The following is a 56,086-nucleotide window of genomic DNA, read 5'->3' as shown; positions in this document are numbered from 1 at the left end:
GACCATTTCCGCTACTTCGCCGGCTGCGTCCGTGCCCAGGAAGGCTCGATCTCCGAGATCGACCACGACACCGTCGCTTACCATTTCCACGAGCCTCTCGGCGTCGTCGGCCAGATCATCCCGTGGAATTTCCCCATCCTGATGGCGGTGTGGAAGCTGGCGCCCGCGCTCGCCGCCGGCAATTGCGTGGTGCTCAAGCCCGCCGAGCAGACCCCGGCCTCGATCCTCGTGGTCGCCGAGCTCATCGCCGACCTGCTGCCGCCCGGCACCCTCAACATCGTCAACGGCTTCGGCCTGGAATGCGGCAAGCCGCTCGCCTCCTCGCCCCGCATCGCCAAGATCGCCTTCACCGGCGAGACGACGACGGGCCGCCTCATCATGCAATACGCCTCGCAGAACCTCATCCCGGTGACGCTGGAGCTCGGCGGAAAGTCGCCGAACATCTTCTTCGCGGATGTGGCCAACGAGGATGACGACTTCTTCGACAAGGCCCTCGAAGGCTTCACCATGTTCGCCCTCAACCAGGGCGAGGTCTGCACCTGCCCGAGCCGCGCGCTGGTGCACGAGTCGATCTACGACCGCTTCATGGAGCGGGCGATCAAGCGCGTCGAGGCCATCGTCCAGGGCTCGCCCCTCGACGCGGCCACGATGATCGGCGCCCAGGCCTCCGGCGAGCAGCTCGAGAAGATCCTGAGCTACATCGACATCGGCAAGCAGGAAGGCGCCAAGGTCCTCACCGGCGGCGAGCGCAACACCCTCGAAGGCGATCTGGCGGAAGGCTTCTACGTGAAGCCCACCGTGTTCCAGGGCCACAACAAGATGCGCATCTTCCAGGAGGAAATCTTCGGCCCCGTTCTTTCGGTGACGACCTTCAAGGACGATGCCGACGCGCTCTCGATCGCCAACGATACGCTCTACGGCCTCGGCGCCGGCGTCTGGACCCGCGACGGAACCCGCGCCTACCGCTTCGGCCGCGCCATCCAGGCCGGCCGCGTCTGGACCAACTGCTACCACGCCTATCCGGCCCACGCGGCCTTCGGCGGCTACAAGCAGTCCGGCATCGGCCGTGAGAACCACAAGATGATGCTCGACCATTACCAGCAGACCAAGAACATGCTGGTCAGCTACTCGGCCAAGAAGCTCGGCTTCTTCTAGGCCTCAAGGTACGAGACCACCTTGCCCCGGCCGGAAACGGCCGGGGCTTTTTCTTGGCCTCACCTCTACGCGGACGCTATTCTCGCCAGCCGTAATCCCGCGCCTGCGTCGCCGCGCGGTGGAACACCAGCCGGCGGTCGTATTCCAGCGGGTCCTTCGGCTGGACCAGGGCGCCGGGGGGCACGTTCAGCCAGTCGACCAGGCGGGTCAGCATGAAGCGCAGGGCCGCGCCCCGACACAGGATCGGCAGCGCCGCGACCTCGTCGTCCTGCAGACGACGCACGGATTGGTAGCCGGCGATCATCGCCTCGCCCTTCTCGGGGAAGAACGTGCCGTCCGCCTCGAAGCACCAGGCATTGAGGCAAATGGCGAGGTCGTAGGCGAAGGCGTCGGTACAGGCGAAATAGAAGTCGATCAGACCCGACAGGTCGTCGCCGATGAAGAACACGTTGTCGGTGAACAGGTCGGCATGGATCACGCCGGAGGGCAGGCCGCGCGGCCAGCCGGCCTGGAGAACCGCGAGATCGCCGCGCACGCGCTCCGTCAGCCCCTCGGACACGCTGTCGGCGGCGGGGCCGGCGGTCTCGAACAGCGGCTGCCATGCCTCGACGGAGAGGTTGTTGGCGCGGGTCATGCCGAAATCGCTGCCGGCGCGATGCAGCCCCGCAAGGGCGACGCCCAGCGCCCGACAATGGTCGGGGGTCGGCCGCTTGACCGACACGCCCTCCAGGAAGCTCACGATCACCGCCGGACGGCCGCAGAGCGTGCCCAGCGCCACGCCGTCGCGCCGCGCGATCGGCTGCGGGCAGGCGAGGCCGCGCGCGGCGAGGTGCTGCATCAGGTTGAGGAAGAACGGCAGGTCGCCGGCATTCACCCTCTTCTCGTAGAGGGTGAGAATGTAGGAGCCCGCCGTGGTGTGCAGGAAGAAGTTGGTGTTCTCGACGCCCTCGGCGATGCCCTTGTAGGACAGGAGCGTGCCGATCTCGTATTCGGAGAGGAAGGCGGTCAGCGCCTCGTCGGAGACCTCGGTATAGACGGCCACGGGCTTCGCTGAGGTTCGAGGGCGGAAACGCGAAGGGGCGCCCGCAGGCGCCCCCGGATAGAGAGCCGATGCGGCCGTGTTACTCGGCGGCTTCGCTGCGCAATTCGCGCGGCAGCGGGAAGGACATGTCCTCCACCACCGTGGAAACCGTATCGACGGTGACGTCGTAGCGGGCGGCGAAGGCGTCGATGATCTCTTCCACCAGCACCTCGGGCGCCGAGGCGCCGGCGGTGAGGCCGAGCTTGCGGATGCCCTCGAAAGCCGGCCAGTCGATCTCCTCGGCGCGGAGCACGAGGCGGGTGATCGGGCAGCCGACGCGCTCGGCGACTTCGCGGAGACGCTGCGAGTTCGAGGAGTTCGAGGAGCCGACGACGATCACCGCGTCCACGAGCGGTGCCACCTGCTTCACCGCTTCCTGGCGGTTGGTGGTGGCGTAGCAGATGTCGTCCTTGTGCGGCCCGGTAATGGTCGGGAACTTCTCCTTCAGGGCGGCGACGATGTGGCGGGTATCGTCCACCGACAGGGTCGTCTGGGTGACCCAGGCGAGGTTGTCGCGATTCTCCGGCTCCAGGGCCGCGATCTGCTCAAGATCCTCCACCAGGGTGATCGAGCCCTTGGGCAGCTGGCCCATGGTGCCGACGACTTCCGGATGGCCGGAATGGCCGACCAGCAGGACGTGGCGGCCGCGCTTGTGGTGGATCTCGGCCTCGCGGTGGACCTTGGTCACCAGCGGGCAGGTGGCGTCGATGGTGACGAGCCCGCGATTGTCGGCATTGGCCGGCACCGTCTTGGCGACGCCGTGGGCCGAGAAGATCACCGGGGCATTGCCGTCCGGCACCTCGTCGAGCTCACGGACGAACACCGCGCCCTTCCGCTTCAGGCTCTCGACCACGTATTTGTTGTGGACGATCTCGTGACGCACATAGACCGGAGGTCCGTAGATCGCCAGCGCCCGCTCCACCACGTCGATGGCGCGAACCACGCCCGCGCAGAACCCCCGCGGTGCGCAGAGCAGGATCTCCAGCGGCGGCTTGGCCGAACCGTCGGGAAAGGTCTTCGAAAGAGGATCGCTCATGATAGCCGGGATGTGGCGAGGCGAGGCCGCCCCTGTCAACCTCCTATAGCGTAAAATGCGCGGCGGTGTCAGGGCGGAGGGGGCACACCGGGGCAGGATCGGCTGCGTCCCTCCCTTGCGTCACTTACCTGCGCCCCAGCATCCGGTCGCTGATGATCCGCCGCTGGATCTCGCTGGTTCCCTCGAAGATCGTGGTGAGCCGCGCGTCGCGCCAGTAGCGTTCCACCCGGCGTTCGGTGGTGTAGCCGTTGCCGCCGTGGAGCTGCATCGCTTGGTTGGTGACGCGCACCGCCATCTCGGTGGCCAGCAGCTTCACCTTGGCGGATTCGCTCTCGGCCGCCTCGCCCTCGTCGAGAAGGTGGGCCACCTGTTGCCAGTAGGCGCGGGCCTGATCGACCTCCGCCGACATGTCGGCCAGCGCGAAGCGCAGGGCCTGGAACTCGCCGATCGGATGGCCGAACTGTTCGCGCTCCTGCAGGTAGAGCTGGCAATCCTCCACCGCCGCGCGGGCGACGCCGACGGCGCGGGCGGCGGTGTGGACGCGGGCGATGTTGAGGCCGCGCTGCACCGAGGCGAAGCCGCCGGAATCCGCATCCGCGCCGCCATCGCCGTAGAGGCCGGTGAGACGGTCGCCCTCGGGCACGCGCACGCCATCGAGTTCGAGTTCGAAGGTGAGAAAGCCGTGATAGCCGATCTTGTCGATGACGTGCCCGGTCATGCCCTCGGGGAAGGTGCCGGGCTTCTTGACCACGAGGAACGGCTCCAGCCCGGCCGAGCGCGGCTCGCCCGGCTCCGGCTCGCGGGTGCGGGCCAGGACTTCGATGAAATCTGCTGCGAGCGCGAATCCGGCCCAGCGCTTGGTCCCGGTGAGCACCCATTCGTCCCCGTCGCGCACCGCGCGGGTCTGGACGCCGGCGAGATCGGAACCGGCGGTGGGCTCGGACAGGGCGATGCCGCCGATCCACTCGCCACGCGCTGACTTTCGCAGCAGAGCGCGGCGGCGCTCCTCGTCGAGGGTCTGGGTGCCGAGACCCTGCCCCCGCGCAAGGATGCTGCCGACGGAGAGCCAGGCGCGAGCCAGTTCTTCGGAGACGAGGCAATATTCGAACACGCCGAGGCCGAGCCCGCCATGCTCGGCCGGGATGGTGATGCCGAACCAGCCCTTGGCCGCCATCCGGTCGATGAGCGAGCGCGGCATCTCGGCTTTCTGCCGGTCGAGTTCGTCGGCGAGCGGCAGCACCACGTCCCGGGCGAAGTCGCGGGCCTCCTGCTGAAGCCTGGCGCGCGCCTCCGTGCGCCAGGGGGAGAACAGCTCCGGCGGACGCGGCTGCTTCAGCTCCGACTTCGACATGGTTCCTCCCGAGACTTTGTGTTGGGCGTCGCCCTTATCCAGCAAAGCTTCGCTTCGGCTCAGGGGTTCCACCTGTCGCGGCGCACCAGAAAGTCGTCAGGCCGCCGCCATGCTCTCTTCCAGCACGCGAAACAGGCGCGGATCGGCGCAATGGGCCACGTTGAAGCGAAGGAAGTCACGCCCGCTTGCGCCGATGCTGAAGGCCGCACCCGGGGCGAGGACCACGTCCCGCGCCAGGGCGTTGCGGGCGATATCGGCCGAATCGAGCCCGTCCGGCAGGCGCGCCCAGAGGAAGAGGCCGCCGCGCGGCTCGGTCCAGAGCGTCAGGCCGCAGCGCTCCAGCCGCCGTGCGGTCTCGCCCATGGCGCGGGCGAGTTTTTCGCGGATTTCCGCGAGGTGGCGGCGATAGGCCCCGTCGGTGATGAGGCGATGCATCAGCGCCGCGGAGAGATGACCGTTGCCGAGGCTGAGGGCGAGCTTCAGGTCGATCAGCCCCTCCACCCAGTCGGGGCGCAGGGCGATGTAGCCGCAGCGGATCGAGGCCGAGAGGGTCTTCGAGAAGCTGCCGACCGCGATCACCCGGTCGAGCCCGTCGAACCCCGCCAGACGCGGGGCCGGGTCGGCTTCGAGATCTCCGAAGATGTCGTCCTCGACGATGAGCATGTCATGCGCCTCGGCGAGCTTGAGGACGCGGTGGGCCACGGCGGGAGCCAGGGTGGCGCCGGTGGGGTTATGGAGCGCGGAATTGGTCAGGTAGAACCGGGGCCGGTGCTCGACGATCAGCCGTTCGAGCTCGGCGACGTCCGGCCCGGCGGGGGTGAAGGGCACACCCACCACCTTCGCGCGGTTCGCCCGCAGCAGCGCATGGTAATTGAAGTAGCAGGGGTCATCGACCAGCACGGCGTCGCCCGGGTCGAGGAGGAACCGGGACAGCAGGTCCACGGCCTGGGTCGCCGAATCCGTCAGGACGATCTGGTCGGCCTCCGCCTCGATCCCCTTCTCGGAGAGACGCCGGGCGATCTGGCTCCGCAATGGCGGAAAGCCGAGGGGCTTGTCATAGCAGATCACGTTCGAATCGGCGTCGCGGGCGATGTGGCGCAGGGCGCGCCGGATCGCCTCCTCGGGCATCCATGACGAGGGCAGCCAGCCGGAACCGGGTTTCAGCAGGTCCGGCCCGGATTGCATCGATTGCCGGGTGATCCAGAGCGGATCCACGGCGCGGTCGAGCTGCGGCCCGATCTCCTTCAGGCAGAGCGGGCGGGTCTTGCCCGCCACATAGAAGCCCGAGCCCCGGCGCGCGACGATGGCGCCCTCCGCGCCGAGGCGCTCATAGGCCTCGACCACGGTGGATTTCGACACGCCCATGGATTCGGCGAAAGCCCGCACCGAGGGCAGCCGCGCGCCGGGCATGAGCTGGCGTCCGGCGATCCGCTCCATGATCGCGGACGACACCGTATCCACCAGGGTGACCGTGGTCCGCGCTGATCCCGCCATCTGTACTGATCCTTCGCCCGGACAATTCAGCCAAAGCGTACTGGACTGTCCCTGTCTCCGCCAGCGGGACGGGGCCATCCCTGCCCTCCGACGAAACGCCGTCAGGCCCGCGCGGCAGGCCGGCGAAGGAAAGGCCTATCGATGACTACGATCCTGCAGCAGCGGAACACCACGCGGACGGGCGATCTCGCTCGGCGCGTCTCCCTCGCCGCCGCCCGGCTGTTCACCGGACTGGCCGCCGAACTGTCGCGCCAGGCGATCAACCGGCGGGTCCTGCGCAAGCTCAGTGTCATGACCGATCGCGAATTGAAGGATATCGGCCTGATCCGGCAGGACGTGATGGATGCAGGCGCTGTTGAGGCCGACGCCTCCCAGTTCCTGCTGGTCCGCCAGGACGAGAGAAGGGAAGCACGCCGCGCCCGAGGCGTTAAGATCTGATCAAGATGGCGGAACGTGCATTATTGAGCATGACTTCGAATTCGGCATGCCGCCAAACTGGTCATTCGGTTGATGATTGAGGTTTATCCGTGGTCCGGTTCTACCAGACCTGCAGGCACCGCAAGTCTATTTGGGCTAAGTGCTCGATCGCACGTCTTTCGGGGCGGAGGGGGCGCACATCACCCCCATCACCTTCGCCGCAAAGATTGTGCGTCGAGAATTGGAACTCAGGATCATGAACAGCACCCTCAACTGGACCCCGGGCGACGCGGCAGCCGAACAGGTCGGCCGGGCCACCCGCTTCATCGGCAACCTCTTCTCCAAGGCCGCGTCCCTGGTCTCGCGCAACGACGCCGACAAGCGCGGCCTCGTGGAGCTCGGCTCCCTTTCCGAGCGCGAATTGAACGATATCGGCCTCACCCGCTGGGACGTCCTGGACGCCTACGACGCGCCCTCGCCTTCGGACGCCACCAAGGTGATCCTGGCCCATCGCGCCGTCCGCCAAGTCACGCGCCGCTTCGCCTGACACGTCATGCGCCGCTTCGGCTGAACCGCGTGCCGCTGCGCACCGGTAGTGGATGCGACACGGCCCATCCACCACATGCAGGCGTGGCGGGGGCGATGCCCCTGGTCTAAGAGGAGAGCACGGCGACGCGCTCGCGGCACCGGCCGCGGGCGACCCCACTCCTCATAGACCGGATCGACATGGCGAGCGCCTCCACCCATGTGAGCTTCCTGCCGCCGGTGCTGACCTTCCTGTCGGCGGCGGTGATCGGCGTGCCGATCTTCCGTCTCATCGGGCAGAGCGCGGTACTCGGATATCTCGTCGCCGGGGTCATCATCGGCCCCTTCGGCTTCTCGCTCATCGCCGAGCCGGAGACCGCCGCGAGCGTCGCGGAACTCGGCGTCGTCCTCCTTCTCTTCATCGTCGGGCTCGAACTCGAGATTTCCCGGCTGATTTCGATGCGGCGCGACATTTTCGGGCTCGGTGCGGCACAGCTGCTCCTCTGCACGATCCTGCTTGCCGGCGCCTGCGCCCTGTTCGGGCTCACCTTGGCCGCGAGCCTCGTCATCGGCGTCGCCCTTGCCCTGTCGGCCACCGCCGTCGCCCTGCAGCTCTTGGAAGAGCGCGGCGATCTCGGCACGCCCTATGGCGGACGCGCCTTCGCGGTGCTGCTGTTCCAGGACATCTCCGTCGTGGCCATCCTCGCCCTGATGCCGCTTCTCGCCTCCAGCGGCAGCACCGGCAACGACGAGTGGCTGGGACACGCGCTCGCCTCCACGGGAACCGTCGGGGCGGCGATCCTGGCCGTGGTGCTGGTGGGCCGCTACGGCCTCAATCCGTTCTTCAGCATGCTGGCGGCCAGCGGCGCGCGCGAGGTCATGACGGCGGCGGCCCTCCTCGTGGTCCTCGGCACCGCGATGCTGATGGAGCATGTCGGCCTGTCCATGGCGATGGGCGCCTTCCTCGCCGGCGTGCTTCTCGCGGAGTCGAACTTCCGCCACCAGCTGGAGGCCGATATCGAGCCGTTCCGCGGCATGCTCCTCGGCCTGTTCTTCATGAGCGTGGGCATGTCCATCGACGGCGGCCTGCTGAAGAGCGCGTGGCCCGCCCTCCTCGGCGCGACGGCGGCCGCCATCCTGCTCAAGGTCGCCATCGTGGCCGCCCTGTTCCGCCTGTTCGGATCGCCCTGGCTCGATGCCGTGCGCGGCGCGGCGATCCTCGCGCCGGCGGGCGAATTCGCCTTCGTGCTGCTTCCCGCCGGGTCCGAACTGGGGCTGATCGACCAATCCTCCACCCGGTTCGCCGTGGCGCTCGCCGCCCTGACCATGCTGGTCGGCCCCGTCGCCGCCAAGGCCCTCGACGGCTACCTGTCCCGCCACCGGCCGGACGCGGTGGAGCACGCACCAGACCAGATCGAGAGCACGGAGGCCCGCGTCCTCGTAGTCGGGTTCGGCCGTTTCGGACAGATCCTGACCCAGGTGCTCCTGGCCGAGGGAATCAGCGTCACTGTCATCGACAAGGACGTGGAGCAGATCCGTTCCGCCTCGCGCTTCGGGTTCCGCATCTATTACGGCGACGGCACGCGCCTCGACGTGCTGCGCGCGGCCGGAATCGGCCGGGTCGAGCTGCTCTGCATCTGTGTCGACGATCCCCAGGCGGCGTTGAAGATCGTCGATATCGTGCATGAGGAATTCACCGGAGTGCGCACCTATGTCCGCGCCTTCGACCGGATGCATTCCGTGGAGCTGATGAACCGCGACGTGGATTATCAGCTTCGCGAGACCGTGGAATCGGCCATCGCCTTCGGCCGCGCGACCCTGGAAGGGCTCGGCATCTCGGCCGAGGCCGCCGCCGCCACGGCGCAGGACGTGCGCAAGCGTGACGTGGCGCGCCTCGTCCTGCAGCAAGCCGGCGCCCTTCCGGAGGAAACGCGCTATATCGGCGGCAGCCCCGAGATCAAACCCGAACCCTTGACCCGTCCGCAGCGCCCGTCGCGCGCCCTCAGCGCCGAAACCAGAGATATTATCGGCCTGGAACAGCGCGAAGCCGCGACCCGCACGTTGCAAGTCCAGGATTCCCCATTGCAGGACACGCCAGCGGATGCCTGAAACGAGCGCGGCGGCGGTGGAACCCGCCGCCCGACGGGAGACGGGCCGTTTCGTCACGGGATCGATCCTGCGGCACGTCGTGGTGATGAGCGGGACGGGCTCGATCGGGCTGATGGCGATCTTCGTCGTCGACCTGCTCTCGCTGATCTATGTCTCGAAACTCGGCGACCCGACGCTCACGGCGGCGGTGGGCTTCGCCACCATCGTCCAGTTCTTCGCCATCGCCATCAATATCGGCCTGATGATCGCCGCCGGGGCCCTGGTCTCAAGGGCCATCGGCGCGGGCGACGAAGCGGGCGCGCGGCGGCTGGCCACATCCGCCTCGATCCACGGCATCATCGTCTCGGGCATCCTCGTCCTCGCCATGCTGCCGGTTCTGCCGACCATCCTGTCCTGGATCGGCGCCGACGCCGAGACGCTGCCCGTCGCCGAGCGCTTCCTCTGGATCGCCCTGCCCTCGAACCTGCTCATGGGACCGGGCATGATGTTCTCGGGCCTGCTTCGCTCCGTCGGGGCGGCGCGCCAGGCGATGTACGTGACGCTGGGCGGCGCCATCGTCACCGCCGGTCTCGATCCCCTCCTCATCTTCACGGCGGGGCTGGGGATCGACGGGGCCGCCATCACCACCTGCGTGGCGCGGGCGACCTTCGCCCTCGTCGGTCTCTGGGGCGTGCGCCAGCACCGGATGCTCGCCACGCCGAGCGTCGCGGATGTGATCTCGGACGCGCCCATCGTCTTCAGGATCGCCCTGCCCGCCGTGCTCACCAATCTCGCCCCCTCGGTGGCGAGCGCCTTCATCGCCCATGCGCTGGCCAAGTTCGGCGCCGTGGCGGTGGCCGGCAACGTGGTGATCGACCGGCTGACGCCGGTCGCCTTCGGCGGCCTCTTCGCCATGTCCGGCTCGATCGGGCCAATCCTCGGCCAGAACTGGGGAGCGGGGCGGTTCGACCGGATGCGCGGCGTGCTGAGGAACGGCGCACTGGTGACGGCGGTCTATGTCGTGGTGGTCTGGGCCGCGCTGATCGCCTTTCGCGGCCCCTTGACGGGCCTGTTCGAACTGACCGGCACCGCCGCCGACCTGTTCGTCTTCTTCTGCCTCGTGAGCGGAGGCGTGTGGTTCTTCACCGGGCTGCTGTTCCTCGCCAACGCCTCGTTCAACAACCTCGGCTTTCCCTTCCTGTCCACCTTCCTCAATTGGGGCCGTGCCACCCTCGGAACCGTGCCCCCGGCGCTCCTCGGCGGCTATCTCTACGGCCCGGAGGGCATCATCGCCGGGGTGGGGTTCGGCTCCATCGCCTTCGGGGCGATCGGTATCGCTCTCGCCTTTCGGACGGTGACGCAGCTCGAGCAACGGGGCGGTTTCGCGCCGAAATTGGCCTCGGAGGCCGATGCGGATGCCTCCGGGGGCGATATTCCGGCACCGGAGAGGCCGAACGCACTGGTTTAGAGCCGGGACGGGCATGATCTCGGGCTGGTAAGTACGACTGGGATGCGACAGAGTTCGCGTCTCGACAGCAGGCCGAAGCAATTCGGCCTGGCCGCGATGGGATCAAGAGGCTGCCGCCATGTTCAACCTGTTCGATCTCTTGCAGGCGCAGGGTGGCATGGACCCCAATGGTTTCCTGGGCCCCAACGGTTTCGGCCAGCAATTCGGATTGTCGCCGGATCAGACCCGTCGGGCCATGGAAGCGCTGATGCCGGCCCTGACGCTCGGCCTCCAGCGCAACGCCGCCGCCGATCCCACCGGCTTCACCCAGATGTTCAGCTTCATGGACCCGGCCGCGCTCACCGCCCCGCAGGCCAAGCCGCAGATGGATGCCATGATGCGCCAGCTCTTCGGCTCGCAGCATCTGAGCCAGGCCGTCCTGCAACAGGCGGCTGCGGTGAGCGGCGTGGCGACGCCCGCCCTTCGGCAGATGCTGCCGCTCATGGCCGGCATGGTCGTGGCGGGGATCGTCCACGTGATGATGAATCCAGGGCAGCCCGCTCCCCAGCCCGCGCCTCCCCCGCCCTCGCCCTTCGGCATCCCGACCCATCCCTATTGGACCGAGATGATGAACGGCTTCATGAAAGCGAGCGGTGCGATGCTGTCTTCGCCGATGCAGGCCGCCCCCCCTACTCGCACCGCCCCGGCACAGAAGAGCCTGCCGCCCGCACGCCTGTTCCCGGCGGCCCGACCGGCGCAGGATTCTTCCCCTACGCCCGAATCCCGTCAGGCCTCGGCCGGCGCGCAGCAAGGTGCTGCGCTGAACCCGTTCGATCTGTTGCAGCAGATGTTTCAGTCCGGGCTGGAGGTTCAGCAGGAAAACGCCAGGACGATGCAGAGCCTGTTCGACAGCCTGTGGCGTGACGGCATGGCGTCCGTAGGCCCGTCGAAAGCCAACACCCCGACGCCGAACCGGCCCGGCCAGACGCGGCGCTGAAGCCGGCGCCGCACGAGACGCGCGGGGCACGAACGCTCAAATACTCCGGGTGAAAGCCTGCGCGACAGACTCGTAAAGCTCGCGGACCCGGTTGGTGTAATTCAGCAGCGCCGTGACGATCCCCAGGACGATAACGCTGGCAATCAGCGCATATTCGATCGCGGACGTCCCGCTTGTATCTCGGGCGAACCGCGAAGCGCTTCGTGAAAGACGGGACGAAGGGCCATCCGAGGACGAGATCGGCTTGGCGACCGCAGATGTCACATCGTTTTTTTCAGAAATCGTCATCGAGCGAGGCGATCCCTGAAGAAGCAGCGCCCGCCTTCCTACGACGGAAATCATTGCCGACGGTTTAACCAAATACCGGCGAAACGCCGTGGGACTTCCAATGGGTACGTGCCCCTCCACCAACGCGACCAGGGGCTCGACACCCGGTTCGATGTCCCGCGATCCGGCAGCGACGGCCCAGCGCTTTCACCGCTCACATCGTCATTCCGCGTCACCGGTGTCGCCCGGCCCCGAAGGGCCGAGCCAAAGGCGCGCCAGACATCGTTATGCAAGACAAGGCGGATCGGGTCTCGCCCTATCGAAAACGCGTGCCGCAAGTCCGCGACCGGGGCTGCCGTCCATCAAGCTTTTCCGGATTCCTTGCGCAGCGCGTCGATCCGTTTGGAGGCCTCGGCCTTGTCCAGATCCGGCTCGAACGAGTCGGGTGATTTCGCCTCCTCCGACAGGGTCTTGAGATAGGAAGCCTGCGCGCCGGTCATCGGCTCGTCGCCCGTGGTCCACTCGCTCGGATCCTTGATCCGGTTCGATGCATCGCCACCCGCCGTCTTCGGGTTCTCGTTCTCGTCCGTCGCCTGCTTCTTCGTCATCGCTCGACCTCGTTCCTGAATTGTTCTCTCCATAACGAGGCGGTCGCCGATGAGTTCCGAACCCTGACCATCCCCGGGATGCGGGGTGTAAGCCTCACTCCGCCACGATCCTTCGTTCCGGCAACCGGCGGCCATATCGTTGGTGCCCCGCTAGCCCGGCAGAAGTCCCGCCTGACGGTAGGTGTCGATCGCCGCATCGTAGACGGAGAGATCCGACCGGCCTCTCGCCAGAAGTTGCGCGCCGGCGATGGCCGCGAAGATGGCCCAGGCTCTCGACGTGGCGGTCTCGGCGGTGACCGGGGATGCGGCGGTCAGCTGTCTGCCGATCCAGGCCACGTTCACCTCGGCGAAAGCTCGCACCTCCGTCTTCACGTCGTCCGGCAGGTCGTCGTGCTCGGCGGCCATCATGCTGCCGAGGCACATTCGGTTGTCGTTCTGGAGCGCCGTGCGGAACGTGTCGGGGTAGCGCCGCAGACAGGCGACCGGATCCGGACATGCGTCCGATAGGGCCTCCAGGGCAGCGAACGCATCTTCCCGGTAGCGCCGCGCCACCGCCGCCCCCAGGGCAGCCTTGCCGGGGAAATAATAGTGGATGCTCGCCGCCTTGATTCCCACCTCCTCCGCGAGATCACGGAAGTTCAGGCCGCCATAGCCGCGTGCCTGCGCGGTCAGCCTTGCGGCGTTCAGGATCAGTTCCCGGGTGCTCTCGCTCATCCTCCGCTTCTACACCTGCATTCTATCGATTGGCAGGTAGACGTTGACGTGTCGTCATCGACCTGCATGGTGTATCTACCAACTGGCAGATAGAGAGCGTTGCCCATGAGAATCTACGACCGGGAGGCGGGTCCCCACCCCGCACGAATCCGCATCGTCCTCGCCGAGAAGGGACTGGAGGAAAGGGTCGAGTTCGTCAGTATCGACCTCATCGCCGCCGAGCAGAAGCAGCCTGGCTTCCTGGCGATGAACCCGATCGGGAAGGTCCCGGTCCTCGAACTCGATGACGGGACGATCATCACCGAATCCACGGCGATCACGGAATATCTCGACAACCTGGACGGCCATCCGACCCTCACGGGTACGACACCGCGTGACAAAGGCGTCATCCACATGATGCAGCGGCGCGCCGAGATGATGCTGATCGATGCCGTCGACGATTATTTCCATTACGGCACCCCCGGCCTCGGCGGCGCGCTGCGGCCATGGCGGATGCCGGATTGGAGCGGGGCCAAAGAATGGGGGCAGCGGCGCGGCGCCTATGCCGTCGCCAACATGCCCTATTTCAACGATCTGCTGGCGAAGCAGCCCTTTCTCGCCGGAGAGGGCTTCTCGATGCCGGACATCACCTTGTTCGCCGGGCTGATGTTCGCCGAGATCGTCGGCCTGCCGATCGCCCCGGAACTCACCGCCCTTCACGACTGGCGCGGCAAGGTCGCCGATCGTCCGGCCGTGAAGAACCGCAGCGGACAGGTCCCGAGGCCGGAAGACCTGGCGCGATACGGCGACGCGGCTTAGGGCCTGTTCGGGCTGTTTTTCCAGGGCTTCGCCTCATCCTGCTGAGGTGCCGCATAGCGGCCTCGCAGGAGCCTTCCAGGGATCGCGTGACCACTGGAGGCCTCCTTCGAGGCCCGCTGACGCGGGCACCTCAGGATGAGGAAATCTGCTTGGATGTTCGATTTCGGTTAGGATCGTCCGCTGAAAAATCCGAGCAGACAGGTGTCTGGGAGCCGCAGGCTTCCACACCGGGACCGTCCATCGCGCCCGCTTGCGTGATGGACGGCGAGCCTCGTCACGAAGGACCAGCTCGATGTGCATCCCCGGTGAGCGAGGGCAAGGCGTCGTTCACGCCTCGTCCCTGGCAAGCGCCCACGACGTGGCCCCGCGAAGTGCGGTCCGAACTACGCCGCCACCGCCTTCGGCTGAACCTCGGCGGTGTAATCGTCCATGAGCGTCTTGGTCATGGACGCCGGGGTGAAGCGGTAGGGGCCGATTTCGGAGACCGGTGTCACTTCGGCAGCCGAGCCGGTGATGAAGCACTCGGAGAAGCCCTCCATCTCCTCGGGCTTGATCCGCCGTTCGATCACCTCGAAGCCACGCCGGTGGGCGAGGTCGATGACGGTCTGGCGGGTGATGCCGTTGAGGAAGCGGTCGGCGAGCGGGGTGTGGACCACGCCGTCCTTGATGAAGAAGATGTTCGCACCGGTGCATTCGGCGACGTAATCCTCCCAATCGAGCATCAGGGCGTCGGCATAGCCCTTGTTCTCGGCCCGGTGCTTCGAGATCGTGCAGATCATGTAGAGGCCGGCCGCCTTCGAGGCGGAGGGGATGGTCCGCGGATCGGGCCGGCGATAATCGGCCATGTCGAGGCGGATGCCCTTCATCTTGGTCTCGGGATCGAAATAGCTCGGCCATTCCCAGGCGGCGACGGCGAGATGGATGGTGTTGTTCTGGGCCGAGACGCCCATCATCTCCGAACCGCGCCAAGCGACGGGACGCAGGTAAGCGTCGGTGAGGCCGCTGGTCTTGAGCACGAGTTCCTTGGCCGCCTCGATCTCGGCGACGCCGTAGGGAATCGTGAAATCGAGATACTGCGCCGAGCGGAGCAGGCGCTCGGCATGCTCGTGGCTCTTGAAGATCCGTCCGCCATAGGCGCGCTCGCCCTCGAACACCGCCGAGCCGTAATGCAGACCGTGGCTGAGCACGTGGATCTTGGCCTCGCGCCACGGCACCAGCACGCCATCGAACCAGATGGTGCCCTCGCGTTCGTCGAACGGGATCACGGACATGACGAATTCCTTGAAACCGCGGGCTCGCATCGGGGCGCCTGCGGGGTCGATCGATCGGGTTGGCGCGATGGCCAGGCAATGCCCCGCGCAGTATCCGCGGGGACGGAGGTCCGCAAGACGGCCGTTACGGCGAGCCGGCCCCGGGGAGGCTTGACGGGTATCAACGCCCCTGAGATATGTCAACAACACTGACGTATATTGAGGATGTCGCCGGACGTGACGCGCCAATCGACCCTGGCAACGAGCCCGCCCCCCATACCCCCGTCCGGGGAGGATGACGGGCTGGCGGATTCAGGTCTCGCGCCCGAAGGCGTGCGCACATCCGACAACGGCATCACCAACGATCTCGTCGAACTGCTCTTCTTCGCCTACCGCGATTTCGTCGGCGACCCGGACCGGATGCTGGCCGAATACGGGTTCGGGCGGGCGCATCACCGGGTGCTCCATTTCGTCTACCACTATCCCGGCCTGACCATCGCCGAACTCCTCGACATCCTGCGGATCACGAAGCAGAGTCTAAACCGGGTTCTCAAGGATTTGATCGAACAGGGTCACATCGTGCAGAAGACCGGCCGGAGCGACCGCCGGCAGCGTCTGCTCTATTGTTCGGAGACGGGCGCCACCCTCACGGCCGAGCTGACGCGGGTGCAGGTACGGCGGGTCGCCCGCGCCATCGCGGACCCGGTGGGGGATGGTCCGGAGGACGCTCGGGACAAGAGCGGATTTGCAGCGGCACAGGGGTTTCTCATGGCGATGATCGAACCCGAAGAGCGCGCGGCGGTGACGAGCCTGATGGCGCGGCGCGCCCGGAGCCGTCGCTGACATGGCATCACCGGAACTGAAGGTCCGCGCCGAGCTTCCCGACCACGCGCCGCATATCCTCGTGGTCGACGACGACCGGCGGGTACGTGAATTGCTGTCGCGCTATCTCTACGAGCAGGGCTTTCGCGTCACCTCCGCCGGGAATGTCGAGGAGGCCCGCCAGCGGGCACAGAGCTTCGTCTTCGACGCCCTCGTCCTCGATGTGATGATGCCGGGCGAGAACGGTTTCGATTACGCCCGGCAGGTGCGCGAGACCTCGCGGGTGCCGATCCTGATGCTCACCGCCCGTTCCAACCCCAACGACCGGGTGATGGGGCTCGAGATCGGGGCGGACGATTACCTGCCCAAGCCCTTCGAGCCGCGCGAGCTGATCCTGCGCCTCAACAACATCATCAAGCGCCGGCCGGACGGCGCGCCGCCATCGGACCGCACCATCGCCACGGTGACGTTCGGGCCGTTCTCCTACCGGATCGATCGGGGCGAACTGCGCCGCGACGAGGAGACCATCCGCATCACCGAGCGCGAACGCGAGATCCTGACGATCCTGGCGGAGGCCAAGGGCGGCAATGTCGACCGCGACGTGCTGGCCGGGAATGGCGGGCTGGCCGCGGAGCGCACCATCGACGTGCAGATCAACCGCCTGCGCCGCAAGACCGAGGTCGATCCGGGCAATCCCCTCTTCCTCCAGACGGTCCGCGGCATCGGCTACCGCCTCGCGATCGATTAGACAGGACCCGCCATGGCCCTCGCCGGCCTGAACCTGTCGCGGATCAGAACCAGCACCGCCGCTGCCTGGCGCGCGAGACCGCATCCGCGCCGGATGTGGAAGAGGCTCGCCCGCGCCATCGGCAACGCCCTGCCGAAGGGGCTCTATGCCCGCTCGCTCATCATCATCATCGCGCCGGTGGTGCTGCTGCAATCGGTGATCGCCTACACCTTCATGGAGCGGCACTGGCAGCTCGTGACGCGCCGCCTCTCGGCCGCCGTGACGGCCGACGTGGCGGCGATGATCGACGTCTATGAGAGTTACCCCCAGGACAAGGACGCCGACACCCTCACCCGTATCGCCGGCACGCGGCTGAACCTCGACCTCGACATCCTGAAGGGGGCGAAGCTCCCCCTGCCGGGGCCGCGCCCGTTCTTCTCCATCCTCGACGAGACACTCTCCGAGGAACTCGCCAAGCAGATCGGCCGGCCGTTCTGGATCGACACGGTGGGCCGGTCCAGCCTCATCGAGATCCGCGTCGAGATCCCGGACGGGGTGCTGCGGGTGACCGCGCGGCGGAGCATGGCCTACGCCTCGAACTCGCACATTTTCCTGCTCTGGATGAGCGGTTCGTCCCTGGTCCTGCTCGGCGTGGCGATCCTGTTCCTGCGCAACCAGATCAAGCCGATCCTGCGGCTGGCCGACGTGGCGGAAAGTTTCGGCAAGGGCCGCGAGATCGAGTTCCGGCCGCGCGGCGCCCGCGAGGTGCGCCAGGCCGGCCACGCCTTCATCGAGATGAAGCGGCGCATCGAGCGGGCGATGGAACAGCGCACGACCATGCTCAACGGCGTCAGCCACGACCTTCGCACCATCATCACGCGGTTCAAGCTGTCGCTCGCCCTGGTGGAGCAGACCTCGGAGGTGGAAGACCTCCAGCGCGACGTCGACGAGATGAGCCGGATGCTGGAGGCCTACCTCGCCTTCGCGCGCGGCGATTCCGGCGAGGCCGCCGTGTCCACCGACATGCGGGCGATGCTGGACGACCTGCGCACCGACGTGGAACGCCTCGGCGCCCATGTGGCCGAGGTGGAGTTCGACGGCCGCGCCATGGTGACGCTGCGGCCGGACGCGTTCCGCCGCTGCCTGTTCAATCTCGCCGCCAACGCCGCCCGCTACGGCGAGACGGTGGCGATCCGGGGCCGCACGGAGGCACGCTCCTTCGTCGTCTCCATCGACGATGACGGCCCCGGCATCCCTCCCGAGAGCCGCGAAGAGGTGTTCAAGCCCTTCGTCCGCCTCGACGATGCCCGCCAGGATGCCGGCGGGTCGGGCCTCGGCCTCGCCATCGCCCGTGACATCGCCCGCGCCCATGGCGGCGACGTCGCCCTTCATGACAGTCCGCTGGGGGGATTGCGGGCCACCGTCCGCATCCCGGCGTGATGGTGGAGCGCCTGTGAATTTTGTTGCGTTCGGGGTGTCCCCTCGGGCGCAGTCCAATGCTATGACCGGTGCCGCTTTCAAGAGAAGGGCCGAACCCCGGTCCCGATACACGCGAGTACGCCATGAACCCGCTGGGTCCCGTCCTGATCGTCCTGCTCCTCCCGATCTCCGCCATCGGCCTCCTGCTCTACACCGATACCGGGATCGAGCCGGCGCTGTTCTCCGCCACGGTGAAGACCTTCGTCGCCCTGTTCGCCATCGCCGGGATTCTGTCCTACGGCGCGAGCCGGCTCGCCGCCCGCTCGGAAGGCTGACAACCGCGCCTCCGGATCGGCCCCATGGCGGGGCCGGTTCCCCGGTGACGCAACGGTGACGATGGGATCGAGGACGACATGAAGGCCGCCCTCGCTCGAATTCCCCTGCCCGCCCGGCCATGGACGGCACTCGTCCTCTGCCTAGCGGCGGGCGTGGCAGCGCTGACACTTCCGGCCCTGGCCGCCGAGGAAAAGTCGGCCCCTCCGCCCGGGTCGATGCCGGAGCCGCCGGTTCGGCCCGCCGAGCTGAAGCCCGAGCCCGCGCCGACACCCGCGACGGTCCCGCCCCTGCCGGACGCTCCCACCCCGCCCGAACGCCCGGCCGAACTCACGCCCCCTGCCCCGGCCGCGCCGGAGACGGGCCCGGCCGCGGAAATGCCGGCGCCGCCACCGCGCCCGGCCGAACTCTCGACGCCGCCGGCCTCCACGCCCGCCCTGACGCTGACGGTCGCCCCCCTCGACGATACCGCCTGTCGCAAACGCCTCGAACGGCTGGGAGCGGTCTTCGAGGCGCTGCCGCCGATCTCGAACGGCCAATGTGGCGCGGAAAAGCCATTGAAGCTCAGCCGTCTGTCCGGCGAGGTGACGCTCACCCCGCCCGCGACCCTGGTCTGCAACACCGCCGAAGCCCTGGCGCGCTGGACGACGGAGGCCCAGGAAGCCTCGGAGCGCATCCTGAAGGCTCCGCTTCGAAGCCTCTCCATCGGCACGTCCTACGAGTGTCGCGGCCAGAACCACGATCCCGACGCCAAGCTCAGCGAGCACAGCTTTGCCAACGGCGTGGACATCATGGGCTACGGCTTCGAAGGACGGGCACCGATCCAGGTGGGCGCCGGCCTCGACGGTGCGCCGGAGGCGACGTTCCAGGCCGCGACCCGGGCCAAGGCCTGCGCCTTCTTCCGCACCGTGCTCGGGCCGGGGTCGGATGCCTCCCACGGCAACCACCTCCATCTCGACGAACGCGAGAGGAATGCGGGACATCGCCTCTGCCAATAAGACTTGGTCTCTGCCAGTAGGAGCGGTGGAACGCCGAAGGGTCGAGCCGGCTTGAAGGAACGAAGCTGTCGATCCCTAGGCGAAAGTTGATCTCCCGATGCCCCATCTGCCCCTGCCGAGCGCCGTCGCGCTCATGGCTCTTGTCTGCCTCGCGGCTCCGAACGCGGCAGTGGCGAAGCCGGCGGGAAACACATCCTCGGAGGCCAGCAAGGCGAGCTCCGACAAGGACGCTCCCGGCGAGGCCCTGACCGCCGAGGCGATCAACGGCGCGACCTTCTCGGCGCCAGAGACGCCCGAGGGTGGCGGCAAGAAGGAGAGCAAGAAAGCGCGGGCGAAGGGCAAGGACAAGCGTCCTCAGCCGCTGCTGGTGAAAGTCCAGGTGCTGCTCGACCGGGCGCATTTCTCCCCCGGCGCCATCGACGGGCGGGACGGCGAGAACATGCGCAACGCCCTGTCGGCCTTCGCCGTGGCCCAGGGGCTGCCTGCGAGCCAGACCCTGAACCAGGAGCTCTTCGACAAGCTGGCCGCCTCCAGCGCCGACCCGGTGGTGGCCACCTACACGATCACCGACACCGACGCCTCGGGCCCCTTCGCGGAAAAGATCCCCGCCAAGATGGAAGAGCAGGCCGATCTCGAGGCGATGAACTACACCAATCCGCGCGAGATGCTGGCCGAGCGATTCCACATGTCGCGCGATCTCCTCAGCGCCCTGAACCCCGACGCCGCCTTCGACAAGGCGGGCACCGGCATCGTCGTGGCAGCGGTCCCTCCGCTCGAGACCGGCAAGCCGGCAAAGGACGAGGCGAAGTCCAAGAGCAAGTCCAGCGGCAAATCTGAAGACAAGGCCCGCGACGCATCGGACGGCAAATCCGCAGACAAGCCGGCTGCGGACAAAGGCACGGACACGTCGAAGAAGGACGATGCGCCCAAGAGCGACGATACCTTCAAGAAGGATGACGCCCCAAAGAAGGATGACGCCCCGAAGAAGGATGACGCCCCGAAGAAGGACATCGCGCGGGTCGAGGTCGACAAGGTCACCAGGCATGTCCGAGGCTTCGGCGAGGACGGCACCTTGCGGGCCTATTACCCCGCCTCCATCGGCAGCGCCGAGAAGCCGGCCCCCTCAGGCGAGGCCAAGGTGAAGGGCGTCGCCTTCGCGCCGGTCTATACCTACAACCCGAAATACGCCTTCAAGGGCGTGAAGACGAACAAGACCTTCTCGATCCGCCCCGGCCCGAACAACCCGGTCGGCATCGTCTGGATCGACCTGTCGATCCCGTCCTACGGCATCCACGGCACGCCAGAGCCGGAGAAGGTCGGCAAGACCGAATCCCACGGCTGCATCCGCCTGACCAACTGGGACGCCCGCGACCTCGCCACCCGCATCGAGCGCGGCGCGAAGGTGGTGTTCAAGGACGAGTGAGGTGACTTGGGCGTAGAGTTGGGACGTGCGCAGTTCGAACGGAGGAGGGGCAGGTTCCGACCCGAGCAGCTCGTGAGTAAGTCGGCTTTCAGGCCACCGGGCGGGATAGAGTGCACAACCGGAGAAACGGAGGTTCACTGTATAGCCCTGATCTCAATCGTATTCATCGAGAAATAGTTTAAATTTATTAAGGCTCTTGACGGCAGCGTGGTCGACATAAAACCACAGGGTATTCGTCAATGTACCGCGCCCTTCTCTGCCTAAGCGCGCAGCACGACGCCTGGGTCTTGCCCCTTGCTGCTATCGTATGCTGGGTTTCGAGCCATACCGCGCTGCGGCTTGCCCGCCAGTCAACTAAGAGCCGGGGCCTGGAACCTTTGGCGTGGCTGTTGGCGGCGGGTTTCTCAGCTGGAGCCGGGGTCTGGAGTACGCATTTCATCGGTATGCTCGGTTATGATCCGGGACTCGTCGTCAGCTACAATACGCGCTTGACGCTGCTATCCTTGATGGCTGCCATACTGGCGTCGGTGGTCGCACTGGCGTTCGGACGTTGGGCCACCAATTCAGCCATGGCGGCGGGCGCCGGGATCGTTCTCGGGCTGGGCGTGGCGGCCATGCATTTTATCGGCATGGCGAGCATCCAGCTTCCTGGAGCTTTTGCCTGGGATCGAACGCTCGTCTTCGCCTCGGTGCTGATCGGTTGTAGCTTTTCAGCCGCCGCATTCGTCGCTTTCAGGCATCGGGGGCTGAAATATCCGATCGGTGTCGCTGCGACGCTTCTGACCGTCGCGATCGCGGGATTGCACTTCACCGCCATGGGCGCTGTGCAGATCACCCCTGACGGAGCGGAACCTGCTTCGGTGTCTGGGCTGCCGCGTCTCGCCCTCGCCTCCGGCATCGCCGCGGTCATGCTTGCGATCCTGGGCTTTGCCGCGCTCGCCCTGTTCGCCGACCGCATGCGCCGAGCCAATCGCGCCTTGCGGACCAGTGAGACCGCATTGCGGATCAGCGAAGAGCGTCTTGCGCTCGCCCTCGATAGCGGCAGCGACGGCCTTTGGGACTGGGATGTCGCGACAGGAAAGGTCTGGTTCTCAGACCGCTCGCAGACAATGCTCGGCTACGAGCCGGGCGAGATCGAGGGTCATGTGCGGTCCTTGATACGACTTACGCACCCTGACGACATCGAGCAGTCTCGAAGGCAGCTGGCCGACCACATAGAGGGAAAGACGAAGATCTACGAATGCGAGCAACGCGTCCGCAACAAAAGCGGTGCCTACACGTGGGTCCTGTCGCGCGGCAAGATCGTCGCGCGTGATGCCACAGGGGCTCCACTCCGCATCGTCGGCACACAGATCGACATCGCGGCGCGCAAACAAGCGGAGCAGCAGATCGAGTATCTGGCGTTGTATGATGCGCTCACCGGATTGCCCAACCGCACCCTATTTTGGGATCGCCTCGACCGTGAAATGGTGAGCGCGGAACGACGCGGACACTTCTTCGCGGTGCTCGCCTGCGATCTCGATCGTTTCAAATCCGTGAACGACAGCATGGGACACCCGGCGGGCGACACCCTTCTGCGCAAGGTCGCTGAACGGCTTACCGCGGCGATCCGTGAGGGAGACACTGTCGCTCGGCTCGGCGGCGACGAGTTTGCGATCGTTCTCAGAGGACTCGACCATCCGCAGAATTCCAGCACTACAGCGCAGCAGGTCATCGACGCCGTGAAGCTGCCTTTCGATATCGAGGGCCGCGCAGTCAGTGTCGGGATCAGTATTGGCATCGCGCTGGGGCCGCAGGATGGCTGCAATCCGGACCAGTTGTTCAAGAATGCCGATATCGCGCTCTACCGCGCCAAGGCCGCAGGTCGGAGCACTTACCGCTACTACGAGCCTGAGATGGATGCGGCGATAGCCGAACGCAATGCGCTCGAACTAGACCTTCGCGAAGCCGTTCGGCTGGGTGAGTTCGAGTTGTACTACCAGCCGATCATCCGCCTCGAGAACGATATGTTGAGCGGCTTCGAGGCGCTCATGCGTTGGAGAAGTCCTTCGCGGGGCCTCGTCTCGCCCGGAGACTTCATTCCACTGGCCGAAGAAATCGGCTTGGTCGTCCAGCTCGGTGCCTGGGCCCTGAAGGATGCATGCTGCGAAGCGGCGGGATGGCCCGGCGACCTCAAGGTCGCGGTGAACGCCTCAACCGTGCAATTCGCCGAACTTGGTTTGGAGCATGCTGTTGTGACGGCGCTGGCGGCGTCAGGTCTGCCGCCGCATCGTCTCGAGCTCGAAATCACCGAGAGCGTGCTGATGAGTGATACGGAGAGCGCAATCCGTTGCCTGCATCGGCTGCGTGAGATTGGAGTACACATAGCCCTCGATGATTTCGGCACCGGCTTTTCGTCCTTGAGTTATCTGCGGCGATTCCCATTCGACAAGATCAAGATCGACCGTTCCTTCATCCACGAAATCGGCAATGCCGATACGGCCGCGATCGTGCGCGCCATCGTCGGCCTCGCTGAACGGCTGGGCGCGAGCATCACCGCCGAGGGTGTCGAGGACGAAATGCAGCTTGCCCACGCACGTCGAGAGGGTTTCACAGAGGCACAAGGCTACTTGCTGAGCAAACCACTTTCAGCGCGCGATGCTCTTCAATACGCCCGTGCTTCGAAAGATCTTGTGGCCTGATACCGCGTTTTCTTGTTCCACGCCGGCTACGAAGAACTGATGTTTTCGGGCACGCGACGTCCAGCATCAACGGCAACGTCTGCTTCGGGACGCAAGGCCAGGACCCTACCGCGACGGTCCGGCAACGTTACCGGCTTCCAACGTCCGGCGATCTGAGCCGTTGGCGGGCCGATAGGGCCGTGAAAGCCAAGATCGATTGGGTGGCAATGGCATGTCTACGATTTCTGCCGCCGCTCGATGTCCTCGTTCAGCATCGGACCGACGAGGTGATCTCCGAGGCGAGCACCACTGGGGAGAGCTGTCGGGGAGCCCCGCTCCCCCTCGGGCTTCTCCTTGCCAACAACTTCGAGCGGTCCATGCAAGACGGCAATCCGCCCCGGACCGTCGCGCACGCAGGCATTGAGGCGGCCCGTGAGCGCATCGGGTCCAACCTTTGGCACGGTGACCAATCCGGTCGGCGTGCCATCCTCGGCTGCCCTTCACTCCGTCGGCTTTATCGCGTTTCGCCCTCGGCAGCCTCGCGTCCCCGCTGATGCAAAGGAACTCTCGCAGCCCGAGAGCTAGGGCGGGTGTCTGCGCCAATGCGGATCATCGAGTTTTCTCCGCGCTATGTGCATCAGATCGTCCCGAACGGACTGGGTCGCGCTGAACGGGATATCGAAGTTCAGGCTATGATAAATCAGGCCGAGGACGGTGCTGTAGTCGGGATCGTCAGCGCTGCGGTCGATGAAGTTCAAGACCCATCGGTAGACGGATTCATGGTCCGACGGAGAGGAATCGTCCCCGACGACCAGCCGACCTCCGGTGATCCACTCGCTCCGCAATGCCGCGATGTCCTGCGCCGTGGGGTTTGTCATACCGCCTCGTGACGTTCGAACAGGCCCGGCAGCGACCGCGCCGACGGCTTGAGCTCATCATCCCCAGCCGACCACCTCATCCTGAGGTGCCGAAGTGCAGCGAAGGCCTCGAAGGAGCCTTCCAGTTCGCGTAGCGGGTTCTGGAGCCCTCCTTCGAGGCCGCTACGCGGCACCTCAGGATGAGGTAAAGCATGGGAAATCAATTTTAACAGGCTCCGACCCGTCGTCGATTTTAGATCGCATAAACGGTCGCCGCCTTTACGAAGCCCATTCATTGCCGCGCTCGGTCCGCCGAAACCAAACTCGCCAGCCCGAGCAGCACCGCGTCGCAGAGGAAGGCCAGGGCGGCGGTGGCGAGCGCGCCCTGCAGCATCGGCAGGACGTTCTGGTTCTGCAGCCCGGCGACGATAGGGGTGCCGAGGGTGGAGGCTCCCGCCAGGGCTCCCACCGCCGTGGTGGCGATGGCGAGGACGAGGGCCGTGCGCAGGGCATCGACGAGGCCCGGCAGCGCCAGGGGCAGTTCCACCCGGAGCAGGATCTGGATCGGCGTGAAGCCCAAGGCCTCCGCCGCCTCGCGGGCCTCGGGCGAGACCGATTCCAGCGCGCCCACCGTGCCGCGCAGGACCGGCATGATGCCGTAGGCCACGAGGGCCAATAGGGTCGGCGGCCCGCCGAAGCCCAGGATGGGCAGGGCCAGCGCCACCATCACCACCGGAGGCACCGCCTGCGCGGCGGCGGCGATGCCGTCGATGCCGCCGCGCAGGGGCGCGGCGAACGCGCGCGTCACCAGAATGCCGAGACCGAGGCCGAGGACGGCCACCAGGGCGAGCCCGAGCGCGGCGAGGCCGAGATGATGCGTCGCGAGGGCCAGCAACCGCTCGGCGCTCAGGCCCCGTCGCGGCTCCTCGCCGAGGCCGGCCACGATCCAGGCGGCCAGGGAGGGATGGCTCATCGCCGCGAAGATGGCTCCGACCAGGAAGATACCGAAGGCCGGGCGTAGGCGGTGGGTCATGCGCGCCACCTCGCACGGCAGCTTGCCTCCATCGCGCTCAAGGCCGCTTCCGCCGCCAGCGACAGGGCGACGATGGGGATGGCGCCGAGGAGGATCAGGTCGGGCGCGAACTGGGCCATGCCGTCGAACACGATCCGCCCGAGGCCGCCTGCGCCGATGAGGGCGCCCAGTGTCGCGAGGCCGAGGCTCTGGACCGTCGCGACCCGCAAGGCTCCCACGAGCACCGGCGCGCCGAGCGGCAGCCTAACCTGCCGCAAGATCTGCCCCCTCGTCAGGCCGATGGCCTCGGCGGCATCGATGGCGGCGGGGTCGGCGGAGCGCAGGGCCGTGCCGATCCCGCGCCAGAGCGGAAGCAGCAGGTAGGCGGCGATGCCGATGAGGGCGGGCCATGGCCCCAGCGCCGAAAGGCCGAGATCGCGCAGGGCCGGCACGGCGCGGACCAACCCGGAGACCAGGGCGACGAGGCCGCCGAATAAGGCGACGGCGGGAATCACCTGTATGCCGCTCACGACGAGCCCGACGATTCCCTCCCCCGAGCGCCAGAGCGACAGAATCACCGCCGCCGGAAGCGCCAGGACGATCGCCCCGCCCGAGAGGAGCAGATGCTCGGCGACGGCCCGATGCAGAGTCTCCTGCCGCCCGGCATATTCCACGACCAGCGAGAGCCGGTCCAACCCGCCGCCGTGCCACGCCGCGATCAGGATTCCCGCGGCAGCGAGGGCGGCGACCACTCCGAGCCCGCGGATCCGGGCGCGTCCGATGCTGGCTCCGGCGAAGGCCAGGAGGCAGGCCGAGGCCATCCAGAACCCGGAGCCGAGGCTGGCTCTCGCAGCCGGCGGCATGGAGGCGAGGCGACGAGTGGCCTCCGCCCCGAGGCCGAGCAGGAGGAAAGCCCAGGCCGCCGCGAAGAGGCCGACGGCGAGCACACCGCCCATGCGTCGGGGCAGCGTCGCGAAAAGGACGAGACCGGCCAGCGACAGCAGCGAGACCAGGCCGATCGACCCATCGCCGAACCCGGACGCAGCCACGGGAGCGCCGGGCAGGAGGCGATTCGGCGCGATATCGAGCAGCGCCATCCGATGGAGGAATGCGATGAGAAGGCCGGCCCCGAAAAGCCCGGCCGATGACGCATGAAAAGCCGCCCGATGGCGGTTCGAACGCGGGTCCGATTCCGCTCTCATCCGATCAGCCCGCGCTCCGTGAGGTCGTCGCGCGCGACCTTTTCCGCGATCTCGCCGTCCACGGTGATCCGCGCGTTCAGCCGGCGAAGGGTCGGCGCGTCGAGACCGGCGAAAATGCGGGCCAGGGCCGGGCCGATCGCCGGAAATCGCTCCAAAGCGGCGGCGCGGATGACCGGCGCGACCTCATAGACGATCTGGGCCGCAGCGGGATCGCTCATCACCACGAGGTCCAGGGCGGAGAGAGCCCCGTCGGTGCCATAGACCATCCCGGCATTGACCCCGCTGATCCGCTGTGCCGCCGCCCGGGCCGTCACCGCCGTATCGCCGCCGGGCAGGCTGATGATGCGGTCGAGGGGCAGGCTGAAACGGTAGGCCGCCTCGAAGGACGGCAAAGCCGCCGGGCTCTCCACGAACTCGGTTGACGCGGCCAGCAGGATCAGGCCGTCATTCGCCGCCTTGGCGAAATCCGCCATCGTGACCAGATGCCGCTCCCGCGCGAAAGCGCCGTTGAGGGCGATGAGCCAGGTGTTGTTGGCGGGCGCCCTGGCGAGCCAGATCAGCCCCTTTTCGGCATCGCTCCGCCGGATGGTCTCGTAGGCGTCCTGAGGGATCTTCCAGGCAGGATCGGCCTCGGTGCCGGTGAAGAACGCTCCGTTTCCGGTATATTCCGGGTAGATATCCACGTCGCCGGACAGCAGGGCGCCGCGGACGATCAGGGTCGGGCCGAGGCCGAGCTTGCGCACCACCGGGACGTTGAGATGCTCGAGCGCCAGGGCGATCATCGCCCCCGTGAGCGCTCCCTCCGTATCGCTTTTCGAGGCCACGACGAGGGGCCGCTCAGCTCGGACAGGAGATGCAGCCGCGAAGGACGCCGCGCCCAGCATTACCAGGGCGCCGCGACGATGAGTGGTCATGAGGCCGCGCCCTCGCTTGCTCCGCATGCCACAGGTATCGGCGATGTGCGTGAAAATGTATCGTCCGATAACATTAACCCGATCCTGAACCGCCGAGGCCACTTTCTGCGCCTTGACACGCCAAGCGGAACGGGCGACGGCTCGACCGTTGCCGCAGGAGCCATACGTCATTCCCGCCACCCCGACAGATGGCAAGCCTGCGAGGCTACGGATGACGGCACCGTTCCGGGCAGGAACGAATCGAAGGGAAGAATCCCCAGCGTGAGTGCTGAACAGAACGACACTCTCCTCGACGGCGCCAGGGTTCTGGTGGTGGAGGACGAAGCGGCCATCTCGATGCTGCTCGAAGACATGCTGCTCGACTTCGGGTGTACCGTAGTCGGTCCCGCTGCGCGTCTTGCGACGGCTTTGGAAATGGCTCGGAACGAGACCTTCGAAGTCGCGATCCTCGACGTCAACGTCGCCGGCGAGCCGATCTATCCGGTGGCCGAAGCGATCACCGAGCGCGACCTGCCCATCGTCTTCTCGACGGGCTACGGCGGCGCGGGGATTCGTGAGCCGTTCCGTGATCGTCTCGTGGTCCAGAAGCCATTCAGCCAGGCCGATCTGAAGCGCACCCTGATCGCTGCCCTCGCGGCAGCGAAGAAATAAGCCTCGGTCGACCTCGCTCGGGCGCTGTTCTTGGCTGATGGCCTCGTGTCAGCAGCGACCGATCTTCCGGAGAGTACAGCGGCGCCTGCAGCCCTGCCCCATCAAGCTCGTGGGCGGGTCTGGACACGACACAACTCCGTCCTCGGATGGAGGGTTATCTCTCGGCTCAGAGTCCCTCGATCGTAAAGGCGTCGGGGAGATGGCGCGGCCAAGTCCTCGGCGCAACGAACACCGCATCCGCCCTGAACGTCATCCCCCCGTAGCGGGGATTGCGCGTGATCCAGGCACGCACGGCGCGGGAAAACCGGGCACGTTTCTTCGCATCGATAGCGACCAGGGCAGTCTCGAGATTCGCCCTTGCCTTCACCTCTACGAAAGCAACGGTGTAGCCGCGGCGTAGGACCAGGTCGATCTCGCCGCCATTCGCGCTGAAGCGCCGGGCCAGAGGGCGATAGCCTTTCATGATCATGGCGAGGAGGGCCAAGGTCTCGCCGGACTGGCCGCGCAGGTAGGTGGCGCGCCGCCGTCCTTTCGCATCGAGGAGCTTAGACGTCCGCATCGGTACGTCTGGCGAGGACGAGGGCCCGGGCATAGACGACCCGGCGGGGCTGGCCGGTGGCATCGGCCACGAGAGCAGCGGCATCCTTAATCGAGTGACGCGAAAGCGCTGCCTCGATTGCCGCATCGAGACCGGCCTCGACCTCCTCCTCCGGCGGTTCTTCCGGGTTGGTCCCGATCACCACCACCACCTCGCCCTTGGGAGCCCCCTCCTCTGTGAAGGTCTCGGCCAGGGTCGCGAGGGTGCCGCGCCGGATCGTCTCGTAGAGCTTGGTGAGTTCGCGGGCGACCGCCGCGGGCCGGCTCCCTCCGAGGATCGCGGCGGCATCCACCAGCATTTCGGGCAGGCGGTGGGGTGATTCGAACAGGACCAGTGTTCCGGGGATCTGCCCGAGCGCCGCTAGGCGATTGCGCCGGGCACCGGATTTCTGCGGCAGGAAGCCTTCGAAAAAAAATCGGTCGGTGGGCAGGCCCGCCGCGACGATGGCGGTCATCACCGCCGATGGACCGGGGATAGGCGTCACCGCAATACCCGCCTCGATCGCAGCCTGGACAAGCTTGAAACCCGGATCCGACACCAGCGGCGTCCCGGCATCCGAGACCAGGGCCAAGGCTTCGCCTTTCTGCATCCGTGCGATCATCCGCTCGCGGACAGCCGCGTTGGAATGCTCGTGATAGGCGACCAGCGGCGTCGTGATGCCGTAATGCATCAACAGCGTGCGGGTGACGCGGGTGTCTTCGGCGAGCACCGTATCCGCCGCCGCCAGAGTCGCGAGCGCGCGGAACGACACATCCTTGAGGTTGCCGATCGGGGTCGCCACCACGTGCAGGCCAGGGTCGAGCGGTTCCGCCTCTGCCGCGAGGCCGAAGGCGGTGAAGGTCGAGATGGGCTTGGCCGGATCGTGGACCGCCCTGGAGCGGCGCGTCCGATTGTCGATTCTCTGAGTCATGAGGCAGACATTGCCACGGGGACACGGGCCGGAGGAATGCCTGCACCGGGGGTGTCGCGACATTTACTTTTGTCGTCCAGGCTTTAACCGTGCGCGCATCGGGCGTGAGATGCGGATCGGCGACGAGGAGTACCGTGCAATGGAGAAAAGCCTTGCAAGGGGCCACCGTCCGGCAATGCCCGTTTGGGCGATGGCGGTGGCGATTCTTCTGCTCGCCGGGGGGCTCAGCGGCTGCATCGGCGGCCCCGATGGCGGCCCACGCGCCACGAAAGCCGCTCCTGACCCGGATATCGCCGCCGCTGGCGATCCGCAGGCGCCGTCACCGGGCGCGATGAGGATCGGCACGGGCTCGGTCAAGATCGCCCTCATCCTGCCCCTGTCCGGTCCCGGTGCAACCGTCGGAACGGCCCTCCGCAATGCGGCGGAACTCGCCGTCGAGGATTTCCAAAAGCCCGACCTGCAGATTCTGGTGAAGGACGATCGCGGATCGCCTGATGGCGCACGCGAGGCGGCCCAGGCCTCCCTGTCCGAGGGCGCCGAACTGGTGCTCGGCCCTCTGTTCGCGGCCAATGTCCAGGCGGCTGCCGGCGTCACGCGCGCGGCGGGCAAGCCGATCATCGCCTTTTCCACCGATGCGAGCGTCGCGGCACGCAGTGTCTATCTCCTCAGTTTCCTGCCGCAGACCGAGGTGGACCGGGTAGTCGACGAGGCGGTGGCGGCCGGACGACGCTCCTTCGCCGCGCTGATTCCCGAGAGCAGCTACGGCAATGCCGTCGAGGCACAATTCCGTGAGGCGGTGGCCAGAAAGGGTGCTCGGCTGGTGGGAATCGAGCGATATGCGCCTGGCGCGCCAGCTCCAGCTATTTCGCGCCTTGCGGGCCTAATCAATGGTCCTGGCGCTCAGGCTGACGCCCTGTTCCTGCCGGAAAGCCCGGAAGGCTTGGCCATCGTCGCACCGGCCCTCGCCAAGGCGGGATTTTCTCCCAGCCGAGTGAAGCCCATCGGCACGGCTGTGTGGAACGACCCGCGCCTTTTCGCCTTGCCCGCCCTGCAGGGCGGCTGGTTCGCAGCGGCCGATTCGAAGGGATTCAGCGATTTCTCACAGCGCTATCAGGCGCGGTTCGGCTCTGCACCTCCGCGTGTGGCGACGCTGGCCTACGACGCTGTCTCGCTCATGGCAGCGCTGTCGCGGCAATATGGATCTCAGCGCTTCGCCGACGCGACGCTGACGACGCAGGCCGGCTTCTCGGGGATCGACGGCACCTTCCGCTTCCGGCCGGAGGGGGTAAGCGATAGGGCTCTAGCCATCTACGAAATCCGCAGCGGCGCACCGGCTATCGTGAGCCCGGCCCCGCGCACGCTCGGCCCCTCTGGCACCTGATCCGGCTTGCGCGTCAAGTATAGTCGAGAAAGGCTGCGCAGAAGGTAGCACTGGCCGGCCATGCACCCTGGTCAATGTGATAGATCATGAGCAAGCGGACGGGGGCCAGCATCAGGCAGCGAGTTCCGCCACCACGGCGTTGAGGACCGGCGCACCGCGCGGGGTCGCGGCGATGCGGCCTCCGTCCAGGCGGGTGACGAGCCCGTCGCCGATCAGAGCCTCGACACGCGCCGCATCGATGGGACGGCCTTTCAGCATCGCGTAACGGTCGGGGTCGACGCCCTCCTTGAGGCGCAGACCCATCATAAGGAACTCATCGCCCTGGTCGGCACATGAGAGTGCTTCGGTCTCGATGATGCCATGACCGTTGCGCTCGACCTGAGCAAGCCACGCCTCCGGCGCCCGCTCAGTGACGGTGCCCATCCGCCCTTCTTCCGTCACAAGCCGGCCATGCGCGCCTGGACCGATGCCGGCATACTCGCCGTAGCGCCAGTACAGGAGGTTATGACGCGATTGCGCGCCGGGGCGAGCGTGATTGGAAATCTCGTAGGATGGGAGGCCCGCGGCGTCGCATACCTCTTGCGTCACATCATAGAGTGCCCTCGCCATGTCGTTGTCCGGTGGGACAAGCTTGCCGGCCGCATGCAGGCCGAAGAACGGCGTGCCGGGCTCGATGGTGAGTTGGTAGAGGGACAGGTGCTCAGCCGCCCGCGCGATGGCCTCCTTCAACTCGGCCCGCCACGCCGATGCGCTCTGGTTCGGCCGCGCATAGATGAGATCGAAGGAGTAGCGTTCGAAGTGGGCAGCCGCCGTCTGCACCGCCGACATTGCCTCCGCGGCCGTATGGAGGCGCCCCAGCGCTTTCAGGGAGATGTCGTCCATGGCTTGGACACCGAGCGAGACACGGTTCACCCCCGCGGCCCGATAGCCGCGAAAGCGACCGGCCTCGACGCTCGTGGGATTGGCCTCCAGCGTGACCTCGATATCGGGGGCCGCCCCCCAGGCATCGTCAATGGCCTCGAGAAGCCCCGCCACGGTTGACGGCTGCATGAGGGACGGCGTGCCGCCGCCGAGGAAGATGCTGGAAACCGTGCGGCCCGGAACGCGCGCCGCGACATGGGCGATCTCGGTCCGGAATGCCGCCAGGAAACGTCCTTCATCCACCGGGGCATGGCGGACATGGCTATTGAAGTCGCAATAGGGGCATTTCGAAGCGCAGAAAGGCCAATGGACATAGATTCCGAACCCGGCGTCGCGGGTCGGGTGGTCCGGTCCTGAAGAGTCGGTCATTCAACGGATGTGCGCGCGGATAACAGTTTTGGCAATGGTCCCGGAGACATCCCGCGCTCAGCCTACGCCCCCTTCTTGGATTCATCCGCCACAAGAAGGTCTCGGTGAGAGACCGTTGCGGCCGTCGATGAATCCACCTGCTCCCGTCGGCACGACTGAGATCAGGGTCATCCAATCTCAATCTAGACGAGACCGGTCAGACCGGACGCTGCAGGCAACTTTGGGCCAGCAGCACGAAGGCCCGTGCCCGGTGCGACAGCGCATTTCCGCTCTGCCAATCGACACCGTGCTTCTCCTCTGAGGAGATCTCACCGAAGGTTCGGTCGTAGCCGTCGGGCAGGAACATCGGGTCGTAGCCAAAGCCTTGTGAGCCGCGCGGCTCTACAAGATCGCCGAAGACGCGGCCTTCGAACGTTTCGGTGTGGCCATCGGGCCAAGCGATGACGAGGGCCGAGACAAAATGAGCCCGGCGGGTCGTGGCTCCGCGCTTATCGAGCTCGGCCGCGATGCGAGCCATCGCACTGGAGAAGTCTTTGCTCGACCCCGCCCAGCGGGCGGAGAACAGTCCGGGTGCGCCATCGAGGGCGTTGACGCAAAGTCCGGAATCGTCAGCGAAGGCGGGCAGGCCCGAAGCCTGCGCCGCAGCGATAGCCTTGATCGCTGCGTTCTCCGCGAACATCGTCCCGGTCTCCTCGGGCTCCGGCAAGCCGAGTTCGCCGGCAGAGACGGCCTCGACACCGAAGGGCATCAGCAGCTCACGCATCTCCACGAGCTTGCCGCCATTATGAGTGGCGATGACAACTCGCCCGGTGAGAATGCGCGGCGCGCTCATGCGATCGCCTGCTTCTGAAGGGCGACGAGTTGCTCGACGCCGCCGCGGGCTAGGCGCAGCAACTCGATGAGTTCGGCTTCCGAAAAGGGCTTTCCCTCGGCGGTGCCCTGCACCTCCACGAGGCCGCCGGAGCCGGTCATGACGAAGTTCGCATCGGTCTCGGCGGCCGAATCCTCGGCGTATTCGAGATCCAACACGGGGGTGCCTTTGTAGATGCCGCAGGAAATGGCGGCGACATGCTCACGTAGGGGATCGACGGAAATGATGGAGCGCCCGCGCATCCAGGTGAAACAATCATGCAGGGCGATCCAAGCGCCCGTGATCGCGGCAGTGCGAGTGCCGCCATCCGCTTGAATCACATCGCAATCCACGGTGATCTGGCGCTCGCCGATGGCGGGAAGATTGGTGACGGCGCGGAGCGAGCGGCCAATCAGCCGTTGGATCTCCTGCGTCCGTCCGGAGGGCTTGCCGGAATTTACCTCGCGGCGGGTGCGTTCATGGGTAGCGCGGGGGAGCATGGAGTACTCGGCGGTGACCCAGCCCTTTCCCGAGCCGCGCAGCCATGGCGGACCGCGCTCTTCGAGGGAGGCGGTGCAAAGAACTTTCGTTTGACCGAACGTCACGAGGCACGAACCCTCGGCATAACGGGCGACGGAGCGCTCCAGAGTCACGTTGCGCAATTCGTCGTTCGCGCGCTTCGAGGGCCGCATGGGCACTCTCCTTGGTCGGGTTCCGGGATGGTCGTCCGGGCTCTTAGGCCGCGGTTCGGCTACCGGCAAGCGCAGCGACGTAAGGTAGGGGCGCGCCTCGCGGCGCACCCCAAACTCGGGCCTCAGTAGCGATAGAAGCGGCGATGATGATGACCGAAATGGCGGCGGTGATGGTGATGACCGAAGCGACGACCGTAATGATGGCCGAAATGACGACCGCGATGATGGCCGAAATGGCGGCGATGATGCCGGCCGTGGTGGCGCCAGTGTCCGCCGCCGTATTGAACCTCGGTGGCGGCCGCGTTCGCCGCGCCGGCGACTTCGCTGGATACCGCCATCGGCGCGGCTTCAGCACCACGGGGCGTTCCCAGGATCATCGCGCCCACCAGGGCGACCACGATGGCGAAGGTCTTCGCCATGGCGGACAGGGTTGGGTTCTTCATCAGGACGGGCTCCGTTTGACAGATGTTTGTTTCGTCGACCGCTGGGTGCGGATGCGGTGCAACGCATGTTCGACGAAAAACGACGCACGACCTGGGGAGATTATAAATTTTTTTTTCGGGATTAAGCATAGGCCGATCAGAATAAGGCTTTTATTCCTTTAAATTCGTCGAGCCTCCATCCTCGCTCGACAGAATGCACCGGAATGAGCGAGCGGTGATCGTCTGTAGACGCCCGTTAGAATCATGACCCGAACTCGTTTTTCTCCCACTTGGGTGATTCAGGTTGGCAGGTAGCCGGCATGTTCCAGACCGTCGTCCCTGCCATGTCACTATCTCTCATCGGCCACGCTCTCCGCGGAACGCACAGCCATCAACCGTCCGTGCAAGTCATTGGCATGAGATATGCTAACGGCGAATCCGGCTACGAACGGCCGCGAACGATGTGAGGGGAAACCCGGCTGTCGGATCGCTTGAGGTACGAGAGGCTCGAAATGACGAAATATAAGCTCGAGTATCTATGGCTCGATGGATACACGCCGGTGCCGAACCTGCGTGGCAAGACCCAGATCAAGGAATTCGATGGCTTCCCGACCCTTGAGCAGCTTCCGCTGTGGGGCTTCGATGGCAGCTCGACGATGCAGGCCGAGGGCGGCAGCTCCGACTGTATGCTGAAGCCTGTGCGCCACTTCCCCGATAGCACTCGCAAGAATGGCGTCCTCGTTCTCTGTGAAGTGATGATGCCGGACGGCGTCACCCCGCACGTCTCGAACAAGCGCGCAACCATCCTCGATGATGACGGCGCCTGGTTCGGCTTCGAGCAAGAGTATTTCTTCTACAAGGACGGACGCCCCCTCGGCTTCCCCGCCACCGGCTACCCTGCCCCGCAGGGTCCCTATTATTGTGGCGTCGGCTATAAGGAAGTCGGCAGCATCGCTCGCAAGATCGTCGAGGAACATCTCGACCTGTGCCTCGATGCCGGTATCAACCACGAGGGCATCAACGCCGAGGTGGCCAAGGGCCAGTGGGAATTCCAGATCTTCGGCAAGGGTTCCAAGAAAGCCGCCGACGAGATGTGGGTCGCTCGCTACCTTCTCCAGCGCCTGTGCGAGACCTACGAGATCGATGTCGAGTACCATTGCAAGCCGCTCGGTGCGACGGATTGGAACGGCTCCGGCATGCACGCGAACTTCTCTACGGAGCACCTGCGCACGGTGGGCGGCAAGGCCTATTTCGAAGCGCTCATGGCAGCGTTCAAGGAAAACCTGGACGACCACATCGCGGTCTACGGGCCTGACAACCACATGCGGTTGACCGGCAAGCACGAGACCGCTGCGATCAACGAGTTCAGCTATGGCGTCGCCGATCGTGGTGCCTCGATCCGGGTGCCCCACAGCTTCGTCAACAATGAGTATAAGGGCTACTTGGAAGACCGCCGTCCCAACAGCCAGGGGGACCCCTACCAGATCGCCTCGCAGATCCTGAAGACGATCGCGACGGTTTCAACCGCCGACGAGGCGAAAGCGGCCGCCTAAATATTAGGCAGACAATTAAGGCTTTTGCGCCAATTATAATCGATGCCTGTCGCAGGGTCTGCGGCAGGCATTCTTTTTTGCTCATTTGGAAGGCAAGCGGGTCTCAATGAACAAGTCGCTTGGCTACCTCGGTGCAACACGCTTCTTTTCGCCTACATTACGATGGGGCGTAGGGGATTACCGTCCCTACTGAGTTCACGCGCCGAAGATCGACCAGCCAAGGCGCCGAGTGAGCATCTCGAGGGCGATCCGGCCGAGATGCGAATTACCAGATGCGTCGAGGCCCGGCGACCATACCGCGATCGACGCTTTTTCGGGGGCCACCGCGATAATTCCGCCGCCGACGCCACTTTTGCCGGGAAGGCCAACACGATAAGCGAATTCGCCGGACCCGTCGTAGTGACCGCAAGTCAGCATGACTGCGTTGATACGCTTGGCGCGCTCCGGAGAGACCACGGAATGCCCGGTGAGAGGGTTGCGGCCGGAATGAGCGAGGAAGCGGCTCGCCGTGGCTAGCTGCCGGCACGACATGCCGATGGCGCAATGATGGAAATAAACACCCAGGGTGAAATCGACCGGGTTATCGATATTGCCGAAGGATTTCATGTAGTTGGCAAGCGCGATATTACGGAAACCCGTGCGCAGCTCGGAGGCGGCCACCGCGTCGTCAATGGTAATGGTCGGGTCCTGGGCGAGGAACTGCATGAAGCGCAGGATTTCACCGAGCGCTTCCCGGGGCTGGTGGCCCGACAGTATCGTGTCGGTCACCGCGATGGCACCGGCATTGATGAACGGATTGCGGGGGATGCCGCGCTCACGCTCGAGCTGGACAATGGAGTTGAAAGGACTGCCGGACGGCTCGCGACCGACTCGGCGCCAGAGCCGATCTCCCGCCATGCCGAGGGCCAGAGTCAGCGTGAACACCTTAGAGATGCTTTGGATCGAGAATGAAGTGTCGCTGTCACCTCCTGCCGCCACATGCCCGTCAGCATCGATGACGACAATTCCGAAGGCCTTCGGATCGACACGGGCGAGTTCCGGGATGTAGGTGGCGACCTCACCTCGGTCTGGCCGGTCAGCCATCTCCTCGGCGATTTCTCTGACGACGGTATCAAGGTCGGGCACGGCGTCGCTCATCTGCGAGGAAACGGGTATCGATGCGAGCCAAGACGGAACCCGCATGCCTCCGCCACGGCGCCATCCGACAGATGGCGGAGTTTCGCGGCCGGCCGCACCGCGACGCAAAGGGCATTCCTTTTGGACGAAGCGGATTGCCGGAGAACAACGTCGATGCCGCGGGCCTAGAGGTTGTGCGCGAGGGCAGAGCCGGACACAATCGCCGCTCAGGAAGAACCCATTGAACGATCGCCCCCGCCCCTTCTCTTCTCAGCAGCTCCAGCCCCTCGCGGCTCTAAACGAGCGCACACGCGAGATCTTTCGACAGATCGTGGAGAGCTACCTCACGACGGGCGAACCTGTAGGATCCCGCAACCTCGCACGCATCCTGCCCATGGCGCTGTCGCCGGCCTCGATCCGCAATGTCATGGCGGATCTGGAGCATTCTGGCCTGATCTTCGCGCCTCACACATCCGCCGGCCGACTTCCGACGGAAATGGGCCTGCGCTTCTTTGTCGATGCCATGCTGGAGATCGGCGATGTCGGGCGCGAGGAGCAGGAGCGGATCGAGGCCCAAATGCGTGCCGCCGCATCTGGCCACACATTCGAAAGCGCCTTGGCCGAGGCCTCGACGCTGCTGTCCGGAATTTCCCGGGGAGCAGGCGTCGTGCTCACCACCAAGACAAACGTGCACCTGAAACACATCGAATTCGTCCGGCTCGATCCAGCCCGCGCCCTCGTCGTACTGGTGTCGGATGACGGTTCGGTGGAGAACCGCCTCCTGGATCTGCCCCCGGGCCTTCCGGCCAGCGCCCTGCAGGAAGCCTCCAACTACCTCAATGCCCGCCTTCATGGACGCACACTGGGAGGCTTGCGCGCCGAGATCGAGGCCGGCCGCGAGGCGATGAAGCGCGAACTGGACGTCATTACCGAGCGCCTGGTGGATGCGGGCCTAGCCACCACCGTCGGGCCGTCCGACGCACGTCAATTAATCGTGCGCGGCCAAGCCAACCTTCTCGACGACCTGCGCGCGGTGGAGGATCTCGAACGCATCCGCCTACTCTTCAACGACCTTGAAACGCAAAAGGATGTGATCGAACTGCTCTCCCGCGCCGAGGGTGGAGAAGGAGTGCGCATCTTCATCGGCTCGGAGAATAAACTGTTCTCGCTTTCCGGCTCGTCGATGATCGCCGCACCTTTCCGGGACGGTTCTCAGAAAATCGTCGGCGTCGTTGGTGTCATCGGCCCGACGAGACTTAACTACGCGCGGATCGTGCCGATGGTGGATTACACTGCTCGGGTAGTCTCGAAGATGCTCGACCGCAACGGGCGCTGAGCGTCATTGCGTTCATCTCACCGGACAAGACTTCGCTTCTCCAAGAAAGCTCTGCCACGACTTGAAGGAAACTGAACCAATGGCCGACGACGCCCCGGCTTCGGGGATTAATGTCGAGACACTGGCGACCTTTATTCGAAGCTCGGCACATGAGTAGCCAAAGGCCTGCTGAAAGGCCCTGACTTAGCTGCCCTCCTGCCGGAAAGCGAAACTCGCTGCGATCACTCGCATAGAAGTCTCAGTCTTTCACCTCGCTGTGATCTCGCCAAGCGCACGCGTCAGGCGCAGCCTGAGAATGACGTTCTCAACCTAGCCTGTTGCACTCATGCGGCGCTGCAGAGTTTAGTAAGAGGAAGAGGCCCAACCTCGCAGGTCGTTTGATACGCGGACCAAACATAAGCCCTTGCCTGAAACATCCAGGCTCCGGATCGCTGATGACAGCTTGTCCGGAGCCTGGACTCTGTTCTCACGTCACCACTTCGATCCGGCAAAGCATCACGCGCTACGGTTCACAATTCGACAGCGTATGCGCTTCGCCAGAGGAAGTTCCCCTCGAGGACACCACAGATGAAGATCAACCGCGGATGACGTCCACAATCTCATAGGTGTCCGGGTCGACGATGACGATGTCGTCGTCGACAAGTACGTATCGGTAATCTTCGTATTCGGGCACGATCTGCACGATGTCAGGCGGCAGGTCGTAGAGAGTGTAGCTTCGGGCGATTGCGGTCCCCACCGTCAGAGCGAAAGCACCAGCGGCAAGACGGGGGATCCCGCGACGAAGTACGCTCTGGCGAAATTCTGTACGCTGCGGAGCACCCAGTCGGCCATAAGCCCCGCGCACGGCGCCGCTATCGCCTCGGCCCGCACGATCTCGACGCCCGGCTCGATCACCCCGGTCGCTGTCGCTCCTCTCGCCACGATCCGCTTTGCCATCCTTCAGGCCGCGATCGGCCTTGCCGCTTCCGTCCATCCGCTCATCACGATCGGCCCTGCCGTCTCGCTCAGCCTTGCCGTCTCGGTCAGACTTGCCGTCTCGATCAGACTTGCCGTCTCGATCCGGCCGGGCTGCGGGATCGCTCCTGCTGCCAGCACTCGGGCGTTCGCCCTGCTCCATGCGGCCATTTCGTTCGCCGCCAGCATCACCGCCTCGCTCCATTCCAGCCGCGCCACCGCGCTCACCCGCAGGGCCGCCGCGATCCCCCGAGGCACCACCGCGTTCCATACCACCTGCGGCTCCACCACGCTCGGCTCCGCCGCCACCGGCGCCACCAGCCGATCCGGCACCACCTGCGCCACCGCCGGGCGCACCGGCGCCTGCCGCTGCGCCGCCACCCGCACCGCCACCTGCTCCAGGCCCACCTTGGGCGAAAGCACTCGCCGCACCGACGACGAGAACGGCAGCCGTCACCGTACTCCGCAAGAGCTTGCTCATGTCAGTCAGTCCATCTCTTGGTTGATTGCTGACGCCACGCGGCGCCGACGCGAAGCCGAAACGGAAAGACTGCCAAAACCGTTCCGCGATTTAAAACTACTTCCCACGTCGTCATCACACTGCACAGGCAACTTAAGCCCGAGCTTCACGGTAACGGACTTCCAAGTATTTCCACTTGGAGAAGACGATGACGTACCTTTGCCATGGCGGGAAGGGCGATGGGGATGAGGGAATGGATGACATTTGCAGCCTGCTGTAGGAAAGCCGCGTTGAGGCGCTTGTGAATTCTCCATCGCCGCTTAACGTCGCCGACCAAGAGGCCCAGGTAGGGCTCCGACAAGGATGGTAGGGAGTGCCCATGTCCGACGCTATCGCGATCGATCCTTCGAAGCCTGACGATCCGGAAGACCGCCGTCGGCGGATATTCGCCATCGTGGGCTCGTCGTCGGGTAATCTCGTCGAGTGGTTCGACTTTTATTGCTACGCCTTCTTTGCCCTCTACTTTGCGCCGGTCTTCTTTCCCGAAGGCGACGATACCAGTCAGCTCCTGAAATCCGCCGCCGTGTTCGCGGTCGGATTCTTCATGCGCCCCATCGGTGGTTGGTTGTTCGGCCGTATCGCCGATCGCCTTGGCCGCAAGACCTCGATGATGATCTCGGTGCTGATGATGTGCGGCGGATCGCTCATGATCGCCGTGCTACCGACCTATGCCAGCGTGGGGCACTGGGCTCCCGCCCTGCTCTTGCTCGCACGTATGATCCAGGGCCTTTCCGTGGGCGGCGAGTACGGCACCAGCGCCACCTACATGAGCGAGGTCGCCCTGAAGGGTCAGCGTGGATTCTTCGCCTCGTTCCAGTACGTTACCCTAATCGGCGGACAGCTTCTGGCCTCGCTGGTGCTGATCATTCTGCAGAGCTTCCTCACCGCCCAGCAGCTCACTGCCTGGGGCTGGCGCATCCCGTTCTTCATCGGTGCGATGGCGGCCGTGGTGGCGCTGTTCCTACGTTCGTCGCTCGCGGAGACGGCGACCAAAGAGGACATGGCCTCGAAGGAATCGGGGACCTTTTCGGCCCTTTTCAAGCATTGGCGGGCGTTCTGCGTGGTACTCGCCTACACCGCCGGCGGCTCCTTGAGCTTCTATACTTTCACCACCTATATGCCGAAATATCTCTTCAACACGGCGCATATCGACAAGATCACCGCATCGCAGATCTCCACTGCGGCGCTCCTCGTCTACATGGTGATCCAGCCCTTCTTCGGCTGGCTTTCGGATAGGATCGGCCGCAAGACCAACATGCTGCTCTATAGCGGGCTCGGCACGCTGATGGTGGTGCCGCTAATGACGGCGATCGGCTCCACTACGAACCCCTACCTCTCGTTCGGTCTGATCATGATCGGCCTCACGGTGATCAGCTTCTACACGGGCATCAGCGGCATTGTGAAAGCAGAGCTGTTCCCGACCCAGGTCCGGGCGCTGGGGGTCGGCCTCTCCTACGCGGTAGCGAACTCGATCTTCGGTGGCACGGCGGAGGCGGTAGCCCTGTATTTAAAGCAGATCGGCTCGGAAAGCAGCTTCTTCTGGTACGTCACGGCGATGCTCGCCATCGCCTTCATCGGCTCGCTGATCATGCCGAACCCCAAGCGCCACGGTTATCTCGACGGTGACGGCACGGTGGAAGAGGCGCTGATGCGCAAGTCACGCCGGGCGCTGCCCGCCTAAATTGCCGCTCTGTCGAAAGGTCAAACGCACGCGGTGTTCGCTCGCCGCGTGCGTCTACATAAGTGCCGCACAGCAACCGTGATCCGGTTCGGGTGATATCGTCGGTGACTATTTCCGATGCAGTGCGAGTCAGTCGGGCATGTGCGTGATTTGGCCCTTCGCATCCGCATGGCCGAGACTTGCAGCGAGGAACTGGATCAGTTTCACGCAGCGTCGCCCATGATCGCTCGTCGCTGCCGGTCGAGTTCCTCGCTGTAGCGCTTGAGGGTGTGGCTCTCGGTGAGCAGCCCGATCACCCGACGCGAGACCGGATCGTCCACCACCGCCAGAGCTTCGCTCTCCGCGCTGTCGAAGGCCGAGGCTGCCTGTTTGGCATTCATGCCGGCGGTGAGGAACACGTCTGTATAGCGCATGGCCTCGATGAGACTGGCCTCGCTATCGGCCGTCACCAGGGCATGAGCCTCGGGCACCAGCACGATTCCGGCGTAGCGCCCTTCCTTATCCACCATCACAACGCGGGACGGCGAGCCGAGGGGATGAGCCGCAAGGAAATCGCAGAGCTTCATATCGACCGGCACGGTTTCGACCTCGCGACGCATGAGCGCCCCAACGGTGAGTGACCTGATCCAGCCGATATCATGCGCGCTACGGATGCTTTCGCCGCGAAGGTGGAAGCGCCAGGTGGCAAAGGAATAGCCGAAGGTCTTCCGCACGGTCATCGACGAGGCGATCACCGCCACCAGTACGAGGCCGGTGATCGGAAAGCTGCCGGTGAGCTCGAGGGCGAGGAATGTCATCGTAAGCGGGCCGCCGATGACTGCCACCGCCAGGGCGCTCATGCCGATCACCGCATAAGCCAGCGGTGTGAGAGCGAAGAAGGTGAGTCCCTCCAGGCCGGATAGTCCATGAACGCCGGAAAGGGCCGGGATTGCCTCCGCCATCAGCGCGGCAAAGAGCTTGCCCGCCAGAGCGCCGAGAAACAGCGAAGCGAAGAACAAGCCGCCGCGAAAACCCGAGCCGATCGAGATCGCCGAGGCCGAGGCCTTCGCCACGAACAGCAGCGCCAGAGCACCGACCCCCATGGCAGGCATGTTGGTGTCGAGATGGAGATGGAGCGCTCCGTGCCCACCGGAAAGTATCTGCGGGGAGACAGCTAGGGCCAGGACGCCAACGCAGAGACCGCCGATGGCGGGGGCGAGGAAGGCCGGCAGGCGGGTCGCCCGCACACCCTGCTCGACTAGGGTGACACCACGCATGATCAGAATTCCGAGCCCAGCGCACGCGAAACCAAGAGCGAGGCTCGGTAGCGTATCGATTCCGGAGACCGCCCTCGTCGTCAGGACATCGAAACCGTTGGCAGTCACCAGGGGACTCTGCGTTACGAGCGCCTTGGCGACGAGGCTACCGCACAGGGCCGAGACGACCACCGGTGTGAGAGTGGCGATGGAATAGGTGCCGATGATGAGTTCGAACGCATAGAATGCCCCCGTGAGCGGCGCCCCGAAGGCAGCGGCGATGGCGGCGGCCGAACCACAACCCACTAGGGTACGTAGATCCGAGCGACGCATTTCAAAGGAGAGGCCGAGACGCGAGGCGATGCCGGCGCAGATCTGGGTATAGCCCGCCTCAAGACCGACCGATGCACCGCTGCCGTTCGAGATCACATTTTGCGCCGCCACGGCAGCCGACCCCTTCAGCGAGAGCCGCCCGCCATGCAGGGCATTGGCCTCGATGGGATCGACGATCGGCTGCTGCGGGCTGCCTCGGCGACGAGCCAAGCCCAGGGCGATCAGGCCGAGGATGAGACCGCCGACGGCCGGGCCGACCAGAATGAGGATCGGGGCCACATCCGTCGAAGCGCTGAGACGGGCGCCGTGCGGTAATCGATAGAGGATCTCGCGCAGGCCCTGCGTCGCGAGACTCATGGCCGAGACTGCGATCCCGGCGATCGCGCCGACGCAGGCGGCCAGCGCCACGAGCCCGGCTTCGCTGCCGCGCACCAGGGCACGCAATCGGCTTGGCACGTGGACCAGCAGCTGGCCGGCGGGAGATCCACGGCGCGGCGCGGTTTCTGAGTTCATCGACCGACGGGGGGATTGGCACGAAAGGGGTACGAAGACCGCGGCACCTTAGGGGTGGGGTGCAAGGTCCGTCGACCGAATTTCCACGTCCGGCGGCATCGATGGGGCGAAGAGTTTTCCCCATTCTGCATTCCTTGCGTCTCTAACGCTTGAAATGCCCGCAGCCTCAGGATACATCGCAGCCCGAGTGCCGCTGTAGCTCAGTTGGTTAGAGCGCTTGATTGTGGATCAAGAGGTCCCCCGTTCGAGCCGGGGCAGTGGTACCATTCGACTATCCTGGCGTCTTTGGCGACGCCTTGCAGGCTAAGAATTGGCAGCTGTTTCTAAAAGCTCCCAGCTTGGCCTTGCCTGCCTAGAATGATGCGTATCGCCCGATTACGGCAGCGCCGTTCTTGCTAGATCAGTTCCTATGCAATGTTGTCGTGAATGCCCGGTGGTTGCTGGTGTCTTCCGTCCGACCCTGTCGCATGCGGACGGTAAAGGCTCGTAATGGCTAAGCTGCCGCAAAGTGGCCATCGACGCCACGGGATGATCACGAGCCTAGCCGTTTTGTCGCCACAACTGTCCTCGTAAATGCCGATGTGCGCCACCACACGGAGACGAGTCGATCAGATGCGGGTTCAGAAGGTCGGATCATCACGAGTTACCCCTCCCTCGCGCCGCTTCGGCGCTGGCGGTGATGCGGCAACTTCATCCGATGCGCTGACGCTCAAGAATCGGGTCGGACACGACCATGGGAGCCGCCCCGCCCTCACCCGCTCCGTTCTGGCCATGATGCTGGTCGCGGGAGGCCTGAGCGCCGTCGTTCTCAACGGTACCGGCACCAGTGGCTTCGGCGCCGTGGTACAATCGGCTCAGGCGATGACCGAGCTGTCGATGCCGAAGCCCAGAATTCAGTCGGCGGTCCCGGGAGTTCTAGAAGCTCCACCCACCGTACTCACGTCATCCTCAGCCTTTGCCCCCGTCCACGACCTCGACACCGAAATTGGCTCCAATGCCGTCGATCGTGTCTCCTACGATTACCTGTTGACCGAAAGCGCTGTCGGCGACCCGAACGATATCCTCGAATTCGGACCGATGAAGATTCGCCGCCACTTGGTGCAGAAGATCGTCCGCGCTGCGCAGGCCGTACAGACCGACCCCGTCCTGCTGATGGCGGTAGCCGACAAAGAGTCGAGCTTCATCACCGAAGTGCAGGCCAAGACGTCCTCGGCGACCGGCCTATTCCAGTTCATCGAGCGCACCTGGCTCGGTGTTGTGCGCGACTTCGGAGCGAAATACGGCCTGACGCAGGAAGCGGCCCTCGTGGTCTCCGGCGATAACGGCAAGCCGAGCGTGGCAGATGCCGCCGAGCGGACCCGCATCCTCGAATTGCGGCGTGACCCCTATCTCGCCGCACTGATGGCAGGTGAGATGCTGAAACGCGACGCGGCGCGAATCTCCCTGCGTATCGGCCGCGAGCTGACCCTGGGCGAAGTGTACCTCGCCCACTTCCTCGGTCCCGACGATGCCGAGGAGTTCCTCGCTACCGTCGTCGACAAGCCGACATCCGCGGCCGCCCAGATGCTGCCGGGCCCGGCGCGCGCCAACCGTTCCATCTTCTTTGCGGCCCAACGCGGTCGCCGCAAGGCAGCGAGCCTGTCGGTGGCCCAGGTTCATGAGAAGTTCGAGACGATGATGAGCACTCGTGGTGCTCGCTACCGCGATGTCCGCTCTCTCTCGGGCGTCATGGCCTATGCCGACGCCTCGGTGGAGTGACCGCGCTTAACCGCATTTATGCGCCGATCTCGCCGTCGGTCCTGCCCCCCAGCAATCGCATTTCCCGGATCGATTCGCCATCGGCCCAACCCTTGTTGCGCCATGGGAGCAACTGACGCCTGAGTCCCCACGTTGAGCTTGGGGCCGCACGCGGCGGCACCATGCAGATGACGAAAACCGGAGGGATGACGTGCTCGATCCGAAAGGCCCGTCGAACAATCGTTCGCCTACTCCTTTCAAGGATGTTCCGAAAAAGCGCGCAGGCAACGATACGCTCGCGCCTGGCCTCGCCCTCGACCAAATCGGCGAAGCCCTCGCGTCCTTCTATGACGACCTGATCGCCGAGGGCATTCCGGAGAACTTGGCTGCCCTCGTTCGTCAGGTCCACCAGCCGGAAGCCATGCCTGAGCCCGATCCCGTTATCTCCGCGCCGATTCGTAAATCCGGCCGCCTCGCCCTCGTGGTCGAGGATGACGCATCGACACAAGGCTTGGCAGTCGCCCTGCTGGACGAGACTGAGCTCGATGCTATCGGCTGCGCTACGGCGGAAGAGGCTCTGGCCGTGATGCGGGACAGGGGCGGTGATGTCGCTCTGGTCTTTGCCGATATCCAGCTGTCGGGCGTCATGGACGGCCTGCAACTGGCGCGTGCCGTCGCGATGCTGTGGCCTACGGCGAGGATGGTGGTCACATCCGGCCGACGTGCTCCGCGACCGGACGCATTGCCGGAAAGGGTGGTCTTCATCCCCAAACCCTGGCGCCCCCAGGATGTGTTGGTGGAAGCCGAGCACGCAACCAGCAATCCTCCTCCGCCAGTGCCCTGAACTCTGCCCACCGCGGATGAATCGGCCAGGGCCGCTTTCACTTTGATGACGATCGCTATCGAACCAGCTCAAGGAGCATTGCCCCAGCGGTGATATTCAGGCCAATACTCCTGTGCCGTGAAGGCGACATCACGGGCCGCCATGACGTTGGGCGCACCTCTTGCATTGCATCGATCCAAGAGAGTGGTACCGACCGGTGCTGCGGAGCCTGTGAACGTGCCGATCCTATCCGTCCGTCACATTACGACCTACCGGTACCGCCAGCCCGTCGGCTTGGGCGAACACCGGATCATGTTTCGTCCGCGCGACAGCTATGACCAGCGCCTGATCGCCGCGACGCTGAAGATCACGCCCGAGCCGTCGTCTCTGCGGTGGTTGCACGACGTGTTCGGAAATTGCGTCGCCGTGGCGACATTCCAGGGTCGCGCCTCCACCCTGACCTTCGAATGCTCGATCACCCTCGATCACACACCCGAGCTCGCACCGGAATTTCCGATCGCGCCGCATGCGGCCTACTACCCTTTCGGCTACGGCGCCGACGATATGCCGGATCTCAGCCGCTCCATCGAGCGGGAACATCGCGATCCGAAGAACGAGGTCGATGCCTGGGCGCGTAGCTTCGTTCCGCCTGCGGGTCGCATCGGCACGCAGGATCTACTGGCCGACATGACGCGCCATGTCCGGCGCAACTTCGCCTATCTCGCGCGCTCGGAGAAAGGCGTTCAGGACCCCGTCACAACCCTGCGCCTCAAGCGCGGAAGCTGCCGCGATTTCGCGGTACTGATGATCGAGGCCGTGCGCGCGCTTGGCATGGCCGCCCGCTTCGTCTCCGGCTACCTCTACAATCCGCGCGGTGACCGCAACCGCCATGTGGGCGGTGGCTCGACCCATGCCTGGGTTCAGGTCTACCTGCCCGGCGCGGGCTGGATCGAGTTCGATCCCACCAACGGCATCGTCGGCAATCGCGACCTCATCCGCGTCGCCGTCGCCCGCGATCCGCGGCAGGCGGTGCCGTTGCACGGCTCCTTCTTCGGGTTTCCCGCGGACGATCTCGGCATGTCCGTGAGCGTCGAGGTCGATGAAGTCGAACTCAGTTCCCTTGAGCAGCGTACACCCGATGCGATGGTGGTGCGTTGATGACGTTCATTCCGCTGCCATCAGATGGCGGCTGGGTTCAAATCATATTTTTTCAGACATGGGGCCAATACGATGAAGATCAGGACTGGGTTCGACATCGCCTTCGAATCGGTTCAGCCGACGCCCATGATTCTTGAACTGAGCGTGCATCCATCACGCATGCCGGATGTGATGACCCCACACGTCATCAGCTTCAACCCGCCGATACCTTTCCAGGAATATCGGGACGTCTACGACAACATCTGCACGCGCATCGTCACTCCGGTTGGCCGTCTCGACATCTCGGCCGATTTTACCGTTTACGATTCCGGATTGCCGGACGAATACGCTCCGCATGCGCAACAGATCGACGTACAGAACCTGCCGAGCGATGTCCTCGTCTATCTCCTCGGTAGCCGCTATTGCGACACCGACAAGCTGTCTGAGACGGCCTGGTCCCTCTTCGGAGGGACAATGCCTGGCTGGTCGAGGGTCCAGGCGATCTGCGACTACGTTCACGACCGCATCCGGTTCGACTACATGCTGGCCGATGCCACGCGCACGGCCTGGGACGGTTTCATGCAGCGCCAGGGCGTCTGCCGCGACTTCGCCCATCTGGCGGTTGCTTTCTGCCGATGCATGAACATCCCGGCGCGCTACTGCACCGGATATCTCGGCGATATCGGCATCCCGCCCGTGCCGGACCCGATGGATTTTTCGGCATGGTTCGAAGTGTATCTGGACGGGCGCTGGTACACATTCGACGCCCGTCACAATACACCGCGGATCGGCCGCATCGTCATGGCGCGCGGTCGCGATGCCACTGATGTCGCGATCACCACCAACTTTGGTTATTCGCACCTTGCCCGTTTCGACGTGCATACGGACGAGGTGTACTAAATTCATAAGCTCACGTTAACGAGACGCGAAATCTGCGACCGGGGGTGGAACCACGCGCCTACGCCTACGCTTGTATAGCAAAGGTTACCGCACAGGTAAGGCATCCGACCATGAAGACGTTGGCGACCGCTTTTGCAGGCATGATGGGTGCTTGCATCCTCGCTTCCACCCCCGTTCTCGCCGCCTCCTCCTACGATCCGTTCGGAACGGGGGGCGACGATTACTATCCCGAGACCGAGTACAGCCAGCCCTCCTACGACCCTTATGGCTATCAGGGCACCGTCGGTCAGGGCGCGCAAGCAGCTCCGCAGGCCCAGGTCTCACCAATCCCCCGCGAGATCGTAACCTTCCGCGGCGCATACAAGCCTGGCACGATCGTCGTCTCGACCGCTGAACGGCGTCTCTACTTCGTTCTGCCGAACGGTGAAGCTATCCGCTACGGCGTTGGCGTCGGTCGTCCCGGCTTCACTTGGTCAGGCACGAAAACCGTTACCGCCAAGCGCGAATGGCCGTCATGGACGCCCCCGGCCGCAATGATCGCCCGCCGCCCCGACCTGCCGCGCTACATGGCGGGTGGTGTGGAGAACCCTCTGGGCGCCCGCGCCATGTATATCGGCAATACGGAGTACCGGATCCACGGATCCAACGAGCCCGACACGATCGGTCAGGCAGTTTCGTCAGGTTGTATCCGGATGACCAATGACGACGTCACCGACCTTTACGAGCGCGTGAAAGTAGGCGCCAAGGTCGTCGTCCTCAACTGAATTCCACGTCTCTGCAGAACAACGCCGCGTCATCCCAGGATGGCGCGGCGTTGTTTCTTTCCGGTTCGACCCTTACGGGACGACACGTCCAACCGCAGTCTGCGGTGAACTGAAGGACGCGATCGGCATGTCGCAGAAACAGCGCGCCCCGAGGGGACGAGGTCCGGGCAGCGGGCAGGAATAGGGCTGCAGGCCGCTGATTCCCGACTGGACAGCATCGCAGTTCAAGCCGACGGCCCGGCGGGGCGGGGGCCCGCGATCCTCGTAATAGTCGCGCCGGGGCGCGGGGCGGTAGTAGCCGTCGTCATACTGGGCGCTGGCGGCGCCAGCGGATAGCACACCGGCCAGAGCGAGGGCCAACAGGCCGAAACGCTGGGCGGCGCGCGAAAAAGCAGGTCGCATGAAGGTTCGCCCTCTTCGACGAGCCCGAAATCCGGGCGGGGCGCCAGGGTTAGGAGACCGGCCGTCGCGGTGCAAGCGTCGTGTCGCACGTCGTTCGCTGCCGTCGCCGACGGGACTACGGCACCGGCGATTGAGGGCCTTTCAAAGAACCGTGAGGGAGGCGATCGGCAGCCACGCTTCCAGTTCGTCGCCGTCGACGTCGCCATCCACGAACCAGCGGCACAGGGCCTTGTCGTCCACGATCTCGACGACGGTCATTGTCGCCTCGTTGTCGTCAGACCCCACGTAATCACCCGGCTTGATGGTCATCGATCCCCCTTCCTCCCGATCTCCGCTGCGTGGCCATCCTAAGCGTTGGTGACTTGAGACTGTCGAGCAGGACTGCCGCACCGTCCTGGACATGGTCTCAGGAGCGATACGGCAGTTTCATATGCCGTGCCGGCTCGTCTGAGAACCTGCCTCCGCCCTCGCTGCTTATGCTCGGATCATCGTTGGGAGCGACTCATCGAGCCGCACATTCGAAATCCGGGACGGGCACGGCACGCATCAGGCGGGCCTGACCAGGAACCCGACGATCCGGCGGACTAGGGGCAGGACGAGGAGAAGCGTCGGGAACGCCACCACCCAGGACAAAGCCCAGGCCGGCGGCCAATGCTCGAGGAAAGCCGCATCGGCCCCCAAGGTCTTGTAGGTGGAGATCGCCGAGACGACGAGCGTCATCAGCAGCGAGAGCACCAGCGGCATGATGAGCCACTGACTGCTCGGCGGCAGGCATCCGCGGAGGCTGAACGATTGCAGGCGGTTCATGAAAACCCGACGTCTGTACCGCAATCCGGGGCAGCGCTGACACCGACCGGAAGACGGATCGGAAAATGCGTTGCTTGACGTCAGACGCTTACGGCACGCGCTTGGCGCGGCGAAACTTGACTAGGGCAGCTTGGCCGGGAGCGTCAATAGCCGAATATCGAGCCGGGTCATCGCGTCCATCTTCAGAAAAACAATAAGGCCCGCCTCACCGTGAGGGCGGGGCGGGCCTCTATCATCGGACGGATCAGATCCGTCGCATTTCGAAAATATCAGGAATTGGCGTTGCGAATGGCTTGCTCGGCATCGGCGCCGGCCTTGCGAGCGGCCTCGGTGCCCTGCTCCATCGCCTTGCGGGTGTTCTCAGCCGTCTCCTGCATCGCTGCCTTGGCCTTCTCGGCGCCTTGCTGCATTGCACTCTGCGCCAAGCCACCGAACTCCTTGGCCTGGGCCTGGATCGCGGCGAACTGGCTGCGGACGAACTCAGCCTGATGCTGCATGGCTTCCTGCAAGTCGCGCGAGCGAACGAGCTTCTGGGCGAGGTCGAAGGCGGCATTCACGTTCTGCTCGGCGAACTCGAAGCCGCGCGCGGAGACGTCATGTGCACTGGTACGGGCCGTGTCGGCCGAACCCTGGACCGTGTCGGCGGTGCGACGAGCGGCGCCAATGAATGAGTCGAAGGCCTTACGAGCCTGATCGACGCTCTTCTCAGCGAAATCGCGCATTTCAGCGGGCACTTCATAGTTCGGGGTGTTGCTCATGTCCGTCTCCTCTGAACTTGCTTGTTGATCGTTTGTTGTGCGCTGCACAATAACACAGCGCCCGCTCTATGCCACCCTCGATCACGGCATTAAGGATGACAAAAGGTAAACGCGCATCGGCGGCGCTTGGTGTCTACATCCGCGGCGCGTTGCGGTTAAAAAAGGGTGCGAATCACTCACGTGTCACGCGAAACGGGTACGAATGTTCGAAAGACGGGCTGAAGAACCGATATCCGGCCCTGAACCGGACCTCGGCGACCTTATGAGACACTGGAGCGGTGATTCGCGGTTTGGCGCTCGCCTGAGCGGCCCAGACGCGGTGTGGCTTGTGCTCGACGGTACGGCGGAGCGAATCCTGCTGGCTTCGACGGCGGATGGCCTTGCGCAGTCTCTGAGCGACGACGAATCGGGCCGGATCGACGACGCGATTCGCATGGGCGAACAAATTCGTCCGCGCGCCCTGCCGCTGGATCGGCCATCGCTGATGAAGCTGCGATTCGACACGCGGCGTCTCGGACAGGCCACGACCTGCCTTGCTTTGCGGACCAAGGATGCGTCGGGTCGTAATTGTGTGATCGTGGCGGTTCTCGATCGCCTGCCGGGCCACCGAGCCTTGCCCCAGAAAGGCGCAGGCGAACAGGAGCGCGCACAGGCCGATCCGTCGGCAGCACCTGAGCCGCGTCCTTCCGCCTTCGAAGACACGTCCGCACCATTGGACAGCCGCGCGGTGCGGACTGGGCGCGTAACCTGGAAAAGCGACGCCGAGGACAGGCTCACGGACATTTCCGGCCCCGCCGCCGCCGCAGTCAAACCCGTACTGATCGGAAGGACCTGGGCTGCGCTATCACACACGCGCACGCTGCTCGACGCGGAAGGGCTCCTGCAGGCGTTGGCCCAGCGCCGGACCTTTCGTGCAATTTCCGTCACGCTGCAGGCCGATGGCATGCCGGGCGCGATGGATCTCGACATATCCGGTACGCCGATCCAACGCGGGGCAGCCGAGTTCACCGGGTTCAACGGCTTCGCCATGGTGCGGTCTTCGACCGCTTCATCGGAGAGTGGGTCGGTGAGCCCAGAACATGCGGACATCATCACCGACCTGCATCCTGGCGATCAGCCTGTATCGGAGGTGGAGCCCGATGATGGAGCATCTGCCGATACTGCCGAGGCTGTGACGCCAACGGCCATGGAGCTCAGCGCCATGGACTTAGCGAGAAAAACGGACTCGGCGAGAAAAACGGACTCGGCGAGAAACGAAGAAACATCCGCTCTGCCCGTGGCGGAACCCGCTTTTGCGACGATCGGTGATGATCCGTCCGCTGCTGCGGAAGGAGATTCCTCCCTCGCCCTCCTCAACGTGGAGCCGTCAGGGGAAGAAACGACCGAACGGTCTGCGAACGGAACAGAGCCCCCGACGACTGACGAAGACGCCTGGACACCGTTGCACGACCCGCATTTGTCCAGCAACGAACATGCGGCGTTCCGCGAAATCGCGCGGGCCCTGGGCGCGCGCTTCGCCGGCGATAGCACGCCCGACGATGAGGTTTCGGAGGCCAGGACCGGCGACGAGCGCGCCACCGGCGGTTCTGTGACTCCGTTTCCCACGGCGATGACGCGGTTCGCGGAGCCTGCATCGGAAGACCCCAATGCCGCCGTCAGCGCGACGCTGGAGCGGGTGCCCGGCGGCGTGATGGTCTATCGCGGCGACAGCGTCCTGTTCGCCAACAGCCACCTGCTGGCGATGGCGGGCTTCGCCGATCTGGCCGAACTGGCGGCATCGGGCGGCATCGGCAAGCTGTTCGGCGGCCTCGTCCCGCACGAGCGGAAGATCAACGGCACACCCGCCATCCTCACCGCCGCCTCGGGGCACCGCCTGAGCGTCGACATGCAGGCCTCCGAGCTCGATTGGCGCGGCGCACCGGCTCACCTTCTCCTCATCCGCGACGCCGTTGCCGGTGAGCCTGGCCGTGAGCGCGTTGCCCTGCAGATCGCCGACGCCTTCGCGGGAGCCCGAGCCGCCGATGCGCAGGCCGTTCTCGACAGCCTCGATGACGGAGTCATCACCCTCGACCGGAATGGGCGGATCATCGGGCTCAACCGCAGCGCGGCAACGACCTTCGGCCTCGACCCGCGCGAAGTCGTCGGTGCCGCCATCCTCAGCCTGTTCGCAGCGGAAAGCGCGGTAGCAGTGCTCGCCAGCGTCCATGGCATAGCCGGTTCGGGGCAAACCGTCCTCGCGCAAGCGACCCCGGATGTGATCGGTCGCACCGCCGCCGGCATGTCTCCGCTGCTGATCAAGGTGACCCCCCTCGCCGGTCGGGACGACGGCCGCATGGTCATGACCGTGCGGGACGTTCGCGCCACCAGACGTATCGAAGCGGAAACGTCGAACGCACGGCAGGCTGCGGAATATGCCAGCGCACGCAAATCGGATTTCCTCGCCCGGATCAGCCACGAGATCCGCACGCCGATGAACGGCATCCTCGGCTTCGCCGATATGATGCTAGCCGAACCGTTCGGTCCGGTTGGCCACGAGCGCTACCGCGACTATCTGGGCGACATCCACGCTTCAGGAACGCACGTCCTCAGTCTCGTCAACGACCTGCTCGACCTTGCAAAGATCGAAGCCGGCCGCCTCGACCTGAGCTTCGTTGAGGTCCCCCTCAACGACGTCGTCACCCATTGCGTCGCGATGCTGCAGCCGCAGGCGATGCGCGATCGAATCGTCGTACGGACGAGTTTCTCCGACGACCTGCCGATGCTGGTCGCGGACGAGCGCTCGGTACGGCAGGCTGCGCTCAATATCATCGCCAACGCCATCGCCTTCACCGAGGCTGGCGGACAGGTCATCGTCTCCACCACCATGGCGGATCGTGGCGAGATCGCCCTCAGGGTCCGCGACACTGGAATCGGGATGACCCCCGACGAGGTAGAGACCGCCCTCGAACCGTTCCGTCAGATCGCCGTGGCGGCCTCGGCCAGGGGACGTGCGGACGGACGAAGCACCGGAACCGGCCTCGGTCTGCCGCTCACGAAGGCGCTCGTCGAGGCCAATCATGGCCGCTTCCGCATCGAGAGCCGGAAGGATGAAGGCACCCTGGTGGAAATGCTGTTTCCACCGCAGGCGGCGGTCAGAACGGCGTGATCAGCGTGGCGAGCCCGGGCTCGTCTGGCGGAAACGCATCAGGCATGGTGGACCGGCACGACGCCGCGTGCCCTTGGGCGATCGCCTAGCGGCGACCGTCGGCGAGCCAGATTAGGTACGAGCGTCATGACGAGACACGTCATGCGTCGGTTGACCGATATCGAGCAATCTCGCCTCGATGCGATAGTGGCCGAGTCCCAAAGGGCCAAGCCGACACTGCCGCCGCGTACCGAGCCAGGTGGTTCGCCTCCCTGAAACGGGTATTCTCACGTGGGTGCGAACGCTTGCTGGTCGGCAACCCAGGCAAGCGCCACCCGTTCTCCAGGTAGGTCTTGGAGAAACCCCATGCACATAACCCTCAGGCTTCTTTTCGCTGGCCTGCTCATATCCGGAGCGACAAGCGTCCTAGCCCAAACGGCGGGTCCGTCGCAGACGACCGGTCAGAACCTGGAATCGGCGGGCTCGTTCCGAAATATTGCTCCGACCGGCGTCACCAAGCCGCCCGGCGCCGCAGCTGTGCCCGACACCCGGCTACCCCCCGATGAGGCCCGCAAGAAGGGCGAGACCGAAGGTTCGGGGATCAAGGGAATCTGTATCGGCTGCAACTGACAGCCGGCCGATCATGGATCGAGAGTATTGCCCAAATTGGGGGTGCGGACGCAGGTGCATCCGCCCCCTTCGCGCTTGCGATAGGACTGTTCCTGCGCCTAAGAACGAGTTGGAAGTCCCGGCTGCGCGGTTTTCGCGATACGATCGGGCACCAGTAGGGAAAACGTCATGGACGAGAAGGTGGTCGACGTCCGCGCGACCTGGATCGACGGTGCGCATGTAGACGACGCCGGGTATCAGGCGATGTACAAGGCCTCGGTCGATGACCCGGCTGCATTTTGGGGTGAACACGGCAAGCGGATCGATTGGTCGACGCCTTATTCGACCGTCAAGAATACAAGCTTTGCTCCCGGCAACGTCTCGATCAAATGGTTCGAGGACGGCAAGACCAACGTCGCCTACAATTGCATCGACCGTCACCTCGCGACGCGCGGCGACCAGGTAGCGATCATTTGGGAAGGCGACGACCCCAACGAATCAAAGCACATCACCTATCGGCAGCTTCATTCGGAAGTCTGCCGCATGGCCAATGTGCTGCGCAATCGCGGTGTCGGTAAGGGTGACCGGGTCACGCTCTACCTGCCGATGATCCCGGAGGCCGCATACGCCATGTTGGCCTGCGCCCGGCTCGGCGCGATCCACTCCATCGTGTTCGGCGGTTTCTCGCCGGATTCCCTGGCCGGCCGTATCGAAGGCTGTGCCTCGAAGCTCGTCATCACCGCCGACGAGGGTCTGCGCGGCGGCCGCAAGGTCGCGTTGAAGGCCAATGTGGATGCCGCGATCGCGAGGCTCGGTAAGGATGCCGTGGACCACGTCGTCGTTGTGCGTCGCACGGGCAGTAATGTCGCCATGGAGCCCGGCCGCGACGTCTATTACGACGAGGCCGCCGCCATGGTCACCGACGAGTGCCCGGCCGAAGCCGTGGAGGCAGAGCACCCGCTCTTCATCCTCTACACCTCAGGCTCCACGGGCCAGCCCAAGGGTGTGGTGCATACCACCGGCGGCTACCTCGTCTACGCCGCGATGACGCATCAATACGTCTTCGATTACCGCGAGGGCGAGGTCTACTGGTGCACGGCGGATGTGGGCTGGGTCACAGGCCACAGCTACATCGTCTATGGCCCGCTCGCCAACGGCGCCACGACCCTGATGTTCGAAGGCATCCCGACCTATCCGTCGACCTCCCGCTTCTGGGACGTCGTCGACAAACACAAGGTCAACATCTTCTACACCGCGCCCACGGCGATCCGCTCGCTCATGGGCGGCGGCGAAGGCCCGGTGAAGAAGACCTCGCGGGCCTCGCTCCGCGTCCTCGGCTCGGTCGGCGAGCCGATCAACCCGGAAGCCTGGGACTGGTACTACCGGGTGGTCGGC

General features: G+C 65.2%; 53 protein-coding genes and 1 tRNA gene (2 of these 54 running past the window's edge). 27 read left to right on the top strand and 27 right to left on the bottom strand.

Annotated features, from left to right (window positions below):
- A protein-coding gene (gene adh, locus ACYQML_RS09605) for an aldehyde dehydrogenase (RefSeq protein WP_461235409.1) crosses the window boundary here: on the top strand, nucleotides 1-1,155 show its 3' portion. Its footprint begins 366 nt before the window's first position; the window shows 1,155 of its 1,521 coding nt (coding positions 367-1,521); its start codon lies beyond the left edge, outside the window; it ends in the stop codon at nucleotides 1,153-1,155.
- 76 nt (nucleotides 1,156-1,231) lie between these two features.
- On the opposite strand, the gene thrB is transcribed toward adh, so the two are convergent.
- The 4 genes from thrB to ACYQML_RS09585 form a co-directional block, all read right to left on the bottom strand.
- Complete coding sequence (gene thrB / locus ACYQML_RS09600) at nucleotides 1,232-2,197, bottom strand: homoserine kinase (RefSeq protein WP_207413210.1); 966 nt, start codon at nucleotides 2,195-2,197, stop codon at nucleotides 1,232-1,234.
- Nucleotides 2,198-2,276: 79 nt separating this feature from the next.
- The gene (ispH, locus tag ACYQML_RS09595; protein ID WP_461235408.1) at nucleotides 2,277-3,272 is read right to left on the bottom strand and encodes a 4-hydroxy-3-methylbut-2-enyl diphosphate reductase; all 996 of its coding nucleotides are present in this window, start codon (nucleotides 3,270-3,272) and stop codon (nucleotides 2,277-2,279) included.
- Nucleotides 3,273-3,396: 124 nt separating this feature from the next.
- Nucleotides 3,397-4,623 carry an acyl-CoA dehydrogenase family protein gene (locus tag ACYQML_RS09590; protein ID WP_461235407.1) on the bottom strand — a complete coding sequence of 409 codons (1,227 nt, stop codon included), beginning with the start codon at nucleotides 4,621-4,623 and terminating at the stop codon, nucleotides 3,397-3,399.
- Between the two features lie 96 nt (nucleotides 4,624-4,719).
- A complete protein-coding gene (locus ACYQML_RS09585; RefSeq protein WP_461235406.1) occupies nucleotides 4,720-6,117 on the bottom strand; it encodes an aminotransferase-like domain-containing protein in 1,398 nt (465 codons plus the stop codon).
- Between the two features lie 141 nt (nucleotides 6,118-6,258).
- On the opposite strand from ACYQML_RS09585, the gene ACYQML_RS09580 reads away from it, so the two are divergent.
- From ACYQML_RS09580 to ACYQML_RS09560, 5 genes are all read left to right on the top strand, one after another.
- Nucleotides 6,259-6,555: a DUF1127 domain-containing protein gene (locus ACYQML_RS09580; RefSeq protein WP_461235405.1), complete on the top strand. Its 297-nt coding sequence runs from the start codon at nucleotides 6,259-6,261 to the stop codon at nucleotides 6,553-6,555.
- A 235-nt stretch (nucleotides 6,556-6,790) separates the two neighbouring features.
- Entirely contained in the window at nucleotides 6,791-7,081 is a 291-nt protein-coding gene (locus tag ACYQML_RS09575; protein ID WP_056432281.1) for a DUF1127 domain-containing protein, read from the top strand.
- A gap of 179 nt (nucleotides 7,082-7,260) precedes the next feature.
- Nucleotides 7,261-9,168 carry a monovalent cation:proton antiporter-2 (CPA2) family protein gene (locus ACYQML_RS09570; RefSeq protein WP_461235404.1) on the top strand — a complete coding sequence of 636 codons (1,908 nt, stop codon included), beginning with the start codon at nucleotides 7,261-7,263 and terminating at the stop codon, nucleotides 9,166-9,168.
- Nucleotides 9,161-10,615, top strand: a complete 1,455-nt coding sequence (locus ACYQML_RS09565) for an MATE family efflux transporter (protein ID WP_461235403.1) — start codon at nucleotides 9,161-9,163, stop codon at nucleotides 10,613-10,615. The genes ACYQML_RS09570 and ACYQML_RS09565 overlap by 8 nt, the downstream gene beginning before the upstream one ends.
- A 118-nt stretch (nucleotides 10,616-10,733) precedes the next feature.
- Nucleotides 10,734-11,591: a DUF937 domain-containing protein gene (locus ACYQML_RS09560; protein WP_461235402.1), complete on the top strand. Its 858-nt coding sequence runs from the start codon at nucleotides 10,734-10,736 to the stop codon at nucleotides 11,589-11,591.
- A 36-nt stretch (nucleotides 11,592-11,627) separates the two neighbouring features.
- On the opposite strand, the gene ACYQML_RS09555 is transcribed toward ACYQML_RS09560, so the two are convergent.
- From ACYQML_RS09555 to ACYQML_RS09545, 3 genes are all read right to left on the bottom strand, one after another.
- Nucleotides 11,628-11,879 carry a Flp family type IVb pilin gene (locus ACYQML_RS09555; protein WP_461235401.1) on the bottom strand — a complete coding sequence of 84 codons (252 nt, stop codon included), beginning with the start codon at nucleotides 11,877-11,879 and terminating at the stop codon, nucleotides 11,628-11,630.
- A gap of 341 nt (nucleotides 11,880-12,220) precedes the next feature.
- A complete protein-coding gene (locus tag ACYQML_RS09550) occupies nucleotides 12,221-12,466 on the bottom strand; it encodes a DUF3072 domain-containing protein (protein WP_082469922.1) in 246 nt (81 codons plus the stop codon).
- Between the two features lie 150 nt (nucleotides 12,467-12,616).
- Nucleotides 12,617-13,180, bottom strand: coding sequence for a TetR/AcrR family transcriptional regulator (locus ACYQML_RS09545; protein WP_461235400.1), 564 nt, complete (start codon nucleotides 13,178-13,180; stop codon nucleotides 12,617-12,619).
- Between the two features lie 105 nt (nucleotides 13,181-13,285).
- Between ACYQML_RS09545 and ACYQML_RS09540 the strand changes: the two genes are divergently transcribed.
- Nucleotides 13,286-13,978, top strand: coding sequence for a glutathione S-transferase family protein (locus ACYQML_RS09540; RefSeq protein WP_461235399.1), 693 nt, complete (start codon nucleotides 13,286-13,288; stop codon nucleotides 13,976-13,978).
- Between the two features lie 383 nt (nucleotides 13,979-14,361).
- Here ACYQML_RS09540 and ACYQML_RS09535 read toward each other — a convergent pair whose 3' ends face one another.
- Nucleotides 14,362-15,249, bottom strand: a complete 888-nt coding sequence (locus ACYQML_RS09535; protein WP_419951919.1) for a branched-chain amino acid aminotransferase — start codon at nucleotides 15,247-15,249, stop codon at nucleotides 14,362-14,364.
- 216 nt (nucleotides 15,250-15,465) lie between these two features.
- Here ACYQML_RS09535 and ACYQML_RS09530 point away from each other — a divergent pair, with 216 nt between their 5' ends.
- The 7 genes from ACYQML_RS09530 to ACYQML_RS09500 all read left to right on the top strand — a co-directional run bounded on the left by ACYQML_RS09530 (nucleotide 15,466) and on the right by ACYQML_RS09500 (nucleotide 23,631).
- Entirely contained in the window at nucleotides 15,466-16,071 is a 606-nt protein-coding gene (locus ACYQML_RS09530) for a MarR family winged helix-turn-helix transcriptional regulator (RefSeq protein ID WP_461235398.1), read from the top strand.
- A gap of 1 nt (nucleotide 16,072) precedes the next feature.
- A complete protein-coding gene (locus ACYQML_RS09525; RefSeq protein ID WP_056432261.1) occupies nucleotides 16,073-16,798 on the top strand; it encodes a response regulator in 726 nt (241 codons plus the stop codon).
- A 12-nt stretch (nucleotides 16,799-16,810) separates the two neighbouring features.
- Nucleotides 16,811-18,217: an ATP-binding protein gene (locus tag ACYQML_RS09520; protein WP_082469920.1), complete on the top strand. Its 1,407-nt coding sequence runs from the start codon at nucleotides 16,811-16,813 to the stop codon at nucleotides 18,215-18,217.
- A 122-nt stretch (nucleotides 18,218-18,339) separates the two neighbouring features.
- Nucleotides 18,340-18,531: a hypothetical protein gene (locus ACYQML_RS09515; protein WP_056254034.1), complete on the top strand. Its 192-nt coding sequence runs from the start codon at nucleotides 18,340-18,342 to the stop codon at nucleotides 18,529-18,531.
- A 78-nt stretch (nucleotides 18,532-18,609) separates the two neighbouring features.
- Nucleotides 18,610-19,527 carry an extensin-like domain-containing protein gene (locus ACYQML_RS09510; protein ID WP_461235397.1) on the top strand — a complete coding sequence of 306 codons (918 nt, stop codon included), beginning with the start codon at nucleotides 18,610-18,612 and terminating at the stop codon, nucleotides 19,525-19,527.
- Nucleotides 19,528-19,624: 97 nt separating this feature from the next.
- Nucleotides 19,625-20,950, top strand: coding sequence for a L,D-transpeptidase family protein (locus ACYQML_RS09505; protein WP_461235396.1), 1,326 nt, complete (start codon nucleotides 19,625-19,627; stop codon nucleotides 20,948-20,950).
- Nucleotides 20,951-21,189: 239 nt separating this feature from the next.
- Complete coding sequence (locus tag ACYQML_RS09500) at nucleotides 21,190-23,631, top strand: EAL domain-containing protein (RefSeq protein ID WP_461235395.1); 2,442 nt, start codon at nucleotides 21,190-21,192, stop codon at nucleotides 23,629-23,631.
- A gap of 560 nt (nucleotides 23,632-24,191) precedes the next feature.
- Here ACYQML_RS09500 and ACYQML_RS09495 read toward each other — a convergent pair.
- The 4 genes from ACYQML_RS09495 to ACYQML_RS09480 all read right to left on the bottom strand — a co-directional run bounded on the left by ACYQML_RS09495 (nucleotide 24,192) and on the right by ACYQML_RS09480 (nucleotide 27,595).
- A complete protein-coding gene (locus ACYQML_RS09495) occupies nucleotides 24,192-24,488 on the bottom strand; it encodes a hypothetical protein (protein ID WP_461235394.1) in 297 nt (98 codons plus the stop codon).
- Nucleotides 24,489-24,759: 271 nt separating this feature from the next.
- Nucleotides 24,760-25,500 (bottom strand): ABC transporter permease, encoded by a 741-nt coding sequence (locus ACYQML_RS09490; RefSeq protein WP_056432489.1) that lies wholly within the window; start codon nucleotides 25,498-25,500, stop codon nucleotides 24,760-24,762.
- Nucleotides 25,497-26,576: an ABC transporter permease gene (locus ACYQML_RS09485; protein WP_461235393.1), complete on the bottom strand. Its 1,080-nt coding sequence runs from the start codon at nucleotides 26,574-26,576 to the stop codon at nucleotides 25,497-25,499. The genes ACYQML_RS09490 and ACYQML_RS09485 overlap by 4 nt, the downstream gene beginning before the upstream one ends.
- Before the next feature lie 101 nt (nucleotides 26,577-26,677).
- Entirely contained in the window at nucleotides 26,678-27,595 is a 918-nt protein-coding gene (locus ACYQML_RS09480) for a glycine betaine ABC transporter substrate-binding protein (RefSeq protein ID WP_461235392.1), read from the bottom strand.
- A gap of 261 nt (nucleotides 27,596-27,856) precedes the next feature.
- Here ACYQML_RS09480 and ACYQML_RS09475 point away from each other — a divergent pair, with 261 nt between their 5' ends.
- The gene (locus ACYQML_RS09475; RefSeq protein WP_056432242.1) at nucleotides 27,857-28,246 is read left to right on the top strand and encodes a response regulator; all 390 of its coding nucleotides are present in this window, start codon (nucleotides 27,857-27,859) and stop codon (nucleotides 28,244-28,246) included.
- Between the two features lie 166 nt (nucleotides 28,247-28,412).
- Here ACYQML_RS09475 and ACYQML_RS09470 read toward each other — a convergent pair whose 3' ends face one another.
- Both ACYQML_RS09470 and rsmI read right to left on the bottom strand, forming a co-directional pair.
- On the bottom strand, nucleotides 28,413-28,805 hold the full coding sequence (locus ACYQML_RS09470; RefSeq protein WP_461235391.1) for a YraN family protein: 393 nt from the start codon (nucleotides 28,803-28,805) through the stop codon (nucleotides 28,413-28,415).
- Nucleotides 28,792-29,754, bottom strand: a complete 963-nt coding sequence (gene rsmI / locus ACYQML_RS09465) for a 16S rRNA (cytidine(1402)-2'-O)-methyltransferase (RefSeq protein ID WP_461235390.1) — start codon at nucleotides 29,752-29,754, stop codon at nucleotides 28,792-28,794. Before rsmI ends, ACYQML_RS09470 begins: the two co-directional genes overlap by 14 nt.
- 190 nt (nucleotides 29,755-29,944) lie before the next feature.
- Here rsmI and ACYQML_RS09460 point away from each other — a divergent pair, with 190 nt between their 5' ends.
- Nucleotides 29,945-31,135: a penicillin-binding protein activator gene (locus ACYQML_RS09460; RefSeq protein WP_461235701.1), complete on the top strand. Its 1,191-nt coding sequence runs from the start codon at nucleotides 29,945-29,947 to the stop codon at nucleotides 31,133-31,135.
- A gap of 111 nt (nucleotides 31,136-31,246) precedes the next feature.
- Here ACYQML_RS09460 and hemW read toward each other — a convergent pair whose 3' ends face one another.
- From hemW to ACYQML_RS09440, 4 genes are all read right to left on the bottom strand, one after another.
- A complete protein-coding gene (gene hemW, locus ACYQML_RS09455; protein WP_461235389.1) occupies nucleotides 31,247-32,425 on the bottom strand; it encodes a radical SAM family heme chaperone HemW in 1,179 nt (392 codons plus the stop codon).
- Nucleotides 32,426-32,621: 196 nt separating this feature from the next.
- Nucleotides 32,622-33,257, bottom strand: coding sequence for an RdgB/HAM1 family non-canonical purine NTP pyrophosphatase (gene rdgB, locus ACYQML_RS09450; RefSeq protein ID WP_461235388.1), 636 nt, complete (start codon nucleotides 33,255-33,257; stop codon nucleotides 32,622-32,624).
- On the bottom strand, nucleotides 33,254-33,967 hold the full coding sequence (rph, locus tag ACYQML_RS09445; RefSeq protein WP_056432220.1) for a ribonuclease PH: 714 nt from the start codon (nucleotides 33,965-33,967) through the stop codon (nucleotides 33,254-33,256). Before rph ends, rdgB begins: the two co-directional genes overlap by 4 nt.
- 122 nt (nucleotides 33,968-34,089) lie before the next feature.
- Complete coding sequence (locus tag ACYQML_RS09440; RefSeq protein ID WP_056432217.1) at nucleotides 34,090-34,410, bottom strand: hypothetical protein; 321 nt, start codon at nucleotides 34,408-34,410, stop codon at nucleotides 34,090-34,092.
- 491 nt (nucleotides 34,411-34,901) lie between these two features.
- Here ACYQML_RS09440 and ACYQML_RS09435 point away from each other — a divergent pair, with 491 nt between their 5' ends.
- Nucleotides 34,902-35,942, top strand: coding sequence for a glutamine synthetase beta-grasp domain-containing protein (locus ACYQML_RS09435; RefSeq protein WP_056432213.1), 1,041 nt, complete (start codon nucleotides 34,902-34,904; stop codon nucleotides 35,940-35,942).
- Nucleotides 35,943-36,137: 195 nt separating this feature from the next.
- Here ACYQML_RS09435 and ACYQML_RS09430 read toward each other — a convergent pair whose 3' ends face one another.
- Nucleotides 36,138-37,079 carry a glutaminase gene (locus ACYQML_RS09430; protein WP_461235387.1) on the bottom strand — a complete coding sequence of 314 codons (942 nt, stop codon included), beginning with the start codon at nucleotides 37,077-37,079 and terminating at the stop codon, nucleotides 36,138-36,140.
- A gap of 220 nt (nucleotides 37,080-37,299) precedes the next feature.
- Here ACYQML_RS09430 and hrcA point away from each other — a divergent pair, with 220 nt between their 5' ends.
- Complete coding sequence (gene hrcA / locus ACYQML_RS09425) at nucleotides 37,300-38,394, top strand: heat-inducible transcriptional repressor HrcA (RefSeq protein ID WP_056432208.1); 1,095 nt, start codon at nucleotides 37,300-37,302, stop codon at nucleotides 38,392-38,394.
- A 574-nt stretch (nucleotides 38,395-38,968) separates the two neighbouring features.
- Here the strand turns inward: hrcA and ACYQML_RS09420 are convergent.
- Genes ACYQML_RS09420 through ACYQML_RS09410 form a run of 3 tightly spaced genes read right to left on the bottom strand, consistent with a single transcriptional unit; the run spans nucleotide 38,969 to nucleotide 39,771 of the window.
- A complete protein-coding gene (locus ACYQML_RS09420) occupies nucleotides 38,969-39,130 on the bottom strand; it encodes a DUF1236 domain-containing protein (RefSeq protein WP_348646056.1) in 162 nt (53 codons plus the stop codon).
- Between the two features lie 2 nt (nucleotides 39,131-39,132).
- Nucleotides 39,133-39,330, bottom strand: coding sequence for a hypothetical protein (locus ACYQML_RS09415; protein ID WP_461235386.1), 198 nt, complete (start codon nucleotides 39,328-39,330; stop codon nucleotides 39,133-39,135).
- Between the two features lie 3 nt (nucleotides 39,331-39,333).
- Nucleotides 39,334-39,771 (bottom strand): hypothetical protein, encoded by a 438-nt coding sequence (locus ACYQML_RS09410; RefSeq protein WP_461235385.1) that lies wholly within the window; start codon nucleotides 39,769-39,771, stop codon nucleotides 39,334-39,336.
- A gap of 416 nt (nucleotides 39,772-40,187) precedes the next feature.
- Here ACYQML_RS09410 and ACYQML_RS09405 point away from each other — a divergent pair, with 416 nt between their 5' ends.
- The gene (locus ACYQML_RS09405) at nucleotides 40,188-41,549 is read left to right on the top strand and encodes an MFS family transporter (protein WP_056432202.1); all 1,362 of its coding nucleotides are present in this window, start codon (nucleotides 40,188-40,190) and stop codon (nucleotides 41,547-41,549) included.
- Nucleotides 41,550-41,752: 203 nt separating this feature from the next.
- Here ACYQML_RS09405 and ACYQML_RS09400 read toward each other — a convergent pair whose 3' ends face one another.
- On the bottom strand, nucleotides 41,753-43,630 hold the full coding sequence (locus ACYQML_RS09400; RefSeq protein ID WP_311274151.1) for a chloride channel protein: 1,878 nt from the start codon (nucleotides 43,628-43,630) through the stop codon (nucleotides 41,753-41,755).
- Between the two features lie 189 nt (nucleotides 43,631-43,819).
- Between ACYQML_RS09400 and ACYQML_RS09395 the strand changes: the two genes are divergently transcribed.
- The 6 genes from ACYQML_RS09395 to ACYQML_RS09370 all read left to right on the top strand — a co-directional run bounded on the left by ACYQML_RS09395 (nucleotide 43,820) and on the right by ACYQML_RS09370 (nucleotide 48,991).
- A tRNA-His gene (locus ACYQML_RS09395) sits at nucleotides 43,820-43,896 on the top strand.
- Between the two features lie 346 nt (nucleotides 43,897-44,242).
- Entirely contained in the window at nucleotides 44,243-45,388 is a 1,146-nt protein-coding gene (locus ACYQML_RS09390; protein ID WP_056432198.1) for a transglycosylase SLT domain-containing protein, read from the top strand.
- Between the two features lie 301 nt (nucleotides 45,389-45,689).
- Entirely contained in the window at nucleotides 45,690-46,211 is a 522-nt protein-coding gene (locus tag ACYQML_RS09385) for a response regulator (RefSeq protein ID WP_461235700.1), read from the top strand.
- A 216-nt stretch (nucleotides 46,212-46,427) separates the two neighbouring features.
- Nucleotides 46,428-47,348, top strand: coding sequence for a transglutaminase family protein (locus ACYQML_RS09380; RefSeq protein WP_461235384.1), 921 nt, complete (start codon nucleotides 46,428-46,430; stop codon nucleotides 47,346-47,348).
- Between the two features lie 72 nt (nucleotides 47,349-47,420).
- A complete protein-coding gene (locus ACYQML_RS09375) occupies nucleotides 47,421-48,227 on the top strand; it encodes a transglutaminase-like domain-containing protein (RefSeq protein ID WP_056432473.1) in 807 nt (268 codons plus the stop codon).
- Between the two features lie 110 nt (nucleotides 48,228-48,337).
- Entirely contained in the window at nucleotides 48,338-48,991 is a 654-nt protein-coding gene (locus ACYQML_RS09370) for a L,D-transpeptidase (protein WP_207410342.1), read from the top strand.
- Nucleotides 48,992-49,063: 72 nt separating this feature from the next.
- Here ACYQML_RS09370 and ACYQML_RS09365 read toward each other — a convergent pair whose 3' ends face one another.
- The 4 genes from ACYQML_RS09365 to ACYQML_RS09350 all read right to left on the bottom strand — a co-directional run bounded on the left by ACYQML_RS09365 (nucleotide 49,064) and on the right by ACYQML_RS09350 (nucleotide 50,958).
- Nucleotides 49,064-49,393, bottom strand: coding sequence for a hypothetical protein (locus ACYQML_RS09365; protein ID WP_207410340.1), 330 nt, complete (start codon nucleotides 49,391-49,393; stop codon nucleotides 49,064-49,066).
- 141 nt (nucleotides 49,394-49,534) lie between these two features.
- On the bottom strand, nucleotides 49,535-49,702 hold the full coding sequence (locus ACYQML_RS09360; RefSeq protein WP_187273350.1) for a hypothetical protein: 168 nt from the start codon (nucleotides 49,700-49,702) through the stop codon (nucleotides 49,535-49,537).
- A gap of 237 nt (nucleotides 49,703-49,939) precedes the next feature.
- Nucleotides 49,940-50,200: a DUF2798 domain-containing protein gene (locus ACYQML_RS09355; protein WP_056432191.1), complete on the bottom strand. Its 261-nt coding sequence runs from the start codon at nucleotides 50,198-50,200 to the stop codon at nucleotides 49,940-49,942.
- Nucleotides 50,201-50,469: 269 nt separating this feature from the next.
- Nucleotides 50,470-50,958, bottom strand: coding sequence for a phasin (locus ACYQML_RS09350; RefSeq protein ID WP_027172066.1), 489 nt, complete (start codon nucleotides 50,956-50,958; stop codon nucleotides 50,470-50,472).
- 319 nt (nucleotides 50,959-51,277) lie between these two features.
- Between ACYQML_RS09350 and ACYQML_RS09345 the strand changes: the two genes are divergently transcribed.
- Nucleotides 51,278-54,103 carry an ATP-binding protein gene (locus ACYQML_RS09345; RefSeq protein ID WP_461235383.1) on the top strand — a complete coding sequence of 942 codons (2,826 nt, stop codon included), beginning with the start codon at nucleotides 51,278-51,280 and terminating at the stop codon, nucleotides 54,101-54,103.
- Nucleotides 54,104-54,880: 777 nt separating this feature from the next.
- A protein-coding gene (acs, locus tag ACYQML_RS09340) for an acetate--CoA ligase (protein ID WP_056432182.1) crosses the window boundary here: on the top strand, nucleotides 54,881-56,086 show its 5' portion. The gene runs 744 nt beyond the window's last position; 1,206 of the gene's 1,950 nt are visible here — the first part of the coding sequence; its start codon is at nucleotides 54,881-54,883; its stop codon lies beyond the right edge, outside the window.

The sequence above is a fragment of the Methylobacterium sp. CM6244 genome, assembly GCF_054817885.1.
Note: the sequence above shows the minus strand (reverse complement) of the source record. Positions and strands in the feature narration are given on the sequence as shown.

Excerpts from the sequence above, each read along its gene's own strand:
- ispH (WP_461235408.1), bottom strand. The coding sequence starts at position 3,272 with ATGAGCGATCCTCTTTCGAAGACCTTTCCCGACGGTTCGGCCAAGCCG.
- ACYQML_RS09590 (WP_461235407.1), bottom strand. The coding sequence starts at position 4,623 with ATGTCGAAGTCGGAGCTGAAGCAGCCGCGTCCGCCGGAGCTGTTCTCC.
- ACYQML_RS09585 (WP_461235406.1), bottom strand. The coding sequence starts at position 6,117 with ATGGCGGGATCAGCGCGGACCACGGTCACCCTGGTGGATACGGTGTCG.
- ACYQML_RS09580 (WP_461235405.1), top strand. The coding sequence starts at position 6,259 with ATGACTACGATCCTGCAGCAGCGGAACACCACGCGGACGGGCGATCTC.
- ACYQML_RS09575 (WP_056432281.1), top strand. The coding sequence starts at position 6,791 with ATGAACAGCACCCTCAACTGGACCCCGGGCGACGCGGCAGCCGAACAG.
- ACYQML_RS09570 (WP_461235404.1), top strand. The coding sequence starts at position 7,261 with ATGGCGAGCGCCTCCACCCATGTGAGCTTCCTGCCGCCGGTGCTGACC.
- ACYQML_RS09565 (WP_461235403.1), top strand. The coding sequence starts at position 9,161 with ATGCCTGAAACGAGCGCGGCGGCGGTGGAACCCGCCGCCCGACGGGAG.
- ACYQML_RS09560 (WP_461235402.1), top strand. The coding sequence starts at position 10,734 with ATGTTCAACCTGTTCGATCTCTTGCAGGCGCAGGGTGGCATGGACCCC.
- ACYQML_RS09555 (WP_461235401.1), bottom strand. The coding sequence starts at position 11,879 with ATGACGATTTCTGAAAAAAACGATGTGACATCTGCGGTCGCCAAGCCG.
- ACYQML_RS09550 (WP_082469922.1), bottom strand. The coding sequence starts at position 12,466 with ATGACGAAGAAGCAGGCGACGGACGAGAACGAGAACCCGAAGACGGCG.
- ACYQML_RS09545 (WP_461235400.1), bottom strand. The coding sequence starts at position 13,180 with ATGAGCGAGAGCACCCGGGAACTGATCCTGAACGCCGCAAGGCTGACC.
- ACYQML_RS09540 (WP_461235399.1), top strand. The coding sequence starts at position 13,286 with ATGAGAATCTACGACCGGGAGGCGGGTCCCCACCCCGCACGAATCCGC.
- ACYQML_RS09535 (WP_419951919.1), bottom strand. The coding sequence starts at position 15,249 with ATGTCCGTGATCCCGTTCGACGAACGCGAGGGCACCATCTGGTTCGAT.
- ACYQML_RS09525 (WP_056432261.1), top strand. The coding sequence starts at position 16,073 with ATGGCATCACCGGAACTGAAGGTCCGCGCCGAGCTTCCCGACCACGCG.
- ACYQML_RS09520 (WP_082469920.1), top strand. The coding sequence starts at position 16,811 with ATGGCCCTCGCCGGCCTGAACCTGTCGCGGATCAGAACCAGCACCGCC.
- ACYQML_RS09515 (WP_056254034.1), top strand. The coding sequence starts at position 18,340 with ATGAACCCGCTGGGTCCCGTCCTGATCGTCCTGCTCCTCCCGATCTCC.
- ACYQML_RS09510 (WP_461235397.1), top strand. The coding sequence starts at position 18,610 with ATGAAGGCCGCCCTCGCTCGAATTCCCCTGCCCGCCCGGCCATGGACG.
- ACYQML_RS09505 (WP_461235396.1), top strand. The coding sequence starts at position 19,625 with ATGCCCCATCTGCCCCTGCCGAGCGCCGTCGCGCTCATGGCTCTTGTC.
- ACYQML_RS09500 (WP_461235395.1), top strand. The coding sequence starts at position 21,190 with ATGTACCGCGCCCTTCTCTGCCTAAGCGCGCAGCACGACGCCTGGGTC.
- ACYQML_RS09495 (WP_461235394.1), bottom strand. The coding sequence starts at position 24,488 with ATGACAAACCCCACGGCGCAGGACATCGCGGCATTGCGGAGCGAGTGG.
- ACYQML_RS09490 (WP_056432489.1), bottom strand. The coding sequence starts at position 25,500 with ATGACCCACCGCCTACGCCCGGCCTTCGGTATCTTCCTGGTCGGAGCC.
- ACYQML_RS09485 (WP_461235393.1), bottom strand. The coding sequence starts at position 26,576 with ATGGCGCTGCTCGATATCGCGCCGAATCGCCTCCTGCCCGGCGCTCCC.
- ACYQML_RS09480 (WP_461235392.1), bottom strand. The coding sequence starts at position 27,595 with ATGACCACTCATCGTCGCGGCGCCCTGGTAATGCTGGGCGCGGCGTCC.
- ACYQML_RS09470 (WP_461235391.1), bottom strand. The coding sequence starts at position 28,805 with ATGCGGACGTCTAAGCTCCTCGATGCGAAAGGACGGCGGCGCGCCACC.
- rsmI (WP_461235390.1), bottom strand. The coding sequence starts at position 29,754 with ATGACTCAGAGAATCGACAATCGGACGCGCCGCTCCAGGGCGGTCCAC.
- ACYQML_RS09460 (WP_461235701.1), top strand. The coding sequence starts at position 29,945 with ATGGCGGTGGCGATTCTTCTGCTCGCCGGGGGGCTCAGCGGCTGCATC.
- hemW (WP_461235389.1), bottom strand. The coding sequence starts at position 32,425 with ATGACCGACTCTTCAGGACCGGACCACCCGACCCGCGACGCCGGGTTC.
- rdgB (WP_461235388.1), bottom strand. The coding sequence starts at position 33,257 with ATGAGCGCGCCGCGCATTCTCACCGGGCGAGTTGTCATCGCCACTCAT.
- rph (WP_056432220.1), bottom strand. The coding sequence starts at position 33,967 with ATGCGGCCCTCGAAGCGCGCGAACGACGAATTGCGCAACGTGACTCTG.
- ACYQML_RS09440 (WP_056432217.1), bottom strand. The coding sequence starts at position 34,410 with ATGAAGAACCCAACCCTGTCCGCCATGGCGAAGACCTTCGCCATCGTG.
- ACYQML_RS09435 (WP_056432213.1), top strand. The coding sequence starts at position 34,902 with ATGACGAAATATAAGCTCGAGTATCTATGGCTCGATGGATACACGCCG.
- ACYQML_RS09430 (WP_461235387.1), bottom strand. The coding sequence starts at position 37,079 with ATGAGCGACGCCGTGCCCGACCTTGATACCGTCGTCAGAGAAATCGCC.
- ACYQML_RS09415 (WP_461235386.1), bottom strand. The coding sequence starts at position 39,330 with ATGGCAAAGCGGATCGTGGCGAGAGGAGCGACAGCGACCGGGGTGATC.
- ACYQML_RS09405 (WP_056432202.1), top strand. The coding sequence starts at position 40,188 with ATGTCCGACGCTATCGCGATCGATCCTTCGAAGCCTGACGATCCGGAA.
- ACYQML_RS09400 (WP_311274151.1), bottom strand. The coding sequence starts at position 43,630 with ATGAACTCAGAAACCGCGCCGCGCCGTGGATCTCCCGCCGGCCAGCTG.
- ACYQML_RS09390 (WP_056432198.1), top strand. The coding sequence starts at position 44,243 with ATGCGGGTTCAGAAGGTCGGATCATCACGAGTTACCCCTCCCTCGCGC.
- ACYQML_RS09375 (WP_056432473.1), top strand. The coding sequence starts at position 47,421 with ATGAAGATCAGGACTGGGTTCGACATCGCCTTCGAATCGGTTCAGCCG.
- ACYQML_RS09370 (WP_207410342.1), top strand. The coding sequence starts at position 48,338 with ATGAAGACGTTGGCGACCGCTTTTGCAGGCATGATGGGTGCTTGCATC.
- ACYQML_RS09365 (WP_207410340.1), bottom strand. The coding sequence starts at position 49,393 with ATGCGACCTGCTTTTTCGCGCGCCGCCCAGCGTTTCGGCCTGTTGGCC.
- ACYQML_RS09360 (WP_187273350.1), bottom strand. The coding sequence starts at position 49,702 with ATGACCATCAAGCCGGGTGATTACGTGGGGTCTGACGACAACGAGGCG.
- ACYQML_RS09355 (WP_056432191.1), bottom strand. The coding sequence starts at position 50,200 with ATGAACCGCCTGCAATCGTTCAGCCTCCGCGGATGCCTGCCGCCGAGC.
- ACYQML_RS09350 (WP_027172066.1), bottom strand. The coding sequence starts at position 50,958 with ATGAGCAACACCCCGAACTATGAAGTGCCCGCTGAAATGCGCGATTTC.